The sequence below is a fragment of the Massilia sp. CF038 genome (genome assembly GCF_900129765.1).
In the GTDB taxonomy this organism is placed as follows: Bacteria; Pseudomonadota; Gammaproteobacteria; order Burkholderiales; family Burkholderiaceae_D; genus Telluria_A.
The window spans coordinates 1,137,175-1,193,433 of sequence record NZ_FQWU01000001.1; the positions used below are offsets into that span (position 1 = coordinate 1,137,175).

Below are 56,259 nucleotides of genomic sequence, written 5' to 3' on the forward strand. Positions count from 1 at the left end.
CCCTTCCATCTGCTGCCACACGCCCTGACTGCGTGCAAACATCGCCCCCAGCACAAACGCGCACAAGGAGTTGGCGTGGTTGTACCAATCCCAGGTCAGGTTGTGCGTGATGGGAAACTGCGACGACAGCGCGATACGTAAGGCGCCCAGTACCAGTGCTGGCAGCACGATCAGTTTCCAGCCGGTCAGCGCGCCGCAGACACGGGCGGCAACTCGATCGAACCGTGTCCCGGCCAGCACAACGATTGCGCCCAGCAGCAGCGTGTACACCCACAGGTAGGCCACAAACCACAGGTGGTTCCAGGTGGGCAGGGTCAGGCATTCCTGCTCCTTGCAAAAGCCGTGGAAGGCGGACAGGTACAGGCGCATGAAGTCAGCATAACTGCCCTGGTAAGCGAATTTCTCGATCACTTCGAAATAGGGCTGGGGCGGGACAATCACCAGCATGCCGAAGATAAGTGGTACCAGCAGGCGCACACTGCGCTGACGGACGAAGCGGCCAGCGCCGATTTTGCTCAGCATGAAGCTGGACGCGACGCCCGAAATCAGGAACAGTAGGCTCAGACGCCATGGCGACGACAAGAGCATGAACGGTTCGATGGCATCGCTGGCGAAGGGGCTTTTTACGTGCCAGCCCCAGGTCACGTAGTACATGCCCACGTGGTAGACGATCAGCAGCATGAACGCAATGATGCGGACCCAGTCGAGGAAGAAAAGTCTTGTTTGTGGCGTTTGCATGGCATTGGCTCGTTAAGTGGAGAACAAGGCCAGCGTAAAACCTTGCGCCTGCCAGCGCGAGCCAAATGGGGCGAGACGGGCGCGCGCTGGGGCGAGTTGGACGCGCCTACAACTTTTCCAGCACTGCCGCCTTGTATTGCCGGCTGCACGGCACGCGCGCGCCACCGCGCAGCACCAGTTCGCAGTCGCCCTTGTCCAGCGCGACCACGCTCTCGATCCACGACAGCTGTACCGCGGCGCGCCGGTGGCAGCGGACAAAGCGCGGCCCCAGTTTGTCCACCAGCCCGGCCAGGGTCTGGCGCATCAGGGGTGCGCCGGCGGCGGTGTGCAGTACCACGTAATTGTCGGCCGTTTCAATCCACTGCACCTCGTCCACGCGCACCACACGGGTCACGCCGCGCTCCGTCACCAGCAATTGGGCGATCACATGGCCGCTGTCGAAGGACGCGGGTGTCGCCGGCGTCTGCAGGCGCTGGCGCACGCGCACCAGGGCCCGCTGCAGGCGCTCCCGGTCGTAGGGTTTGAGCAGGTAGTCGATGGCGTTGGCATCGAAAGCGCGGATCGCGTACTGATCGAAGGCGGTGGCAAACACGATCAGGGGCGCCGGGGCCGGCAGAGACGCTGCCAGTTCGATCCCGCTCACTTCCGGCATCTGGATGTCGAGGAACACCACGTCTGGTTTGAAGGCGGCGATCCGTTCCAGCGCTTCCACGCCGTCGCGCGCTTCATCCAGGGCGCTGACGTCCGCTTCCTGCTCCAGTAAGCGGCGCAGTTTGTCGCGCGCAGGGCGTTCGTCGTCGACGATCAGAATGCGCATGGGATCCTCATTGCGGCGCGTACGCCGGCTGGCTCGCGCTGCGACAGCGTGAGTGTCGCGCGCGCGCCGTACAGCACTTCCAGCCGTTCGCGCAGGTTGGACAGGCCGATGCCGGGTTTGCCGCTTGGTGCAAAGGTCCCGGTGTCATCGTCCAGCGTCACGCACAGCATGTCCGCGTCACGCACGATGGTAATCGTGACATGGGTGAGCTGACGGCGCTTTTCCACGGTGTGCTTGAAGACGTTTTCCAGCAGCGGCTGTATGCTCATGACGGGCAGCGTGCAGGCCAGGGTGTCGTCGCCGATCTGCCACTCGATCGCGACCCGGTCCGCATAGCGTTCCTGCATCACCCTTGCGTAGCCTTGCGCGAGGCGCAGCTCGGTCGACAGCGGTGCTTCGTGCAGGTCGCTGACATCGAGTGTGGTGCGCAGAACTTCGGCCAGCTGGATCAGGGTCGCGTCGGCCTTGTCGACGTCCGTGTGCATCAGTGACGAAATGGTGTTCAGGGCGTTGAACAGGAAGTGCGGCTGCATTTGCTGGGCCAGGCGCTGAAGCTGGGCCTGGCGCAGCAGGGCATTGGCGCGTTCGACACGCAGTTTTTCTTCCAGCAGCTGGTGGTAGGACAGAATGCCGAAGCGGATCAGGAAAAACAGGCTGACAAATACGCTCAGCTTGAGCGACTCGTACAGGAAGGTTTCGCCCCATGCCTCGTGCTGGTAGACTTGCCCCATCAGCGCGTACACCGCATGACGCATGCCGAAGGCAAGGGGGACGAAGGCGGTCCAGTACAGCGGCAGCCAGGCGAATTGCAGCGCGAACCAGCGTGCGGGGCGTGGCAGCAGGGCGGCGTCGTGGTGTTCGGTAAAGTGGCGCTGGATGAGCAGCAGCAGGGTTGCCGCCAGCATGGAGGAGGTTTCCCATAATATCGGCTGCCAGTAGGCGGTGCCGTCGTCACGTGCGTAATCCTGGACGGCGACGGCGACCATCATGATCCAGAACAGGAACCAGGCAAGGATGATGGCGGCGCGGGTGCGGTTCTGGGGCATGGGGGTGGCGGGAATGGGGAAGCGCTGATGATTGCGCATTCTGCAGGGGATGTCAAAGGTCGGTCACCCACCACATCGTCCTCGCGCAGGCGGGGACCCATAGCATGCTGACCGAATCCGGAAACGTGGAATGGGTCCCCGCCTTCGCGAGGACGATGTGGGGTTTTTTAAATGGAGCGGTAATGGATCCACTGAAATTCGATTCCCAGGCCGCATTCGCACAATGGCTGGCGGCCAATCACGACCGCTCCGACGGCGTCTTCCTGCTGCATGCCAAAAAAGGCAAGGGCGAAACCACGGTCAGCTATGACGAGGCGTTGGAAGTAGCCCTGTGCTTCGGCTGGATCGACGGCATGCGCAAAAGCGCGGGCGAGCAGTTCTTCATGCAGCGCTGGACCCCGCGCCGCGCACGCAGCATCTGGTCCAAGGTCAACCGTGACAAGGCGCTGCGCTACATCGAAGAAGGCCGCATGCAGCCAAGTGGCCTGGCGGAAGTCGAACGCGCACGCAAGGATGGCCGCTGGGACGCCGCCTACGATTCCGTCAGCAAGGCGCAAGTGCCGCCCGATCTGCAAGCCGCCATGGCCGCAGCCCCCGGTGCCGAAGCCTTCTTTGCCACCCTCAGTTCGCAGAACCGCTACGCAATCCTGTTCCGCATTCAAACGGCCAAAAAGCCTGAAACGCGGGCTCGCCGTATCGCCCAGTTCACCGCCATGCTGGTGCGCGGCGAAACGATCCACTAAGCTGAATCAATCGTCGTCGTCATCGCCGTTATCGCGGAATTTTTTGGTCCGTGCCACGTCAAGCTTTGCCTTCAGCGCGTTCACGTCGCCCATGAATTCGTCGACGCTATGGTCCGGACTGACCCGCACCGATGGCTGCAAAATGACCGACATGTACGGGCTGTCGGCCAACTGGCCGGTGCGCTGCTCATTGCCCATTAAGGTCAGCCCCGAGGCAAGAATGGCCAGAATCAGGGAGGTGATCGCAAAGCGCCGCGTGTGGTGCGGGCGCACCGTGTTCAGGTGATGGAACAGGGTGCCGGCCGCGATCAGAATCGCCACGTGCGAACTGTAACGGGTCAGGAATTCAAGCGAGAATGCATAGGCCACCAGGCTCGAAATGATCTTGAATGCGGTGACGGCGGTCAGGCCGCAGCCCAGTACAAACAGGTGGCGGCCCAGGCGTACGTGGCGCCCGAACAGACGATTGCCGAAGGCCCAGGCGCCAGCCCATACCAGCCCGCCGCCCATGCCGTAGGCCAGCGCCTGCAAATAGCGCACCAGCTGGAACGACTGGGTGTCCGACAGCCAGACCGTAAAGACGGCAAAAAAGCCGATCATCAACATGCCAACCAGGCCAGGCGCCAGTCCCTCCCAGCCGTGACGGGTGCGGTCCAGCAGTTCCGGCGCCACGGCGTAGTCTGCCCCGCGCACGCGCAAGGTGGTGTGGCCGATGCGGATCTCGGTATCGCCCGTCATCAGCAGCGTTGGATGACGCCGTCCGCGGTGAATCACACCATTTTTGGTGCCCAGATCGCGCAGCACCAGCGCACCGTCTTCACGTGCTTCAATCACGGCATGGTTCGGCGCTGCGTAAGCATCGTCGATGATGAAGTCGTTGTCGTAGCCACGGCCAAGGCGGATCGGCAGCGCGTCGACCTGGTGCCGGTGCAGCACGTCGCCATTCCGGGCCAGCATTTCAATGAAGTAGGGCGCGTTCATTTGCTGCCTCCACGTCCCAGTGCATCGAGGAAGGCGCGCGTGGTGCGCATGCCATTTTCGTAGGACACGCCCGATACATCGAGCCGGCTTTGCAAGCTGGCCTTGGCGTCGTCGGTGGTGGCGGTCAGCAGGGTGAAGTTGTACAGACCTTCAAATTTGCGGTAGGCCCGCACGCAGCTCACTGCGCGCAGCGGCAGCGTTTTGGTCTTGACGAACGACTCGGTGCAGATTGGCGAAGTCAGATGAGCGTCCTTGTTGTTGCCGAGATTGTCTGCCTTGAACAAGGTGCTGGCCAGGACCGCAAAGCGCACGGAATCGAGCGTGGTGGTGCGCACATACTGGTGCGTCATTGATACATGCCCGGTCTGCTGCGACTCCGACACAAAAATCGCCGACTCCATCGCACACGCCATGGTGTCAGCCGTGAAGGTGGCTTCGGCCTTGACGTTCGAGCGCCCCCAGCAGCGCACCTGATCCGACTCGCGCACCGGTACCAGGTAAGGCCCCATGCTCTTGATGGCCAGCGGCTTGTCGAGCAGACGGTCGATCATGGCTTTTTGATGCGCCAGCAGCTGCTGGCCGATCAAGGGATTGAAGTCCTTGGGCGCCACAGCTTGCGCGGCGACCTTGCGCAGCAGCTCCTGCGCGTAGCGGATCGGCACCAGGAAGCTGACCAGTTCCCCATCGCGCCGCTTCGATACGTTCACGCCAGCGACCGCGCCGCTGCCAGTTACGCTCGGACCGCCGCTCATGCCCGAGTTGATCGGGCCGGTGAACATCAGCTGGTCATAAAAGCTGCGGGTGATGACGCCATTGTAGGCGCCCTCGGAGATGGCAAAGCCCAGGTCCAGCGGATTGCCAAGGGAGTACAGGTACTGACCCTGGGTCAGTTTGACCAGGCGATCGGGGATGTCGAAAAAGCCGGTGCCCTTGCGGTTGATGCGCACCACGGCCAGGTCGTGCAGCACGTCCACGGCCAGCAGTTCGACCGGTCCGCGCTTGCCGTCGGTGTCGACGAATTCGCCCACGTACACATCTGGGTCGATCGCCATCTGCGACACCACATGGTAATTGGTCAGCACAAGATTGCTGGTGCCAACCATGAAGCCGGAGCCGACCGATGACTGGCTGCGCCCGTTCTTGAGCAGCATGCGAATTTGCAGCAGGTCGTCCTTGGCGGCCGAATAGAGCTTTTGCGCGGCCGTCGACGGTGGTGGCAGCGCCGCATTTTCTTCTTCTGGCGCGACTGGGGTGGCGGCGGGTGGCGCAACGGCGGCAGGCGGCAGAACAGGGGCAGACGGCGAGGGCGCCACCGGCTTGACCGGTGCGGCTTTGGCGGGCGGCGCAGGGCTTTGCGCCAGCGAGAACGCGGTGGCGCCAGCGAGCGACAGCAGAACCGCCATTTGAGAGAATTTCATGCCATCCTGACGTGGTAAGCGGGGTAGTACTTGCCCTTAGCTTACCGTATTTGCCGGATTTAGAGTTCGCCGTCCTGTGCGACGGTTTCGGCCAGCGGCTGCATCATGTGGCCCATCTTGGCTGCCTTGGTGTCAAGGTAGGCGGTATTGAAGGCGTTGCGGTTCACCAGCAGGGGCACGCGCTCGCTCACGCGCACGCCCAGCTTTTCCATGGCGTCAATCTTGCGCGGGTTGTTGGTCATCAGCTTCAGCGTCTTGATGCCGAACTGGGCAAACATGGGCTCGCACAAAGCGTAGTTGCGCGCATCGGCATGGAAGCCAAGCGCCAGGTTCGCTTCCACCGTGTCGGCGCCGGCTTCTTGCAAGCGGTAAGCGCGGATTTTGTTGACGAGGCCAATGCCACGGCCTTCCTGGCGCAAATACAGCAGGATCCCGCGGCCCTCGTCGGCAATCTTCTTGAGGGCGCCTTCGAGCTGGGCGCCACAATCGCAGCGTTGTGAAAACAACACGTCGCCCGTCAGGCATTCCGAATGCACGCGCGCCAGCACCGGCTCGCCATTGCCGATGTCGCCCAGCACCATGGCCAGGTGTTCCTTGCCCGTTGCGTGCTCGACAAAGGCGTGCAGCGTGAACTGGGCCCATGGGGTGGGCAGCAGGCAGGAGGTGGTGTAATCCAACAGGGCTTCTTCTTTGGGGACGGACGGCATGGCTTTGTTCTCGAAACTATTGCTGTAGCCGCAAGTGTAGCGGAAAACCCGGCCCCCCGTTGGGGACCGGGCTCTAAAACCGCTTAGTATGGCAGGTCGAAAACCAGCACTTCGGCCGCTTCCGCCTGGGCCAGCTGCACCCCGGACTCGCCCGTGATCTTGAGCGCATCGCCGCCACTCAGTGCGGTGCCATTGACGGTGACGCGGCCGCGAATCACGTGCACGTAGCCGCTACGGCCCTGGGCCAAGCTATGCTCGACTGCATCACCCGTGTTCAGCAGCGTGGCGTAGATGGCGGCATCCTGGTGGATGAGCACCGACCCGTCACGGCCGTCGGACGAGGCCACCAGGCGCAGCTGGCCTTGCTTGGTGTCCGGGGCGAAGTGTTTTTCCTCATAGCTGGGTGCAATCCCTTTGACATTGGGCTGGATCCAGATTTGCAGGAAATGCACTTGCTCGTTCTGCGAACCGTTGAACTCGCTGTGACGCACGCCGCTGCCGGCGCTCATGCGCTGCACGTCGCCATAGTGCAAGACCGAACCGGTGCCGATACTATCCTTGTGTTCAAGCGCCCCTTCCAGCACGTAGGAAATGATTTCCATATCGCGGTGGCCGTGGGTGCCAAAACCCTGGCCTGGCGCCACTTTGTCTTCATTAATGACCAGCAGAGGGCCAAAGCCAACGTGGCGCGGATCGTGGTATTCGCCGAACGAAAAGGTGTGCTTCGATTGCAACCAACCGTGGTTGGCGACGCCGCGTTCTTCGTTTTTCCGGATTTCGAGCATGTTTTTCTCCTGGTTGGTCTTAATGTGCAATAATTTCGAATCAGTTGTTTGAAGCGATGGAGCTAGTATAGGCCCCGTTTATTCGTTTGAAAAACGGAAAATATTGTCATCTATGATCGAATAAATCGAATGCTCAGACTCAGCCTGGAAGCCCTGCAAATCATTGACGCCATCGACCGGCGCGGTTCCTTCTCCAAGGCGGGGCAGGAACTGCATCGTGTCCCTTCCACCATTTCCTATATGGTGGGCAAACTGGAAGACGACTTGTCGGTCCAAGTCTTCGAACGCAATGGTCCGCGCGTTGTATTGACACCTGCCGGGCGCGAGCTGCTCAAGGAGGGGCGCTTTCTGCTCAAGGCCGCGCAAGATCTTGAACACCGGGTCAAGCGCGTGGCCTCCGGCTGGGAAACAGAGCTGACGATCGGCATGGACTCCATGTTTTCAATCACGGCCCTGGTACCCGACATGCGCGAGTTTTACGACATCGCCCGTCAGACCCGCCTGCGCGTGGTACAGGAAACCTTGTCCGGGCCGTGGGAAGCCTTGCTTGAGCGCCGTGTCGATCTGCTGGTCGGGGTAGCGGGGGACGGGCCGGCCGGTGGCGGTTACGTCGCGCGCAGTATTGGCGAATTGCCGTTCGTGTTTGCGGTGGCGCCCGACCACCCGCTGGCAGCCATGCCAGAGCCGCTCGGGCGCAGCCAGCTGCAGGACTATCGTGCCATCGTGGTGGCTGATTCGGCGCGCAACATGGCGCCGCGTACCGTGGGCTTGCTGTTCGGACAGGATGCGCTCACCGTGCCCGATATGCATGCCAAGCTCGCGCTGCAGGTAGCTGGCCTTGGCTTCGGTTTTTTGCCCGAGCCGGCAGCGCGCCGTGCCATTGCAGACGGCTTGCTGGTTGAAAAGCAGGTCGAGGAAAGGCGTGCGGCTGAAACGTTTTACGTGGCCTGGCGCAGCGGCGAGGAGGGGGCTGGCCTGAAATGGTGGCGCGATCGGATGCAGCGCCACGGCTTGCTCGACTGTCTGTGCGGCCACCTGCCGAGCGCAATTTTGCCTGACTGATAATTCGGTTGCGAAAACAACTGTTCTGTTGGCAAAAACCAATCCGTTCGAGGTAACATAGGGCAATAGGAATCTCTGCCGAGAAAACATGACGACAGCCTCGAGTTCACCGCCACTGGTCGTATTCCGCGTCCTTGCCGACCAGCGAGGCAAGCCTGCGGGCTTGCTGCTGGACGTGGGTCCGGGCGATGCCGAGCAGCTCATGCCGCTGTCCGGCTCGGAAGATTTCAGCGCCCTCAGCGACGAATTCACCGCCTATTACCGCGATGGTTTGTCACCCGTAATGGCCGATGCGCTCGAGCTGGCTGGCTGGAAACGCTTGCTCCCAGACGCGCTGCTGACCCAGGACGAACAGCTCGATACGGCCACCGTCACCGATGACGACGTGCTGATCGAAGGCGACTGGTACATGGCCGCGCCACCCAAGGCCACCGGCGCCCAGGCTGCTTCGCGCGCGCTGGCCTTGCAGCTGGCGCAACTGATTGCCTCCGACGCCCACACGCACGACATTGAAGCGCTGCTGCGCAAGGACCCGACCCTGTCGTATCACTTGCTACGGCTGGTCAATTCCCTGGGCATGGGGCATGGCCGCAAGATCACCAGTTTTTCCCAAGCCATATTGATTCTGGGCCGCCAGCAACTGCGGCGCTGGGTCAACCTGATGCTGTTTGCCGCGCGCCCGGGCGACCCCCGTTCGGCCATGTTGCTGGCGCGGGTGGCGGTGCGTGGCCGTCTGCTGGAACAGCTTGCTGCGGCACGCGGGCGCGACAAACACGGCCAGGATCAGGCTTTTCTGGCCGGGATGTTTTCCCTGCTGGGCGTGCTGTTCGGCATGCCGCTGGCCGAGGTACTGGCGCCCCTGACCATGAGCGATGAAGTCCACGATGCCGTGCTGCATTACAAAGGCGAACTGGGCGACATGCTGCGCCTGTGCGAAGCCATCGAGCTGGGCGACTTCGACTATCTGTCCGCCCGCCTGAGCACGCTGGACATCGACGAGGCCGAGTTCAACGATGCCCTGGTGGAATCGAACCACTGGATGCTGGGCGCCCTGCGCGGCAGCCAGGGCGAGCCGGGCGCTGCTGGCTGACTGTTCTAGCTCAATCAAATCAAGCCGTTTTCCCGCATTATTTCCTGCTTGTTCAGCCAGCACGGAAGGTGCCGTCGTGAAGCCGTTGCCGCAGGTCAGTGTCATCACCGCTTTTTTGCGGGAGGTCATCGCGCGGAGTGGCGCATGAAGCGCATGCGCTGCACCATCGTGATCCCGCGCGATGAGCGCCGCTCGCGCCGCGACCTGGCCGGCAAAGTCGCGGTGGGACTGGTCTCGCTTGAAACGCTCGGCGTCGAGGTGGCAACCTGGTACCTGCTCTCGCACGGCATTTCGCTGGATACGATTTTGCGCGTGATGACGATGCCAAACCGGCGCCGCCGCTGATTCTGCTCAGCGCAGCGGGGGCAGGGCCCACTTCAATCCGCGCGTCATGATCGGCGGCGCCACCGACAAGTGATCCTCATCGACGATCACTTTGCTGGTGGTGCGCAGACCGGGGTACTTGCGTGACTTGAGCAGCTTTTCAAACTGCTGCATGTCACCGACCATATCGTCCTTGCCCGTGCCGGTTTCGAGCGCGCCCACCGCAAAGAAAATCTGCGCCTTCAGATCCTTGTGCGCGGCCGCGTAGGCTTTTTCGCGCTCGAACATGATGCGCTTGCCGTACCACAGTGATGGACTGCCGAGAATATAGTGGCTGAACATGCCCGGTTCGCTGAACACGATGTGCAGGCCAAGCAGGCTCCCGTAGGAATGACCGGCAAAGATCTTGCGGCCCATGTCAGCGCGGTAGCGCTGCGCGATCAGAGGAAAAACAGTATCGCCAATAAAGCGGCGGTACTGTTCTACTTCGCCAAATTTGGGTGGCTTGCCTGGCATGTCGGAGGTCAGGCCGCTATCGAGCGACGGGGCGGGCGTATAGTCGCGCCGGCGGCTGTATTCAGGCGTATCGCCTTTGGCGTAGGACAGGCCGACCAGAATGAACTCTTCCAGCCCCCGTCCATGGGCGCCGACCCGCGCAGCCAGTGCCCGCGCCACCGGAAACGCGTAGTTCGCATCGGCGACAAACACCACGGGGTACGACTTGTTTGAGGTCTTGTATGACTCGGGCAAACTGATGAAAATCTGATAGTCGCGCTGCAGGTCTTTGGCGCTAACGTCGAGCACTTCCGTATCGTTCAGCTGGTACTGCGCGGGCGCTGGTGCGGCGCTGGCGCATAGTGCTGTCAGCATCAGGGTGCAAAAGATCAATTTCAATTGTGGTCTCCAAAAAGCAGAGGCCGCATTATCGGCGATGTCTCGCAAAGATGTTAAGTCTTAGATATTATTTCGGGGCGCGCTGCGACGATGTGGGCTTGAGCGGGTCGAGCAGGGCGCGCAAGTCGTTGTGATCGAGTTCGTACATAATAGCCAGCAGCTCGCCCAGTTCGCCGCGCGGAAAACCCTCGCGCGAGAACCAGGCCAGATAATTGCCGGGCAGGTCGGCGATCACTGTGCCTTTGTACTTCCCAAAAGGCATTTCGCGGACCAGCAGCAGTTGAAGGTGTTCGGGTTTCATGGGCCGACACTCTAACGTAAACGTGTCACGACGGGGCCACATGCTAAAAACTTACCACGGTAGTTGCCATTGCAAACAAGTGCGTTTTGAAGCGGACATTGATCTCGCCCAGGGATCGGTGCGCTGCAACTGTTCCATCTGCGCAAAGGGGCGGTACTGGCCGGCGCGGATTGCACCAGATGCGTTTCGTTTACTCAGCGGTGAGGAAGCTCTGTTGGGCTATCAGTTCGGCGCGCGCGTGGATCAGCACACGTTTTGCCGCCATTGCGGGATACGTCCGTTCAGTTTTGGCACCTCCCGCAAAATAGGCCAGTTCGTCAGCATCAACCTGTGCTGCCTCGATGACGCCAGCGACGCTGAGCTGGCCGCTACGCCCATCACCTATCTGAACGGGCGTGAGGATATCTGGGACGCGCCGCCGGCAGAAACGCGCCATCTTTAAGGAACGCTATTGTTCGCTCGGCGTCTTGACCTTGTCCCCCAGCACATCCTGCACATACAGCATGGTGACGACCACTGCCAGCACCGCCGTCAATGGCGTTGCCAGCGCCACGCCGGCCAGCCCGAACAGCGTGCCGAATAAAACCTGCATAACGATGGTCAGCGCCGGCGGCAGCGACACGGTTTTGTTCTCGATGAACGGCTGCAGCATGTAACCCTCAATCAGCTGGATGAGGCCGAACAGCCCGACCACGTACAGCGCCTGAGTCGGGCTGGTGGAGAACGCGATCAGCAAGGCGGGCACGCCCGCCATCAGCGGACCAAGGTAAGGAATGAAGTCGAGCAGGCCCGCAATAATGCCAAGGATGAGCGCCAGCGGCACACCCAGCAGCGCCAGGCCTGTGGCCGTGAGCGTGCCTACCAATACCATGGAGGCGAATTTCCCCATCAGCCATTTGGACAGGGTGCGGCCAATTTCGGACAGCACTTCACGCGCGCGTTCGCGCTTGTTGTGCGGCACCAGCAGCACGAAGCCATCGATATAAGTGTAGGGCGCGGCAGCGAAATAGATGCCCACGAAAATAATAATCAGTACATTGCCGAACGCACCCAGCACACCGCTGAAGAACAGGCCCGCGTTGGGCACCATGCGGCCCAGGTAGGCCAGCAGCTTCTCGTTTGATGGCACGCCACCCAGCAGGCGGCGCGCCAGGTCGTTCTGGTTAAGCGACTTGCGCAATTCTTCAATGGCATGCGGAATGGCCTCGGCCAGCTTGTCGGACTGATCGGCGATTTGCGGCGCCATCAGCCAGCCGCCTATCCCGATGATGGCCAGCAGCAAAGCCACTACCAGGGGCAGGGCGAACTTGCGGCGCAAATGCAATCGCTGTCTGATGGTGTCGCTCATCCCATACAACAGAATGGCAAACAAAATGCAGGCAAAGATCAGCAGCAGCGCATCGGCTGCGTACCAAAGCCCGGCCAGTACCAGCAGGAACAGCAACGCCATGCCGTCCATGAGCACCAGCCGATGCAGGAATTCACGTTTGCTGTCAGGGGCGTCGTTGCGCGGTTCGTTCATTGAGGCTCGATAGAAGGATGACACTTGGGTCCGATGGTGTAAATATAGCAATTCGGACCCAAATGCGGCGCACGCCCTGCAGTGCTAGCCGCGCTTGTCCTTCGAGCGTGCCCCAGCCGCGCGCATCAGCACCTTCCACTTGTTGCGTGCGGCGATGCGGTCGAGCGGTGTTTGCACCGCGCGCCGGCTCTCGCGCAGCAGCTTGTGGTAGTTGCGTAGCCGGTCGGGGTGGACCGCGCCGCGCACCGCGCAGCCAGGTTCCTCATCATGGCTGCAATCGCGGAACTGGCACTGCGCCGCCAGCGACTCGATGTCCTCGAAAGACGCGGCCAGAGCGTCTTCATTCAGGTCGGGCTGCAGGCTGCGCAGGCCGGGCGTATCGATGATGCAGGCGCCGTGGGCGCATTGGTGCAGCGAGCGCGCCGTCGTTGTGTGCCGCCCGCGGCTGTCGTCCTCGCGTACGCCGCCCGTGGCCTGGGCCGCGCCTGTCAGCGTATTGGTCAGCGTCGATTTGCCGGCGCCCGAGGAGCCCAGCAAGATCAGCGTCTGGCCCGCGCCCAGCCACGGCGCCAGTGCGGCGGTGCTGCCCGCATCAAGACCATTGACGGCCAGGATCGGCGTGCCGCGCGGGAGCCTGGCGTGCAGTTCATCGAGCTTGTGGGCGACGTCGCTGCCGATGTCGGATTTGGTCAGCACGATGACTGGTGCCACAGCGGCCGCTTGCACCAGCGCCAGGTAGCGCTCGAGCCGGCGCGGATTGAAGTCGTGGTCCAGGCCCATGACCAGTAGGGCAGTATCGATATTGCTGGCAATCGCCTGGGAGCGGCCTTCCGCCGTGCGGCGCGCCAGATGGTTGACGGGTTCGATGCGGGCGATGATGCGTCCTTCGTGCAAGACGGCCCAGTCGCCGGTTGCCAGTGCATCGGTCAGCAAAGGACGGGCGCTTGATTGGGTCTGGCCGTCATGCACATGCACGCGGTCGCGGTGAACTTCCGTGATGCGGACCAGGGCCGCGTTGGCTGGCAGGTCGGTCAGTGTGTGAAGCTGGCCGGCGATGGTCTGGGTGAAGCCGATGGTGCGAAGTGAAGCGAAATCGAAGTCGATCATGATGAGAGTGTGTTCCCGGATTCATTGCGCTCGCAAAGGGCGAGCAAAAGCAGCACGTAGCAACGTGCAGGCGATGGAATGGGGGAGGTCGGCGCGCGATCGGGCGCGCAGTCACACAGGGGTCTTGATCAGACTGGGTGGTGCGCGATCAGGCAGCCGACAGGAGGGCAATGGCATTCGTACGCATGGTGTGGTCTCCTGTGGAAGTGGGTGAAGGACGAAGCATCCCATGGCGCGCGCGCTGCGTCAAGACGCGCGTGCCCGCCATGAGCGCAACAATTGATAGTAGACTGGCTTCATTATGAGCCAGCCCGCCCGCCTGCATGACTTCATTACCGCCTTCACCCGCCTGATCGACACCGGGCCGGAGGAGGAACGCATCTTCAGCGAAGGTGGCGCGCTGCTGGCTGATCTGGTCGCGCATGACGACTGGCTGCCTGCGGCTTACGCCGGAACTGAGCCCGAACGCTACCAGCAATACCTGTTGTATTGCGATCCAACCGAGCGGTTTTGCGTGGTCAGCTTCGCCTGGGGACCGGGCCAGTCGACGCCCATTCACGACCATACGGTTTGGGGCATGGTGGGAGTGCTGCGCGGCGGCGAAGTGTGCGAAGAATTCGCCGGCACGCCGCTACGGCCAAGCTGTTCGCATCCGCTGGCGGCAGGCGCGGTCGATCTGGTGTCGCCGCGTGTGGGCGATGTGCACCGCGTCTCGAACGCGTTTTCCGACCGCGACAGCATCAGTATCCATGTGTATGGCGGCGACATCGGCAAGGTCCAGCGGCACGTGTTCGATCCGGTCACCGGCGCGGCCAGCAGCTTCGTGTCCGGTTACGCGAACGCTGGCGCACCCGCTCTGGTGCGTATAATCGACGCTTAGCCTGACACTTTCAACACCAGAGAACAAATCCAATGGCATCATCGAACGACAATATCAGCATGGCCGTGTTCTGCGATTTCGAGAACGTCGCCCTCGGCGTGCGCGACGCGAACTACGAAAAATTCGACATCAAACCGGTCCTGGAGCGCTTGCTCCTGAAGGGCAGCATCGTCGTCAAAAAGGCTTACTGCGACTGGGAGCGCTACAAGGGCTTCAAGGCTACCATGCACGAAGCGAACTTCGAACTGATCGAAATTCCGCACGTACGCCAGTCTGGTAAAAACTCGGCCGACATCCGTCTGGTGGTCGATGCACTCGATCTTTGCTACACCAAGTCGCATGTGAACACCTTCGTCATCATCAGTGGCGACTCCGACTTTTCGCCGCTGGTCTCCAAGCTGCGCGAAAACGCCAAGCAGGTGATTGGCGTGGGCGTCAAGCAGTCGACGTCCGATCTGCTGGTGGCCAACTGCGACGAATTCATTTTTTACGATGACCTGGTGCGTGAAGTCAAACGCGCAGCCGCCAAGCGCGACGAGCGCAAGCAACCGCCGGCGCGCAAGTCGCCTGACGAAGGCAACCGCCGCAAGGAAGAAATGGAAGCGCGCAAGGCGCAAGCCATTGAACTGGTGGTCGAAATGTTCGATGCGCTGGTGTCCGAGCGCGGCGACAGCGGAAAAATCTGGGCTTCGCTGCTGAAGGACACGCTCAAACGCCGCCGTCCCGATTTCAACGAGACCTATTACGGCTTCCGCACCTTTGGCAATCTGCTCGAAGAAGCGCAAAACCGCGGCATGCTCGAATTCGGCCGCGATGAAAAATCCGGTGCCTATGTCTATCGCAGCAGCGTACCGCACGCGGTCAATGCCCCGGTCAGCGAAGCGCCGGCTACCGAGGCAGCCGTGGCGGAAGCGGTGCAGGAAACCGCACCGGCCAAGTCGGAATCGCGCCGCCGCGGCGGACGCGGTGGCCGCAAGCAGGCCGAGACTGTGGAGGCGGTGACCGAAGTGCAGGCCATGCCTGAGCCGCAAATCCAGCCCGCCCCTGAGCCCGAAGCTGTGCCGCAGCCTGACCCTGAAGTGCAGGAAAAGCGCCGCGCGCCACGCGGCGGGCGCAAGACGGCGCCGAAGAAGGAAGCTGCCCCTGCTGAAGTTGTGGCGGAAGCGGAGCCAGCCCCGGCCCCAGTCCCGGCCCCAGCCAAAAAAGCGGCCCGTCCGCGCCGTCCGGCCAAGCCCAAGGCCGAATAAGCCGGCCATCGCGCTCGCCCTCGCAGCAGTCCGCGAGGGTGATGTTTGCTTGCTGCTGCACACACCCGGAAAATGGGGCACACTGATAACTTGATCCCCTTACCGGTCTCAAGGAGCTTGCCATGCGATTGTCCACCGTGTTTGCGCTGTCGCTGGCCTTGCTGGCGCCCGCTGCTGTTGCCGCGCCGCCCGCCAACGACCATCCCATCCTCGGTATCTGGCTGCTCTCGCTGCCGGACGGCAGTTGCGCCGAAATCTATCGCTTCCGTGGCGACGGCACCAGCTTTGTCACCAGCGCCGACGAAGTCTCCGAAAGCGAATTCAACATCCCGGCCAAGCCCGACGCCAGTGGCTTCTATAAATTGGAAGACCATATCGTCAAGGGCAATGGCAAAAAGGATTGCGGTGGCAGCGTCACCAAAATCGGTACGCGCGCCACGCATTTTGTGCAATTTCATCCGTCCGGCAGCCTGTTCGTCATGTGCATAAAGGAGTCGCTCGATGCCTGCATCGGCCCCTTCCTGCGCATGCCCGGCCGCGAATCGTAAGGCGCGCATGATACGCATCGGCGTTATTTCAGACACGCACGGAATGCTACGCCCACAGGCGCTGGCAGCACTGGCCGGGTGCGACCACATCATCCATGGCGGCGACATCGGCGGGCAGGACATCCTCGACCAGCTGGCCGCGCTGGCGCCGCTGACCGCCGTACGCGGCAACAACGATGGCGCGCCCTGGGCCGCCGCCGTTCCCCACAGCGCCCAGGTGCAGCTGGGCGGCCTGACGCTGCATGTCGTGCATGACATCGCCACCCTGGCCATCGACCCCGTGGCAGCCGGTGTCGATGTGGTCATCTACGGCCATTCCCACAAGCCACTGGCCGAACAGCGCGCCGGTGTGCTGTACCTCAATCCCGGCAGCGCCGGGCCGCGCCGCTTCAAGCTGCCGGTGTCGGTGGCCGAGCTGGTGCTCGATCAGGGGCCGCCCCAGGCGCGGATCATTGAACTGGCGGTATAGGGTATATTGCTGACCAATTGAATCATTGCATTGGGGCATTATGTCGGCGCTTGTGTTGTTTGCCATTCTTATCGCGTATTTCGCGCTCCTGGTGGGCGTTGCCTGGCTCACTTCCCGCCATGCCGACAACGAGAGCTTTTTTATCGGTAACAAGAGCAGCAACTGGATGCTGGTGGCCTTTGGTATGGTTGGCACCACGCTCTCGGGTGTGACCTTCATTAGCGTGCCCGGCGCCGTAGGGCGCGACGGTTTTGGCTACATGCAGATCTTGATTGGCTACGTGATCGGCTACATTGCCGTTGCCTTCATCTTGCTGCCGCTCTATTACCGCCTGCAACTGACCTCGATTTACCACTATCTCAATGTGCGCCTGGGGCAACGCGCCTACCAGAGCGGCGCCGCTTTCTTCATCTTGTCGCGCCTGCTGGGTGCAACGGCGCGGCTTTACCTGGTCGTTAATATTTTGCAGCTGATCATTCTCGATCGCCTGGGCATCCCGTTCTGGATCACCACGCTGATCATTCTGGGCATGATCCTGGTGTACACCTATCAGGGCGGGGTCAAGACCATCGTCTGGACCGACACCTTGCAGACGACGTGCATGCTGTTCGGCTTGATTGCCTGCGTGGCCTTCCTGCTCGGAAAGCTGGACCTGAGCGTGGGCCAGAGCCTGGCGCAAATGAGCGAGCGCGGCTTGTCGCGCGTATTTACTGTCGACCCGAACAGTCCCGGCTTTTGGCTCAAGCAAATCGTCGCGGGCATTTTTATCGTGATCACCATGACTGGTCTGGACCAGGAAATGATGCAGAAGACCATTTCCGTCAAGACGCTGCGGGACTCGCAAAAGAATCTGCTGACCCTGACCTTGATCCTGGTGCTGGTGCTGAGTCTGTTCATGTTCCTGGGCGGCTTGTTGCATCTGTATGCGCCGGTCGCCGGCGTCACAGCGACTGGCGACAAACTGTTCGCCGCCGTTGTGATGGAACAGTTGCCCGCCGCAGTGCAAATCATTTTCCTGGTGGCGCTCATTTCCGCCTTGTTTCCCAGCGCCGACGGCGCCATTACCGCGCTCACGTCGACTGTCTGCATCGATCTGCTGGGACTGCAGCGCCGGGTGGACCTGTCCGAACAGCAAAAGGTACGCTGGCGTCAGCGCGTGCACCTGGTCTTTGCCGGGCTGTTCCTGCTGCTGGTGCTGGCCTTCAAGGTGGCCGACAGCCCCAGCATGATTGCCGTCGTCCTCAAGTTGGCGGGCTACACCTATGGCCCCCTGCTAGGACTGTTTGCCTTTGGCATTTTGACCAAACGCAGCGTACGCGACCGTTGGGTGCCGCTGGTGGCCCTCGCCGGGCCAGTTTTATGCGCAATTCTTGATTTTAATCAGGGATTGCTCTTGGGCAGCTACCGCCTGGGCCTTGAACTGCTGATTCTTAATGGCATATTCGTGTTTGCAGGGCTGCTTGCGATCTCTCGTCCGCGTGAGCATTTTGACCACGTCCCGGGCGATTTCGCTTAGAGTGGTAAGGTTTTCGCTTTTCATCCTTTTTTTCTTTTCGCCGGAGTTTCGATGTCATTCAAACCCTTGTCCTTCTTGCGCCGTGGCTTTGGCATGTTCTGGGGCGCGCTGGACGCCACCCGCCGCACGGTTTTTAACCTGATTTTCCTGCTCTTCATCATCATTATCATCACTGCCATGTTCACTGGCGGACCAAAGCCGATCGCGCCCAACACCGCGCTGGTGATCGACCTGAAAGGCGAACTGGTCGAGCAGCACAGCGGCACTGTGCGCGATGCCTTCATGGCTGGCTTGAGTGGCGATAACCAGAAAAGCGTGCAATTGCGCGATCTTCTGACCGTGCTCGAAACGGCAGAGAAAGACAAGAACATCACCACCATCCTGCTGCGCCTCGATGACCTTGATGGCGCCGGCCTGGCCACCTTGCACGAAGCAGGCGCCGCGCTGGACCGGGTAAAGGCTGCCGGCAAGAAGGTAATTGCCTGGGGCGGGAATTACGACCAGAAGCGCTACCTGCTGGCTTCGCACGCCAACGAGGTGTATATGCATCCGATGGGCTTCGTGCTGATCGAAGGCTTCGGCCGCCACCGCAATTACTACCGCGACGCGCTGGACAAGCTGGGCGTGACGGTCAACCTGATGAAAGTCGGGGCCTACAAGAGCGCCGCCGAACCGTACATCAGCAACGGTCCATCGCCAGCCGCCTCGGAAGCGGAAGCCTATCTGTACAACGCGATGTGGGAAGGCTACACCACCGACGTCGAGAAAAACCGCAAACTGCCGGCTGGCAGCGTCATGAAAATGATCAATGAGCTGCCTAAATTGATGGAAGACGCCAAGGGCGATGTCGGCAAGGTGGCCATGGACAATAAACTGGTTGATGGCCTGAAAACGCTGGACGAAGTGCGTGCCATGCTGATCAAGCGCGGCGCCCTCGACGAAGAGAAAAAGACCTTCCGCCAGGTTGCCTTCAATGATTATCTGTCGCGCGTACATCCTAAAATGTTTGGCGACGCAATCGGTGTGGTGGTTGCCGCGGGCGAAATCACCGATGGCGTGGCTGCGCCCGGCGCCATTGGCGGCCAGTCCACCTCCGCCCTGATCCGTCAGGCACGCGAGGACGATAACATCAAGGCCATCGTGCTGCGCGTCGATTCGCCTGGCGGCAGCGCCTATGGATCGGAGCTGATCCGGCGCGAACTGGAGCTGACCCGCGCCGCCGGCAAGCCGGTCGTCGTTTCGATGGGCAATGTTGCCGCTTCGGGCGGGTACTGGATTTCCATGTCGTCCGACGAAGTGATTGCCGACCGCTCCACCGTCACTGGCTCGATCGGCGTGTTTTCGCTGATTCCAACTGCCGACAAGGTTGCTGACAAGCTGGGTATCCACACTGCCGGCCACACCACCACCTGGCTGGCGGGCGCCTACAATCCGCTGCGTCCGCTGGACCCACGCTTTGGTCAATTGATCCAGAGCAGCGTGAATCGCATTTACGGTGACTTCACCGGCAAGGCCGCGGTCGCACGCAAGACCACCCCGGAAAAGATCGACGAAGTCGGCCAGGGCCGCGTGTGGACCGGTACCCAGGCGAAAGAGCGTGGCCTGATCGATACCATTGGTAGCTACGGCGACGCCATCAAATCGGCTGCCAAGCGCGCCAAGCTGGGCAACAACTACCGTCTGGCGTATGTCGAACGCGAAGGCAATGCCTTTGAAAAGTTGCTGACCAAACTGGGGGCCACTTCGACCCAGATCATCAATGTCCAGGTCAAGCTGGGCATGCTGCCGGCAGGCTTGCCGCAAGGCGCAGTGGCCGATGTCACCAAAGAGCTGACGTGGCTCAACGATATGTCCGCTGGCCGTACCCCGTTCCAGGCGATTACGCACTGCATGTGCAGCGCGCCGTGAACGGTTTTGTAGCGAGTTTGTAACGGCTTGTAGCAGCTTCAGCAAGCCATCCTGACGGGCGCATGTGCATCATGCGCCCGTTTTCATTGGTACTTACGTGTGTGTCGCTGCTGCGCTGCAGCAGAATGCGGCTGCCGAGGCTGTCCTATGTAAACGTCTCTGTGCGCTATGAAACATATCGAACCCTGACCACATGCTAAAGTCAGACCGATATTCGTTGCAATCGAGACAAGGACAAGCATGGACGCCGTACTCACCTCCAAACCGCCGCGCAAGCCCCGCACCAAGATCATTGGCAGCATCATTGCTGTACTGGCGATGGTTGCGCTGGGCGGCGTGGCCTGGTACCTGACCCACCAACCCAAGGAAGCGGGACCGGGCATGCAGGGGGGGCCAGGCGGCGGCGGTCCAGGCGGCGGTCGCGGTGGGCGCGGGGGCGCCACCACGGTGGGCGTGGCCACCGCGGAAGTGGCCGACATTCCCGTCAGCCTCGATGCACTGGGCACCGTAACGGCGGCAGCCACCGCCACGGTGCGGCCGCAAGTATCGGGCATTTTGCAGAAAGTGCATTTCAGCGAAGGCCAGCTGGTCAAGGCAGGCCAGGTGCTGGCCACCATCGATCCGCGTCCGTTTGAGATGGCGCTGTTGCAAGCGTCTGGCCAGCGCCAGCGCGATGAAGCCCAGCTCGCCAGTGCGCGCGTCACGCTGGATCGTTTCAAAACTCTGCTGGAACAGGATTCCATCGCCCGCCAGGAAGTCGACACCCAGGCAGCGCTGGTCAAGCAGCTTGAAGGCACGGCCATGACAGACCGCGCGGCCGAAGGCATCGCCAAACTCAATCTGAGCTACACCCAGATCAAGGCGCCCATCACGGGGCGGGTCGGCTTGCGCGTGGTGGACATGGGCAACCTGGTCAACAGCGGCGACGCGGCCGGCATTGCCGTCATCACCCAGCTCTCGCCCATCGATGTCGAGTTCGCGGTGCCGCAAGACCGCGTGCCCGATTTGCAGGCCAGCCTGCGTGGCGGCGCTGCCTTGCCGGCCCAGGCGTATGACCGCACCCGCACCAACGCCCTGGCCACGGGTAAGTTCGCCGCGCTCGACAACCAGGTCGACGTCCAGACCGGCACCGTGCGCGCCAAGGCGCGCTTCGGCAACGATGACCAGGGCCTGTTCCCCAGCCAGTTTGTCAATCTGCGCCTGGAGCTGCGCACCATCAAGGATGCGGTCATGGTGCCGGTGACGGCCCTGCGCAACAGCAGCACGGGCGACTTTGTGTATGTGCTCAACGCGGCTGACCGTACGGTGGCGGTGCGCCCGGTTACGCGCGGCCAGGCCACGGTCGACAAGGTGCAGATCAAGACTGGACTGAAAGCGGGCGAACAAGTTATTACAGAAGGAGCGGACCGCCTCAAGGATGGCGCCAAGGTCACGCTGCCGGGCGACAAGCCGGCCGCGGGCGGCGGTGGCCGTCGCGGCGGGCGCAATGGGGCAGGGCGGGGCACGCCAGCCGAAGGTACGCCACCTGCCGCAGGTGGGGCTCCCGCAGCCGACGCAGCGCCAGCGGCGCCCGGTGCGGCTGCCCCTGCAGCCCCGGCAGCAGACGGTGAACGGCGCCGCCGCGGCGACGGCACTGGCGGCGAGCGCCCGCGCCGCCAGCGTGAAGGCGCGGAGCAGCAATGAGTCCGTCCACCCCCTTCATCCGGCGCCCGGTTGCCACGGCGCTGCTGATGCTGGCGATTGTGCTGGCGGGTCTGGTCGGGTTCAAGTTCCTGCCGCTGTCAGCGCTGCCGCAGGTCGATTTCCCAACCATTCAGGTGCAGACCTTGTATCCGGGCGCCAGTCCGGAAGTCATGGCGCGCACTGTGACGGCTCCGTTGGAGCGGCGCTTCGGCCAGATGGCGGGCTTGAACCGCATGAGTTCAACCAGTGCGGCTGGCGTGTCCATCGTCACCTTGCAGTTCGGCCTGGGCCAGACGCTGGACGTGGCCGAACAGGAAGTGCAGGCGGCCATCAACGCGGGCGGCTCGCTGCTGCCAACCGATTTGCCGGCCCCGCCGGTGTACGCCAAGGTCAACCCGGCTGACGCCCCGGTGCTGACGCTGGCCATTACCTCGGATACGCTACCGCTGACCGAAGTACAAAATCTGGTCAACACACGCCTGGCGCTCAAAATCAGCCAGGTATCGGGCGTGGGGCTGGTGACCCTCAGTGGCGGGCAGCGGCCAGCGGTGCGCATTCAGGCAGATACCGGTGCGCTGGCTTCCTACGGTCTGGGACTGGACACCCTGCGCACTGCCATTTCCGGCGCCAATGCCAACAGCGCCAAGGGTAACTTTGACGGCCCCGCGCGTTCCTACGCCATCAATGCCAACGACCAGCTGATGACGGTGCCCGAATACGAAAACCTGATCGTCGCTTACCGCAACGACGCGGCCGTGCGCCTGAAGGACGTGGCCAAAGTGGTCGACAGCGCGGAAAACGTCAAGCTGGGCGCCTGGGCCAATATGAAGCCCGCCATCATCCTGAACGTGCAGCGCCAGCCCGGCGCCAACGTGATCGCCACAGTCGACGCCATCAAGAAGCAGCTGCCCGAACTGGCCGAAGGCTTGCCGGCCTCGGTCAAGCTCGATGTGCTGTCCGACCGTACCACCGGCATTCGCGCCTCTGTCATGCACGTGGAGATCGAGTTGCTGCTGGCGGTGGCGCTGGTGGTGCTGGTGATTTTCGCTTTCCTGCACAGCATTCGCGCTACCGTGATTGCCAGCCTGGCCGTGCCCATCTCCCTGATCGGTACCTGTGGCGCCATGTACCTGCTGGGCTACAGCTTGAATAACCTGAGCCTGATGGCGCTGACGATTGCAACCGGCTTCGTGGTCGACGATGCGATCGTCATGATCGAAAACATCGCGCGCTACATCGAAAAGGGCGAGAAGCCCATGGACGCTGCGCTCAAGGGCGCTAGCCAGATCGGCTTTACCATCATCTCGCTCACGGTCTCGCTGATTGCGGTGCTGATTCCGCTGCTGTTCATGGGCGACGTGGTGGGGCGCCTGTTCCGCGAGTTTGCGATCACGCTTTCGATCACGATCCTGATTTCCGCGGTGGTCTCGCTTACGCTCGTGCCGATGATGTCGGCACGCTGGCTGCGCAGCCACGAAGACGAGCACCCTGGCGCACTGGCACAGCGCACCCAGGCCTTCTTCGACCGGGTGATCGGCCACTACGACCATGCGCTGGACTGGGTGCTGGCGCGCCAGGGCTTGACGCTGCTGGTCGCGCTGGCAACCCTGATCCTGACCGCGCTGCTGTATGTGTGGATTCCCAAAGGCTTGTTCCCGACCCAGGATACGGGCCAGCTGCAGGCGCGGGTGGAAATGCGGCAGGCGATTTCCTACGATCGCATGGCCGAACTGCAGCAGCAGGCTGCACGCGCCATCCTGGCCGATCCGGATGTCGCCTCCCTCAGCTCCAACGTGGGCGTGGACGCGGCCAACAACATGATGCTGCACACAGGCCGCATGCTGATCAACCTGAAGGAAAAGCGTTCCGGCAGCCAGGAAGACACCATGAACCGGTTGCGCCGCCGCGTGGCCGATATTGCCGGCGTCACGCTCTACCTGCAGCCAACCCAGGATCTCACCATTGATGCGGAGTCCGGGCCAACCCAGTACCGCGTGTCAATCGAAGGGGCCGACAACGCCACCGTCACCGAATGGGCGCTCAAGCTGGTCAAGCAGCTGCAATCGGAAAAGCAGGTGCGCAACGTGGTCACCGATGCTGGTGCCGTGGGCGCGGCAGCCATGGTCAGCATCGACCGCGACAGCGCCTCGCGCCTGTCCGTCACGGCGGCGTCGATTGACGATGCGCTCTACAGCGCTTATGGCCAGCGCATTGTCTCGACCATTTTCACCGAAACCAACCAGTACCGCGTGATTCTGGAAGCGCAGCGCGACGAGGCCATGTCGGTGGCTGCGCTGGGCCAGCTGCCCCTGAAAACCGGTTCCGGCAAAACCACGCCGCTAGCCGCCGTGGCTCAGGTGGTGGAGCAGGACGCGCCGCTGCAAATTACGCACGTGGCGCAGTATCCGGCCACCACCATCGGCTTTGACACTGCGCCCGGTGTTGCCCTGGGCCAGTCGGTGGACGCCATTCGCGCTGCCGCCAAAGCCATTGGCATGCCCGCGTCCGTCAGCATGAGCTTCCTGGGCGCAGCCGGCGCCTACGAAAATTCGCTGTCAAATCAGCTGTGGCTGATTCTGGCCGCGGTGGTGTGCGTGTACATCGTGCTTGGCGTGCTGTACGAGAGCTACATTCATCCGCTCACGATTCTGTCGACGCTGCCTTCGGCCGGGGTAGGGGCCTTGCTGGCGCTGATGATCAGCGGCCAGGATCTGGGTGTAATCGGCATCATTGGCATCATTCTCCTGATCGGCATCGTCAAGAAGAACGCGATCATGATGATCGACTTTGCCATCGAAGCGGAGCGCGAGCAGGGCATGGGCCCGCGCGAAGCCATTCAGCAAGCAGCGTTGCTGCGTTTCCGTCCGATTCTAATGACGACGCTGGCCGCCTTGTTTGCCGCCGTGCCGCTGATGCTCGGCTTTGGCGAAGGCGCCGAGTTGCGCCGTCCGCTCGGCCTGGCGATTTTTGGCGGCTTGATCGTCAGCCAGTTGCTGACCTTGTTCACAACACCCGTGATCTATCTGGGCTTTGACCGGCTGGCGCGGCGCTGGGGCCGACGCAGCGATGACGCGCCGCTCGGGGTGGCCAAGTGAATCTGTCCGAACCCTTTGTCCGGCGCCCGATCGCCACCGTGCTGCTGACCTTGGGCATTGCCCTCGCTGGCATTGGTGCCTTTTTCGTGCTGCCGGTATCGCCCCTGCCGCAGGTGGATTTTCCGACCATCTCGGTAAGCGCCTCGCTGCCTGGCGCCAGCCCGGACACCATGGCCACCAGCGTGGCCACGCCGCTGGAGCGGCGCCTGGGCGTCATTTCGGGTGTCAATGAAATGACCTCGAATAGCGGCAGCGGCTCGACCCGGGTCAGCCTGCAGTTCGATTTGAACCGCAAGATCGACTCGGCCGCACGCGAAGTGCAGGCCGCCATCAGCGCCGCCCGCAGCGACTTGCCGGCCACGCTCAAGAGCAATCCGACCTACCGCAAGGCCAATCCTTCGGACGCGCCTATCATCATTCTGGCGCTGACGTCGCCCACCAAGTCGCCCGGCCAGATTTACGAATCGGTGTCCAACCTGGTGCAGCAGAAGCTGGCCCAGGTCAAGGGCGTGGGCGACGTGGAAATTGGCGGCGGCTCGCTCCCCGCGGTCCGGATCGAGCTGCTGCCATATGCGCTGAACCGCTATGGCGTGTCGACCGAAGATGTACGCGCGGCGATTCAGGCCACCAACGCCAACCGTCCCAAGGGTGCGATCGAAGGCAATGGGATGCGTCTGCAAATTTACTCGCAGGCGGCAGGCACCAGCGCCGGGCGCAGCGCAGCTGATTATCGCGGGCTGATTGTCGCCTGGCGCAACGGCGCCGGCGTGCGCCTGGACGACGTGGCCGAAGTGATTGACGGCGTCGAAAACATCAATACCCTGGGCTTGTTCAACGGCGCCCCCGCGATTGTGGTACTGGTCACGCGCCAGCCCGGTGCCAACGTGATCGAAACGGTGGACGGCGTGCGCGCGCTGATTCCTTCACTGCAGGCGCAACTGCCCAAGGATATCAAGCTGGAAGTGGCTTCCGACAGCACCAATTCAATCCGCTCTTCGCTGCACGAAATCGAGTTCACGCTGATGATCTCGATCCTGCTGGTGGTGCTGGTGGTCAGCGTGTTCCTGCGCAGTGTGCGCGCGACCATCATTCCCACCGTGGCCACGGTGGTGTCGCTGCTGGGGACCTTCGGCGTCATGTACATGCTGGGCTTTAGCCTGAACAACCTGTCGCTCATGGCGCTCACGGTGGCCACCGGCTTTGTGGTGGACGACGCCATCGTGGTACTCGAAAACACCGCCCGCCACATCGAGCAGGGAATGGACCGCATGCAGGCCGCCCTGCTGGGCGCGCGCGAAGTGGGCTTTACGGTGCTGTCGATCAGTCTGTCGCTGGTGGCAGTGTTCATCCCGCTGCTGTTCATGGGCGGCCAGGTGGGCCGCCTGTTCCGCGAATTTGCGGTCACGCTGTCGGCGGCGGTCATGATCTCGCTGGTCATTTCGCTGACCACCACGCCCATGATGTGCGCCTGGCTGCTGAAACCCGGCACCACGCCCGAGCGCGCACCGGGCCGCCTGTCGCGCTGGGCCGAGCGGGGCTTTGACTGGATCCACAAAACCTATGAACATTCGCTGGACTGGGCGCTGGGCAGTGTGGCCCTGGTCATGGTGATTTTCTTCTTTGTGATCGGCCTGAATGTGTACCTGTTTGCCGCCGCGCCCAAGGGCTTCTTCCCGCAGCAGGATACGGGCCAGATCAATGGCGGCATCCGCGCCGACCAGAGCATCTCGTTCCAGGCCATGCAGGAAAAGCTCAAGCAACTGGTCGACATCATCCGCGCCGATCCCGCCGTGGCCACGGTGGTGGGCTTTACCGGCGGTTCGCGCGCCGGTGGCGGTTTCATGTTCATCAATCTGAAACCGGTAGCGGACCGCGACGTGGGCGGGCAGGCGGTGATTGCCCGTCTGCGCCCGCAACTGGCCCAGGTGACGGGCGTGTCCATGTTCCTGAACCCGGTGCAGGACTTGCGTATGGGCGGACGCCAGTCCAATTCCACCTATCAGTACACCCTGAAAAGCGACAAGCGCGAAGACCTCAAACTGTGGGCCGGCAAGCTGGCTGACGCCATGAAGCGCCAGGCACCGCTGGTTGATGTGGACACCGATCAGGCTGAAAACGGGGTCGAGATGTTCGTCCAGATTGACAAAGACAGTGCGGCCAGGCTGGGCATCAACCCGCGCGACGTTGACAATGCCTTGTACAACGCCTTCGGCCAGCGCCAGGTGGCCACCATCTACGATGAGCTCAATCAGTACAGCATCATCATGGGCGTGGCCAAGCGCTACTCGCAAACGCCGCAGGCGCTGTCGGACGTGTACGTGCCGTCTAGGGCCACCACCCAGGCCGCGCCGGCCAATCTGACGGCCGCGCGCGATCCGTCCAGCGGCCAGGCCCTGTCCGGCACGGCCACCACCATGGTGCCGCTGTCGGCGATTGCCCGCTTTGCCGAAAGCGCGACGCCAACCTCGGTCAATCACCAGGATGGCGAGCTGGCGACGACGATTTCGTTCAACCTGGCCGAAGGCAGCAACCTGGCCGACGGCAAGGCTGCTGTCAAACAGGCCGAAGCCGATATCGCGATGCCCACCAATGTGCGCGGCAGCTTCCAGGGCACGGCGCGTGCGGCGGAAGAGTCGAACAAGGAGCAGCCGCTGCTCATTCTCGCTGCCATCGTGGTCATCTACATTGTGCTTGGCGTGCTGTATGAAAGCCTGGTGCATCCGATTACGGTGTTGTCGACCTTGCCTTCGGCAGGAGTGGGTGCGGTGCTGGCGCTGCTGCTGTTTAAGATGGACTTCTCGATCATTGCCTTGATCGGGGTCTTCCTGCTAATCGGGATCGTCAAGAAAAACGCAATTCTGATCATCGACTTTGCACTTGAAGCTGAACGCACGCGCGGCCTGACCGCGCTGGAAGCAGTGCGCGAGGCTTGCCTGCTGCGCTTCCGGCCGATCCTGATGACCACCCTGGCCGCCGCGCTGGGTGCCTTGCCGCTGGCGATCGGCTTTGGCGAAGGCTCCGAGCTGCGCCGCCCGCTGGGCGTGGCCATCATTGGTGGCCTGATCGCCAGCCAGCTGCTCACCCTTCTGACCACGCCGGTGGTGTATGTGGTGATGGACAAGCTGCGCCGCCGCGGACCGGCCGAACGCGAACTTGGTCACCACAGCGACCATGCGGTATCACCCAGTTAACCCGAAAGCTGACATGCGTATTCTGACACTGACCCCATTGCTGGCTGCCCTCGTCGTTTCGGGCTGCGCCGTTGGTCCCACCTACCAGGTACCGGCCACACCCGAACCTGTCGCCTTCAAAGAGGCCGCTGGGTGGGTCGCTGCGGCCCCCGCCGATACACTCGAACACGGCCCGTGGTGGACCTTGTTTAACGATCCCTTGCTCAATCAACTGGTCGAGCAAGTCGAGGTATCGAACCAGAACGTGGCTGCCGCCGTCGCCTCCTACGCTCAGGCGCGCGCCCTGGTGCAGGAGCAGCGCGCCTCGCTGTTCCCCAGCGTGGGATTGAATGCCAGCGGGGAGCGCTCCGGCGGGCGCAATGCCGATGCCGAAACCAGTTATCGCGCCAATATCGGCGCCAGCTGGGAACCGGATATCTGGGGCCGCCTGCGCGCAGGCGTCAGTAGTGCGGGGGCCAGTGCTGCGGCCAGCCAGGCCGATCTGGCGGCGGCGCGCCTGTCCGCCCAGGGCGAGCTGGCCGTCAATTACTTCTCGCTGCGCGAGGCAGATGCCGCCCGCGCCTTGCTGGCCACCACCATCGAGGGTTACGAGCGGGTGCAGCAAATTACCCGCAACCGTTTTGACGCCGGCATTGCGGGCAAGTCTGATGTGCTGCAAGCTGAAACCCAGCTGGCCAACGCCCGGGTCGACGAGCTGAGCCTGGTGCGCCAGCGCGCCCAGCTTGAGCATGCCATTGCCGTCTTGATCGGCAAGGCGCCAGCCGATTTTGCGCTGGCCCCCGCTCAATGGCGGGCCGATGTGCCCGACATTCCTGTCGGTGTACCGTCGGTATTGCTGCAGCGCCGGCCCGATATCGCTTCCGCGGAGCGGCGCGTGGCAGCGGCCAATGCGCAAATCGGTATTGCGCGCTCAGCCTATTATCCCAACATCGGTCTGTCCGGTTCGGTGGGGACGGGCGGCAGACGCGTGAGCGACTTGTTCAGCGCCTCCAACTTGCTGTGGTCGCTGGGCACCAGCGTGGCGCAGTCGCTGTTCAATGCCGGCGCCACCCGCGCTAACGTCGCGGGAGCCGAGGCCCAGCACCAGGCCGCCGTGGCGCGCTACCGTCAGACTGTACTGACGGCCTTCGGCGATGTCGAAAACCAGCTGAGCGCAACACGCACGCTGGCGCAGCAGCAAGCCTTGCGCCAGCAAGCGTCATTGGCCGCAGACCAGGCGGAAGCGCAAATGCTCAACCGCTACAAGGCGGGGCAGGTCAGTTACACCGAAGTGGTGCAGGCCCAGGCCACGGCGCTGTCGGCACGGCGCGCGCTGGTGCAGTTGCAGGCGGACCGGCAGACCACCGCGGTCGCTTTGATTCAATCGTTAGGCGGAGGATGGCAAGCTTCAGTAAAATAGCGTCACCATGACCAAAAAATCCCCGACCCCCGCTTCCGTCCCCCTCGATCCGGTCCCTTTCGAGGTGCGCCGGTCCGCCATCCACGGCAACGGCGTGTTTGCCAACCGGCATATCAATGCAGGTGACTGCATCACCGAATACCTGGGCGAACACATCACGTCCGACGAGTCCGCCATTCGGGCGGAGCAGGGCGGCGGTCCGGTCAACCACACCTTCTTCTTTTCTCTGGCCGACGGCAATGTGATCGACGGTGGCAGCGGCGGCAACGACGCCCGCTTCATCAACCACGCCTGCGAGCCGAACTGCGAAGCCTACGAGGAAGAGGGCCGCGTTTTCATCTATGCGCTGCAAGATATCGAGGCGGGCGAAGAGCTCAATTACAACTACGCCCTCATTTACGAAGAGCGCCACACGCCAGCCGTTAAAAAACTGTTTGAATGCCGCTGCGGCGCGCCTTCCTGCACCGGCACCATGCTGGCGCCGAAAAAGCGCAAGTCGCGCGCCGCGGCCAAGGGCTGATCAGCGCGCGTTCTCGGCGCCGGCCTGCTGCACCAGCTTGCCGTAGTCGCGGCTGTTGCGTGCTTCTTCCACGGCCTTGCCGATGCGCTGTGCCAGAGCCGGGTTCGCTCGCACGAGCCGTTGGGAAAGAATGAGGAAGTAGGGCTTTTCCAGCAAGGGCTTGGGCAGCATCTCCAGCTCAGCGGCAAACGGGCCGGCCATCATGCCCGCTGCTTCACTGTCGAACACCGCCGCGCCTGCCAGGCGGCCGGTAATGAGCTTGCGCGCCACGCTGTCGCTGCTGTCCTTGCTCTCGTCAACCGGGACCTGTTGCGCACGCAGCATGTCACCCACCGAGTAGCCGAGCTGAAAGCCGATCTTGCCATCGACATGGTCAAAGCGCGTGCCGTCCCAGTCGATGTTGCTGCCTTTTTTGCGCATCAGGTAATAGCGCGCCATGTGCATGCGCTGTTGCGGATCGGGCTGCCCGACTCCCGGAAAGACGCCGAAGGCCAGCCGGTCCGGACTGAAACTGACGCTGAAGGCGCCGTCCACCTCGTTTGCCTGCAACTTGGCCAGGCAACGTTTCCATGGCAGGGGCACATAGCGAAACTTCAGGCCCACGCTCGTTTCCACCCGCTTGAGAAGGTCGAAGTTCAGGCCGTGCAAGTCCAGACTGCGCCAGGGCAGCACTTCACGGTTTTCGAAGCACAGCGTCAGCTTGTCGGCGGCCTGCGCCGGTGCCAACGGCGCCAGAGCCAGACTGGCGACCAGAACATGTCCGCCTGCGAAGCGGGATAACAGGGCCTTGAAGCGTGCCATTCGAGTTCCTCCATGCAACTTGCGAAGAGTCTACACTCGTTTTGTCCCCGTGAAAAAGATTTCGAATTGTGTTTCGCCCGCGCCCGTCGCAGCCAGGCGGTAAGGAAATGCATGCCGCATCAACACCTCGCGCACGAACATCAGGCCGATGCCCTGGCCGCCCTTTTTTGTGCTGACAAAAGGGGTGAACAACTGGCGCGCCGGTAGTTCGCCCAGGCGGTTGCCGGAGTCGGTGATTGCCAGCCGGACCTGGTCGCCTTGCCGGGCCAGCGAAAAGTGAATGTACCCGCCTGCGGCACCCTCGGCCTGGCTCGCTTCCACCGCCTCGACCGCGTTCTTCACGATGTTGAGCAAGGCTTGCTCCATCAAGTGGCTGTCAAAGCGCTGCAGGGGCACCTCGTCGCGCTGTTGCCAGGCAATCTCAATGCCAAGGCGCTTGCATTGCTCGCGGTTGAGCCAGAGGATGTCGTCCATCATCGCGGCCACCGATGCGGGCCGCAATTCCGGCTGCGGCATCTTGATCACGCGCGTGAATCGTTCGATAAATTCACCCAGGCTGATGTTGCGCCGCTTGACTGCCACAATGGCCGTGCTGAAGTCGGCACCGTCGCGTTCGGTAAGCTGGGATTGGTAAAACAGCAGCGAGTCCAGCACCGAGCCGGTTGCCGCCACGGTATTGTTGACTTCATGCGCCAGCACGCGGATCAGCTTGTCGTAGGTGGCGCGCTCGGAGCTTTCCAGTTCCGCCGTCAGTTCGTCCACCAGCAGGAAGTGGCGAGCAAAGCCGCGGTCATGGAATTGCCCACGCTGGGCCCGGTAGCGGCGGCCTTCGCCGTCGGTCAGCAGTCTGCTTTCGCCCAGCGGCAACGCGTTTAGCTGGGGCAGCAGACCGGCATTGCCCCAATGGCTGAGTGGTTTGCCCCTGGCATCCACCAGGCCCAGCAGCGCATGGGCGCTGGCATTCATCAGGCTGATGTGGCCGTCGTAGTCGAACACGACCACAGCGCTGGGCGTGGCTTCCAGCAAGCTGTCCAAAAAGCCGCGCTGCTCGCCCAGGGCCAGACGTTCCTGGTACAGCGTCGAGAGCATGGTATTGAACAGACGAACCAGTTCGTCCAGTTCAGGCAACTTGGAATCGACCAGACGCGCCGCATAGTCCTCGTCTTCCAGCAAGTCGCGAAAGCGCGCCGTATATTCCAGCGGCCGCAGCGCGCCGCGCACAAGAAAGATACCGCACGCCAGGCTCGCCAGCAAGGCCAGTTCGATGCCGAGGAACAGTGCAAAGTTTTGGCGAAACAGATAAATCGTCACACCAAACAAGGCCAGGTGCAGCGCCACCAGATAGGCGCCAAGGCGCCAGCGCAGCGTCATTCCTCGGACCCGCCACCGAGGCCATGCCGCTCCAGCCGCCGGTACAGTGCAGTGCGCGACAGGCCCAGCGCCTGGGCAACGCGCGAAATATTGCCGCGATGCTGGTCCAGCGCTTGTTCGATCATGCGCCGCTCAACTTGTTCGAGCGTCATGCCGTCCACGCCTAGGCGGGCCTGGCCGCCATTGTCGTCATGCTGTTCCGCTCCGACAAAGTCGGCCTGGCTCAGCACCGATTTACCGGCCAGCAGCACGGTCCGCTCCAGCGTTTGCTTGAGCTGGCGGATGTTGCCCGGCCAGGGCTGGGCACTGAGCCATTCCAGCGCCTGCGGCGTGAGCGTGACCGGGGCAAGCCCGTAATGGGACGCCACTCCGGTGATGATGTGGTTGGCAAGCAGCGCGATATCGCTGCGGCGCTCGCGCAAGGGCGGCAGCCGGATCGTGATCAGGTTCAGGCGGTAAAACAAGTCTTCGCGGAAGTCGCCCGAGGCGACCAGTTCGGCCAACTCCTGGTTGGTGGCTGACACGACGCGAATGTCTGCCTGCTCGCTGCGGCTGGCGCCCACGGGCAAATAGCTTTGGTCTTGTAGCACGCGCAGCAGTTTGACTTGGTCAGCCCGATTGAGTTCACCGATTTCATCGAGGAAGAGGGTGCTTTCGTGGGCGCTGGCGATATGCCCCTTCCGGTCTGACTTGGCGTCAGTAAAGGCACCGCGCACATGGCCAAACATTTCGCTCTCGAACAGGGAGGGCGTGATGGCACCCATATTGATCTTGACTGGCAGGCGTGCGGCGCGCGGGCTGTTCTGGTGAATGGCATCGGCAATCAGTTCCTTGCCGGTGCCGCTTTCGCCCAGGATCAGAACGGGTGCCTTGGTGCGCGCCACCTGGCCAATGGTGGCCAGTACGCGCAGCAACTTCGGGTGCTCGCCCACAATGGCGCCAAAATCGAACTGGCGGTCGAGCGCCTGCCGGTTCAGGCGTTGCGGCGTCAATGATGCGGACAGTTCCAGCGTGCTGGCGATCAAGCCGGCCAGCTGGGCATTGTCCCAAGGCTTGGTGAAGAAATTGGCGGCCCCGGCCTTGACCCCGCGCACCGCCAGGGCAATCGATCCCCATGCGGTCATCAGTAGCACGGGCAGCTCGGGGTGGGCGTCCTTGATGTTTGCCAGCAGCGCCATACCTTCCTCGCCACTGGTTTGCAGCGAGAAATTCATGTCCTGCAGTACCAGATCGATATGCTCGGTTGTCAGCAGGGCCAGTGCGGCGGCCGGGCCGTCGCAGCTGAGCGCCTCGTAGCCCGCTTGCTTGAGCAGGAGGGCCAGCGAGACCTGGACGGCGCTATCGTCATCGACGATCAAAATGCGTTGCTTCTGTGATTCCATCGTCTCTTTGCTATTCGTAATGCAGCGCTTCGGTCGGGCTCAGGCGGCTTGCGCGCCAACCCGGGTACACCGAGCAGAGCAAGGATAGCAGATAGATCAAGGCCATTGACAGTGCCGCAGCCGTGATAAAGACCCGCCAGTTCAAGTGTTCGCCCAGTACACCCGTCAGCGGTATCTGTACCAGCAGCAGTAGCCCAATCAACATGGCGCCCGTGCTCAGCAAGGCTTGCTCGGCGATGATCTGACGATAGATGTTGGCCGCGCTGGCGCCAACCGCACGCCGCAAGCCCAGTTCCGGAATGCGCATTGTAGTGTTTTGCCACAACACGCCAAACAGACCAAAGGCAACCATCAGCAGCAGGAACAGCGCGATCACGGACAGCACGATCAGCGGTGTGATCTGGTTTTTCATGGCGTCGGCCCGGCGCACCGATAAGGGGGCGATTTCGTAGCTCCAGGTATTGTTGAGCAGCTTCAGCTGGCGCGACAAGGTTTCTTCAAAGGCGCGCGTGGTACCCGGGCGCACTTTGATCAGCAACGATTGCATGCCACCATCTTCCGTGCTGGGCACACTGCGGGTGATGATCATGTTCACCGGCGCCGCAAACTCCCCCTTGCTGCGGTAGTCGTCAATGATGCCCACAATGCGCATCGGCTGGTTGGCTATGCCCACCCCCATATGATGGTCCACGATTTTGCCCAGGGCAGGGGCGGTACCGAAAATGTCACGTGCCGTACGCTCGTTGATCACGACTGGCACGGCGGCTGCGCCGTCGTCGGCCCGCTCGAACAAGCGCCCCTGAATCGGCGTCACGCCCATCAGCGGCAAGGCATCGTCATCCATTTCAATCACTTGGGCGAGGATTTCGCGTTTGCTGACGGGATCGCTGAAATTACTGCTCCAGGTGCGCGACAGGTATGGCGTGGTGCTGGCAAAAGCCACTTTGTCGACACCGGGAACGGCGGCAAGCCCGCGTTTAAACTGCTCGTACACCTCGGGCGTGAGGTTCTTGCCCTCTTGCGGTAAATTGCCAATACGCACAGACCAGACATCGTCGATGGCGAAGCCCGTTGGCAGGTGGTACAGCTCGTTGCTGCGTACGGCAAACCCGGCAATGGCAAACACCACGATAAACGCAAGCAGGATTTCAAGGCTGAGCATCAGGTTGCGGCTCTTGCGCTTCCAGATCAGCAAAAACAAATGGCGGAACATCAGACAGCTCCCTTCAGGGCGTGAATCGGATCAAGGCGCGACATTTTCCAGGCGGGTAACACGCCCGACAGCAGACCGAAGAACAGTGTCATCAGCAAGCCATAGCCGAGGATGGCAAAATTCAGGTGCACCTTAAGGTAAGGAATCAGGTCGGACGATTCCAGTGCTTGCAGCACCAGGGCGGCGCCTGCCATGCTGATCAGGCCGCCGGCCAAGCATAGCAGCACGTTCTCAACCAGCAACTGACCGACTAGATGGGCGCTGGTCGCACCGAACGCCTTGCGCACGCCGATTTCGGAACTGCGTTCCAGGATCCGGCCGCTGTTCAAGTTGACCAGATTCAGGGCCGGCAACAGCATGAACAGAAACATCAGGCATAGCAGCACGGCGATCATGGTGCCAGCGCCGGAATCGGCCCTGTCACCGTGGCCGATGGTCTGGCGCGCAAGGGCATCGATCTTGCTATCCGCCCAGAAATTGATTTTGCTGTATTGCTTCTTGTCGCCGAAGTCGGCGCCGCTGGCAATTGCCTCCACATCCTTGCGGACCATCGGCAGGTCCGCAGAGGAACGCGCCAGCAGCAAGGCAATGAAGTCGCCAAAGTATTCCTGCCTGTACGATGAGGACGGGTAGGTGCTGATTGGCGCCCACAAATCCGCATACGCGTTAATTTGCATTTCGTTTTCCACCACGCCGATGATGGAAAATTGCTGTCCGCTGACTCTGACGCTCTTGCCCACCGCCGCCACCTGGCCGAACAGCTTCAGGGCGGATGCGCGGTTGATGACCGCCACAAAGCGGCCCTGGGCATCGTCCTCGGCATTGGGCAGGCGTCCTTCCAGCACAGTGAAGTCGAGAATTTTCCAGTAGTTGGCGTCCGTACGCCGCATTTCGAGCTCGGTTACGCGGCCCTCCTGATAGACCGACACGGTGCTGGGGCCGCTGGTAACACCCACCAGTTCCACCGATTTCATGGGCTTGAGGTATTTTTCGACCACCTTGTAGCCAAGGGGACTGGTGCTGATTGAGCTGGCATCGTCCGATTCGGTACGCATCACCATCACTTGCAGGAAGCGCTCGCTCTTGCCTTCCACCCCGGTCGGATAAAAGGCGTTCTGCACCAGCGCCGTGACGACCATCAGCACGACCAGCGTAAGCACGATGCACAGCAGATTAATGGCCGTGAACAGTTTGCGGCGCATGAAGACCTTCCATGCGGTGAGCAGATAGTTTCTGAACATGACCTCTCCTAGGCGACCAGCTGGCCATCGAACACGCGCACAATGCGCCCGACCTGCCGCGCTTCCTGCTCATCGTGGGTCACCATGACGATGGTGGTGCCTTCCTCGTTGAGTTTTTTCAGGATCTCCATGATTTCGGCGCCCATTTTGCTGTCCAGGTTGCCCGTCGGTTCGTCGGCCAGCAACACTTGCGGGCGGCCGACGATGGCACGGGCAATGGCCACACGCTGCTGCTGACCGCCGGACAATTGATTCGGATAGTGTTCCATGCGCGCGCCCAGGCCCACCTTTTCCAGCGCCGCCCGCGCCAGCGCACGCCGTTCGCTGCCGTTCATGCTGCGGTACAAGAGCGGCAGCTCCACATTGTCGATCACGCGCAAGTCATTAATCAGGTGAAAGCTCTGGAAGATGAAGCCGAAGGTGCTGTTGCGCATCTGCGCGACCTGCTTGTCCTTGTAGGCCTTGACGGGAATGCCGTCGACATGGACGGTGCCGCTGCCGGGCCGGTCCAGCAGGCCGATCAGGTTGAGCAGGGTACTTTTGCCGCAGCCACTGGGGCCCATCATGCAAACGAATTCGCCTTTTCTCACGTGCAGGTCGATGTCCTTCACGGCCAGGGTTTCAACTTTGTCGGTCTGATAGGTCTTGCTGACTTTTTCGAGTTTGATCACGGTGTGTCTCTCAGGTTGGCGTTAATTGCTAATGCGAATAGTGTCGTGTTCTTTGAAGCTCTTGCTGTCGGAGACGATCAGCTGCGCCCCCAGGCTGGCGCCGCTGACGATTTCAACCACCTTGCCGTCGCCGGCGCCGATCTCCAGTTCTGTCTTGCGGGCGACGCCATCGCGTACCACCCAGACTGCCTGGCGGCCCTTGCCGTTGATGCCGGGGCCGGTATCGGCGATCAGCGCGCGCGGCTTTTCGCCGGTAATGATGCTCACGTCCACCCGCATTTTGTTGCGCAGGTTGGGGTGGTGCGGCTGGTCCAGCGACACCAGTAGCTTGACGGTGCCGTTCTGGATTTCAGGCAGAATGGTTTGCACGCGCCCGCTGAGCACATCTTTATCCTGCTCCACGCGCACGGCCTGACCCGGGCTGAGCGCGCGCGCATGAAAGTCCGACAGCGTAGCTTCAACCTTGTAATTGTCCGGCTCCGACACGCGCGCCACCAGCTGCCCCATCTGCACGCTGGCGCCTTCGTCTTCCAGCAACATGGTCACGGTGCCGGCAAATGGGGCGCTGACGCGGGTGCGTGCCAGCACGTTCTGCTGCTGTTCGATCTGCTTTTGCAAAATGCTTTTCTGCAGCCGCGCACCTTCGATGCTGGTGTTGGTGCTGCGCCGCGAGTCTTCGATCAATTCTTTTTGCTGACGCAGCTGGATTTCAACCCGGCTCACGTTCAGTTCGGCGGTCAGCATGTCTTCGCCGGAGACACCGCCTGCCTTGCGCAGGGTGGTGTAGCGTTCCTTCTTCACGCGCGCGCTTTGTAGGTCCAGTTCCAGCAGCTCGATGCTGCTGGCAATTTGCTTGCGCTTTTGATCCAGCTCCAGCGTCAGGCCCGCGATCCGGTTTTCCTGCTGTGCCAGCTGCTCGCGCAAGCTGTCCAGCGCCAGTTGAATAGTGTGGCCATCGAGTTCAAGCAGGACTTCGCCGGCAGCAACGCGCTGACCTGGCTTGGCGTGCACCTTTGCAACACGGCTCTGGATCGGGCTCGATACCATTTCTTCGTGCATCGGAATCACAACGCCCGCCGCATTGATTGCGTTCGCAATCCCGCCCTGGCGCACGGTGCTGATCCGGACGTCAGCTGCCTTGATACTTGGGCGCAGTACATGATTGAGCGCCCAGGCGCTGCTGGCAATGGCTGCCAGGACGGCGGCTGTGATGATCAAGCGCGTGCGGCGGCGGCGCGCGTGGGTGAGGGGGCTGATATTGGTGTCCATGTCAGCCTTACAGCAAGTGCCGTGCCAGGCCTGAAAACAGGGCACAACCGCGTGTTTACCACGAAATAATGCCCGTCTGCGCCCATGGGTGTCCGTTTCCGGACACTGGCTTCAGATATACTGCCCGCTTGCATTTATTTTACCGGGGTATATCTTGTTGAAATCCATCGCATTGCCCGTCGCCTTGCTGGGCGTCTTCGCTACCGCGAACGCTGACGAAGGCCAGTGGCAGCCACACCAGCTGCCGCAACTGAAAAAAGAATTGAAAAAAGTCGGGATCACGATTCCCGCCGAAAAGCTGGCTGACCTGAGCAAGCACCCGATGAGCGCGATTGTTTCGACCGGCAACTGCTCGGCATCCTTCGTGTCCGGTGATGGCTTGATCGTCACGAACCACCACTGCGGCTACGATGCCGTGCAGCGCAATTCGACGGCGGAAAAAAATTACATCGCCAACGGCTTCCTGGCCAAGACGCGCGCTGAAGAGCTCCCGGGTGGTCCCAACCTACGTGTGTACGTGACCGACAAGGTCGAAAACGTGACCGAACGTGTGCTCAAGGATCTGCCGGCCACCATGTCGGGCCGCGCGCGCTACGACGAAGTCCAGTCGCGCATCAAGGCACTCACTGCCGAATGCGAGACCGACAAGAACTACCGCTGCTCGGTGCCGAGCTTCCACCGTGGCCTGGAGTACTACCGCATTCGCCAGCTGATGATCCGCGACGTGCGCATGGTCTACGCGCCTTCGGACAAGATCGGCGAATACGGCGGCGAGGTCGACAACTTCGAGTGGCCGCGCCAGACTGGCGATTTCTCCTTCCTGCGCGCCTACGTCGGCAAGGACGGACGCCCGGCCGACCCGTCGCCCGACAACGTGCCTTACAAGTCCAGGGACTTCCTGGTGGTATCGGCCGAAGGCTTGAAAAATGGCGATCCGATTCTGCTGGCCGGCTACCCTGGCCGCACCAGCCGCTACAAGCTGCCTGCTGAAATCCGCTTTGCCCGCGACGTCAATTTCCCGGCGCGTGTGGCTGAAATCAAGGCCGACAACGGTACCATCGCCGCCGCCACCAAGGGCAATGCCGGCAATGAAGTGCGCTACGCCAGTGTGGTCAAGTCGGCCAACAACGTGCTCAAGAAAACGCAGGGTCTGCTCGATGGCTTCGCCCGCGTCGACATTGCTGCCATCAAGGATGTGCAGGATGCCGAGTTCCGCGCCTGGTACGCGAAGCAGGCCGGCGTATCGCCCACGCTGCTGTCCGAACTGGACGCGTTGATCGCAGCCGATATGGCCTTGCAGGAAGAGGAATTCGCCTGGTCGGTCGCATCCACCAGCGACTTGTTCCGCAGCGCCCGCACGCTCTATCGCCTGGCCCTGGAAAGCGCCAAGCCTAACGAGAAGCGCGAGGCTGGCTATCAGGAACGCGATCAATCCTTCATCAAGGCGCGCATGAATCGCCTGGAGCAGTCCTACGTGGGCAGCGTGGACGAGGCGCGCTTTGGCGCCGCCTTGCAGCGTTACAGCAAGCTGCCAGCGAAGACGCATCCGGCCGGTCTGGACGCGCTGCTGCCAGCGCCTGACGCAGTCGCTGCCATGTATCGCCAGTCGCAACTGGGCGACACCGCCAAGCGACTTGCATGGATCGGAAAGGATGCCGCCGCCTTTGCCAGCTCGGATGACGCCTTCATTGCGCTGGCCGTCAAAACCTACGACACCACCAAGGCGCTGGAAGACCGCCGCAAGGAAATTGACGGCAATCTGGAACGCGTGATCCCGCAATACATGTCGTCCGTGATCGCTTTCAAGAAGTCGCAAGGCAAACCGGTTTACCCGGATGCCAATTCGACCTTGCGTGTGACCTACGGCACCGTCGCACCGTACTCGCCGCGCGACGGCATCGTCAAAGGTCCGTTCACGACGGTGCAGGGCATTCGGGAAAAGCACACGGGCGTAGAACCATTCATCGCGCCCAAAGCACTGATTGATGCGGTCAACGAGAAGCGCTACGGTGTATTCAAGGATCCTGTTCTGGGCACGGTGCCGGTCAACTTCCTGTCCAGTGCCGATACCACGGGCGGCAATTCTGGTTCCGCGGTCATGAACAAGCGTGGCGAACTGATTGGTCTGAATTTCGATTCGACCTATGAATCGGTGACCAAGGACTGGTACTTCGACAGCGCCATCACCCGCGCCATTCACGTGGATATTCGCTACATGCTGTGGGTGATGAAAGAGGTTGACCATGCCGACAACCTGCTCAAGGAAATGACTATCAAGTATCCGCGCAAGTAAGTCTTTCGCGGCGACTCAAAAATGGTATGGGTCCCCGCCTCCGCGAGGACGATGTGCAGCCACTTACATCGTCCTCGCGCAGGCGGGGACCCATTCCACATCACCGGTATCTGTAACTCATGAACGACCCCATCACCCTGATCGGCATCACCACCACCTACCTCGAGCTGATCTCCTTCATCCTCGCAGTCATCACGGTCGCCCTGAACATCCGCCAGCTCCACTGGGCCTGGCTGTTCTCAATCGCCTCATCAGCCACCTACGCCGTGGTCTTCTACGACGCACGCCTGTACGGCGACATGGGTCTGCAATTCGTCTTCATCTCGGTCTCCGTGTGGGGCTGGTACCAATGGCTGCGTGGCGGCGTCGATCACGCGCCACTGCCGGTCACCGCTTCCTCAGCAAAGGGCTGGGCCTGGGGCATCGCAGCCTGGCTCGCAGCCTTCGCGCTTCTTGCCTGGTTCCTGGCAAAATTCACCAACACCGACGTACCCAATACCGACGGTTTCCTCACAGCCGGCAGCCTGCTCGGCCAAGTCCTGCTGTCGCGTAAAAAAGTGGAAAACTGGATCGTCTGGATCGTGGTCGACATTCTCTATGTGGGTCTGTACATGTACAAAGGCTTGCACCTGACCGCGGTCCTGTACGGCATCTTCGTCATCATGGCAGTCATGGGATGGGTCACCTGGTATCGCGCCGCCGGAAGCAAACACGCATGAATCAGCCTCTGCGCATCGCCATCCTGGGCGCCGAATCGTCCGGCAAATCAACCCTGGCTGCCGCCCTGGCAAGCCACTATGAGACAGTCTGGGTCCCGGAATACTTACGTGAGTTTGTGGACACCCGCGGCCGCGTGCCCGAGGAGAGCGACCAGTATCCGATCGCGCGTACGCAAATGACGCGCGAAGATGAAGCAGCGGCGAAGGCCTCGCGCTTTCTGTTCTGCGACACAACACCGCTCATGACGGCACTGTACAGCCGTTGGTACTGGGGCAGGGTGGATGCGCAGCTGGCACTGCTTGAGCGCCGCCACGACTATGCATTTACCTTGGTGACCGCGCCCGACAGTCCGTGGGAAGCGGACGGTCTGCAGCGCGAATCGGAAGAAGTGCGCCAGACCATTCACGAGCAAGTGCTGCAGATGCTGGTCGAGCGCGATATACCTTATTTGCTGGTCACGGGCAGCCTGCCGCAGCGCATGCTGCAGGCCGTCCGCTACATCAATCCCGTTTAAAAGTCGAACTGCGCCGATACGCGGAACGTGCGCGGGGCGCCCGGGAACAGGTAACCGCCCACTTCCGGAGTTACATCGCGCCAGTAGAACTTGTCGGTCACGTTGTCAACCGTCGCGCGGATGATGGTCTTCAAGCCGCCCATATGCATCGCGTAGGCACCGCCCAGGTCAAACAGATGGTAGCCCGGCACGAAGGTCGCATTCTGCACGTCGAAGGCTTTCTTGCCGCTGTAATGCCAGGCCCCGTTGAATTTCAGGCCCGCCACTGACGGTACTGCGTACTCCAGCGCGGCGGTGGATTTGAACGCTGGTACATTCGTGGTGCGCTTGCCGTCGACATCCGCATTGCCCGTGCCTTGCTGCTGCATGTGCAGGGCCAGCAGCGACAGGTTGTACTTCAGATTGGTCGTTGCATTGCCTTGCGCGCCCAGTTCAATGCCGCGGTGGGTCTGTTCGCCCGAACGGACGAAGTAGTTTGCCGCGTTGATGTACTCGAGTCCCTTCTTGATCTGGAACAGCGAGCCCGAGACCGTCATGCTGTTGTTGACGATGCCTTTGACGCCAATTTCGATTTCTTTCGATCGGCTGGGCGCCAGTACCTCAAACTGATTCTCGGTCTTTTTAGGCGCTTCGCCGCCGTGTTCCATGCCGTGTGTCGCTGTGGCGTACACCATCCAGTCGGCCGTCGGTGTGTACACCAGCGAAGCGCTTGGCAGCGTGAAGCTGGTGTCGAGTGCTTCCACACCAAGAACATCGCGCTTGATCTGCACCTGGCGTACACCAGCATGCAGTTTGAATTCCGGCGACAAGGTCAAAATGTCCTGCACGATCAGGGCACGCTCACGGTCATGGCGCTGTTCCAGAATCGGGCCAGTCGACGGATTGTTTGGCGCAGGCGGCACGATGACATTCTTGTAGATGTTGCTGGAACCAGCGTAATCGTAGACGTAGTCACCGAAGTAGTCGCTGCGCGTCTGCTCGGTCAGGCCCAGTGTCAGCTCGTGTTTGACGCTTCCGGTGGCAAACTTGCCGTTCAACAGTGCCTGGGTGCCAAATGGGTTCTTGCGCTCACCCACGCTCTGGTAGTCGTACACGTCGTAGTCGCCATTCGAGCAGAAGCCCGGATAGAAGCCGTCACCCTCGTTGCTGCAGCCGTAAGGGAAGGCGGTGTAGTCGTCGCGCTTGAAGTTGTGCTTGTTGGCCGCGAGGGTGGCGCGCCAGTCGTCATTGAGGCTGTATTCGAAGCGCAGGCCGATATTGCTGGTCCAGGTTTCCACCGGCTTGGTCCACGGCTGCGCGTTCAGCAGCATGGTGCGCGATACGCCGGTGGGGAGTTCAACGCCGCGAATCAGCTGGTAGCCGGGTGCCGTGATTTGCGATTTGTGCTGGTAGTCCATGTCGAGCTGCACCAGCGCCTGCGGCGAAATCTGCCAGTCCAGTGCACCCGAGACGAACTGGCGTTCGCCGTCCGCGCCCTTGACATAAGAACGCAGGTTTTCGGCAGCGGCATTGAAGCGGTAGCCGAAGCGGCGGTCGTCCATGCGGCCGCCCAGGTCCATGGCGCCGTACACGGTGCCGCGCTCGCGCGCTTCCAGCGTGACCGAACGTAGTGGCGTATTGGTCGGACGCTTGACCGCGTAATTAATCAGGCCACCTGGCGTGGTCACGCCTGCCTGCAGGCCGGCCAGACCCTTGAGGATCTCGATCCTTTCCTTGTTCTCGAGCGGGATCTGGGCGTCGCCCGAGATGGCAATGCCGTCCTTGCGGTAGCTGCTGGCGTTCGACAGCATGAAGCCGCGGATCGAAAACATCTCAGCGTAGCCCACGGCATTGTACGAATCGCTCACGCTCGCATCGTATTGCATTGCGTCCGTCGTGCTGCGGATCCCCAGGTCGGCCATCTGCTCGCGCCCAATTGCCACCACCGAAAACGGCGTTTGCATCAGCGGCGTTTCACCAAAGCCACCGACGCTGGCGCGGTCGGTCACGGCCCATTTGCTGGCCGTAACGACGATTTCGGGCATGGACTCATTGGTACTCTGGGCGTGTGCGTGCAGGGCGAACGCCTGCATCAGGGACAGGGCGATGACGGTGTGCTTCAGTTTCATAGTGTGCTCGTGTTACGCACGGACGTGCCGATGCGTTGCTTATCAAAAAAAGCCGGAGCCAACGTGGGGGAGCATACAAAGGAGGGACCTACTTTGCGCTTTCCTTCGCTGGCATTATCCAGATCAGGTACGGAGGGTATCTCTCACCCGGAACATTGTTCCAGGACCCCTAGCGAATGCGGATTTTAGCACAAGACCAATTTCGGCTTGCCGCCGGTCCGGCAGCGCGGCCGGGCGCCGACCTGGGAGGGCCTTTTTTGGGCTCCACGCTTGCACCCGCGCGCAAGCACGCGATATCGCCGCTCTTACGCGAAAGCGGCACGATTTTCCACGCAGCGCAACGGCAAACGCACGATACATCCGCGATTCGCCACGCGCGCTACACGAAAACGAACGATGCCCCGATTTCGCGGTCCAACCATGAACGAACACACCGTCGCAAAAAATCGTGAGGCGTGCGCGCTAAATCGTGAATAAATCGGGCCCTCGCGTAAGCGCTTCGTGCGTTGCCGCAGGCATGTCGTCTAAACGCGCACCGTATCGTGCGAATGCGCGCCATTTTGGAGAACACCGTGCGAAAACCTCACCCCGACGCCTTCGACGACGTCCCCATTTCTCACAAGCTGTACGTTCAGCTTGGCTACGCCGAAATGTTCAGCAAGCAGGAGCGCTGGGAAGTCGTGGAAACGGCGGTCGAAGACTGGATGCGCCGCAACAAGCCAGGCGCCTGCGGCGAACCGCAATTCGCGGGATATCAATGGAAGGGGTTATTTCTGCCGCATGGCACCGTCTTGCGCACCGTCTTCGGCGGCAAAAACCATCACTGCCACGTGGAGCAGGACCAGATCATGTACGAGGGAAAGGCGCTCTCGCCCAACGGGTTTGTCAGCACGGTCGGCGGTATTCGGCGCAACGCCTGGAAAAGCATCTGGCTGCTTCTGCCAGACTGCAAGCACTGGCAGCTGGCCGATCACCTGCGCGTACGCAGGCCTGCGCCCGCACCGCGCCGAACCATGCATTCCGCGCGTCTTCCAACGCCGCCATCGAATACAGTCCCGCGTTCACGCCCGCTGGCGCCGGCTGCCCCCGCGACAGCGCCGCAGCACGAAGCTGCGCCCTACAAACCGCAACCCGCACCAGCGCGCGCTCCAGCGCTTGCGGCAATCCCGCCATGCAAGGTCGCAGCGCCAGTCCGCGCGCGTCACGGCCGCGGTAATCCGCTATTCGGATTTCCCCTGCCAGGCTGCTACCGCTGGCGCGATCAGAGACTCATTTCAAGTACCTTGCGCGTGACAGCCAGCGTCACGTCGCGTTTCTCGCCCAGCTTGACCATGCGATGTTTCTCCAGCACGGCCAGCACGGCCTCGATATCCTTCGCACCAAGACCATAATCGCCCAGGCGGGTTTTTACGCCCATCTGCTCGAAGAATTCTTCCATGCGCGTGATGGCGGCCTCGATGCGGGTATCTTCATCGCCACCGGTCAGGAGCCAGACGCGTTCCGCGAACTGCAGCAGTTTGTCGCGCTTGCCTTCCTTGCGCGCGCGCAGCATGCTTGGCATGACGATCGCCAGGGTCTGCGCATGATCGAGGTTGTACAGTGCGGTCAGCTCGTGGCCCACCATGTGGGTGGCCCAGTCCTGCGGCACGCCCGCACCAATCAAGCCATTCAGCGCCATGGTCGCCGTCCACATGACGTTGGCGCGCACGCTGTAGTCATCCGGATTGGCCAGTGCTTCCGGTCCTTCTTCGATCAAGGTCAGCAGCAGACCCTCGGCAAAACGGTCCTGCACTTTGGCGCCGACCGGGTACGTCATGTACTGCTCCATCACGTGGGCAAAGGCGTCAACCACGCCGTTGCCGACCTGGCGTACTGGCAGAGAGTACGTCTTGGATGGATCGAGAATGGCAAATTTCGGATATACCTGGCGGCTCATGAAGGCAAACTTTTCCTGCGTCGCCTTTTTGGTGACCACGCTGGCGGCGTTCATTTCCGAGCCGGTGGCCGGCAGCGTCAGGATCGCGCCAAACGGCATTGCACGGCTCACGTTGGCGCCATGCTTTTCAAGGATGGTCCATGGGTCGTCGTCCAGCAGCGCGCCGGCCGCGATGAATTTGGTGCCGTCGATGACGGAGCCGCCGCCCACCGCCAGCAGGAAGTCGATTTTTTCAGCCTTCACCTGCGCGATCGCGCGCATCAGCGTTTCGTAGCTCGGGTTGGGCTCGATGCCGGCAAATTCCGTCACCGTGTGGCCAGCCAGTGCCGCCTGCACCTCGCCATACACGCCGTTCTGCTTGATGCTGCCGCCGCCGTACACCAGCAGCACGCGCGCATCGGCGGGGATCAATTTGGACAGCGAAGCGATCTGGCCCTCGCCGAACAGGATATTGGTCGGATTGTAGAAGTCGAAATTGAGCACGATTATTCCTCACGGTGGCATGACGGCAATCGACAATTATCGCTCAATCGCACTTTTTCTGCCGGCGCCCGGTTCTGCTATTCTGGACCGATTCCACTGGCCCAAGGAGCCGCTATGCCACTCGTCACGATTACCGTTCGCAAACCGAAAACGGCAGCGTTCAAATCCGCCGTTCTGGACGCCGTCCACGGCGCGCTGGTCGCCTCCGGCGTGCCCCAGACCGACAAGTTCCACCGCGTCCTGGAGCTCGACGGCGACGACTTCCGCTACGACGCCAGTTATCCCGACGTGGCCGGTGGGCGCACGGACGATTTTGTGCTGATCGAAATCCTGTGGTCGGCCGGACGCAGCGTCAAGGTCAAGAAGGCCATGCTGGCCGATCTGATGTCACGCCTGGCCCAGGCCGGATTTGATACCGAAAACGTGATGGTGGCCTTCAAAGAGACCACCTGGGAAAACTGGTCGTTTGCCGGTGGCCGCCTGATTCACACCTGAGGCGCTTTTTCCGCTGCTGCCTTCATGCCGGCCAGGCCTTTTTCAAAGTCTGGCCCGATCATCTTGTCCATGTCCACGAACACGGCCATGATTTTGCTGATGAACGGCATCGGGCCCTTCATGTTCCAGGTGACCTTGGTGGCGTCGCCCTCCGGCGTCAGGGTGAACTCGGTCATGTTGTTGGACTCAACCGGGTCCTTGAAGTCCAGCTTGATCAGCGCCGATGCCGGCTGCACCTCGACCACTTCCATGCGGCCCTGGCCCACCTTGCTGTCGCCTTTCCAGCCGTACACGGCACCTTTACCACTGGCAGGTCCCTCGAAGGTGCGCACCATCTTGGGATCGAGCGTTTCCCAGTACGACCATTGGGCCCAGTTGTGGAAGTCCGCGATGAGCGGCATGATTTTGTCGGGCGGCGCCTTGATCGTGATGGTGCGGGTGACCGCAAATTCGTTCGGCTTGGTGGTGGCCAGTCCCAGCACAATGGCGACAACCGCCAGCAGGCCAATGGCAATTTTTTTCAGCATGATTTCCCCTTGATTTCGTTTTATTGTTGCGGCGCTGCGCCGGTGTGACAAGACTAGCATGGTGCGTGCGTCCTGTTCCACCTGAATCAGCCATAATTCTCCGACATCAACCAAGCGGGGCATGCAGATGGAATACGCACTGTATTACTGGCCGAGCATCCAGGGCCGCGGGGAGTTTGTCCGGCTTGCGCTGGAAGAGGCGGGCGCCGCGTATGTCGATGTGGCGCGTCAAAAAAAAGGCATGGATGCCTTGATGGCCGCCATGGATGCCAGCGCCACGCCGCCGTTCGCGCCACCGTTTCTCAAGGCGGATGAACTGATGATTGCGCAAACGGCCAACATTCTGCTGTTCCTGGGAGCGCGCCATGGCCTCGCGCCACGGGCCGAAGCAGGGCGGCTGTGGGCCCACCAGCTGCAGCTGACCATTGCAGACTTTATCAACGAAGTGCACGACACCCACCATCCCGTGGGCGTATCGCTGTACTACGAAGACCAGAAAAAGGAAGCCAAGCGGCGCAGCGCCGGCTTCATTGCCGAGCGCATCCCCAAGTTCCTGGGCTACTTCGAACAGGTCCTGCAAAATAACGACAAGCGCGGCGGCTTTGCGGTCGGTGCGCGCCTGTCTTACGTGGACCTGTCCCTGTTCCAGGTGATGGAAGGCTTGCGTTACGCCTTTCCCAAAGCGATGGCACGCATGGTGCCGCGCTACCCGGCCCTGATCGCCGTGCACGGCATGGTGGCCGAGCGTCCCAACATTGCCGCCTATCTGAATTCAAAGCGCCGGATCGCCTTCAACGAAGAAGGCATCTTCCGCCACTATCCCGAGCTGGACGGCTAGGCCGCCCTCGATCCCGTGGCGCCCGGTCAGTGCGCCAGTGCTGCGCCGGTGTGCGGCGCTGCGACAACGCCGTCGCGGCGGTCGAGCCAGCCGGCCAGGGTGGTCAGCGCCAGTGCGCCCAGCACCACGATGGCGCCAATCCAGGGCGTGGCCATCAAGCCCAGGTGCGTTACCACCAGGCCGCCACCCCAGGCACCGCCCGCAATGCCCACATTGAAGGCGGCAATGTTCAAGCCGGACGCCACGTCGACTGCATGCGGCGTATCCCGTTCGGCGCGCTGCACCACATACACTTGCAGGCCCGGCACATTGCCAAACGCCACAGCACCCCACAGCAGCACGGTCAACAGCGCCAGCCACATATGGGACGCGGTCAGGCTGAACGCAAACAGCACCACCGCGAGCAGTGCAAACACGATTTGCAAGGCACGCACCGGACCTTTGCGGTCGGCCAGCTTGCCGCCCCAGATATTGCCGACGGCAACAGAGAGACCGTAGACCAGCATCACCAGACTGACGCTGCCAGCCGAAAAGCCCGATACTTCCTGCAGAATCGGCGCCAGATAGGTGAAGGCAATAAAGGTACCGCCGTAGCCAAGGGTGGTCATGGCATACACCAGCAGCAGACGCGGCTGGCGCAGCACCGCAAGCTGGGTGAGCAAGCTCGACGGTTTGCTCATGGGAATGTCGTTCGGCACCAGAATCGCGCTGCCGACAATGGCGATCACGCCCAGCAGCGATACCGCCAGGAAGGTAGCCTGCCAGCCGAATTGCTGGCCGATAAAGGTTCCCAGCGGCACACCCGTGACCAGCGCCACCGTCAGGCCAGTGAACATCATTGCAATCGCACTGGCGGCCTTTTCTTTCGACACCAGACCGGTGGCAATGGTCGAGCCAATCGAGAAGAAGACACCGTGCGCCAGTCCGGTCAGCACACGCGCTGTCATGAGCGAGGCGTAGCCTGGCGCCATCCATGCCAGCAGATTGCCCAGCGTGAACAGGACCATCAAGCCCAGCAGCAAATGCTTGCGTTTGACCCTGCCCGTCAGCGCCGTCAGAACGGGCGCGCCGACGGCCACACCGAGGGCATACAAGCTCACCAGCAAGCCGGCGGAGGGCACGGATACATCGAGGCTCGTGGCGATCGTCGGAATCAAACCGACAATCACGAATTCGGTGGTGCCGATGGCAAAGGCGCTTAAGGCAAGCGCCCACAAGGCGAGTGGCATAATATTCTCCAGGTGAAAGTTTTTTCGATACGTGGCATTGTGAGCTGCAATAGAGCAAAGAAAAATCCGGGAACAAGCACTACACTTGTGACTGCGAGTCACATATCAAAGCCGTGTAAGATCATGTTTTTGCGTAGGAGGCAGCAATGCTCGACGTGGATGGGATGCTGACATTTGTCGCCGTGGTCGACGCCGGCTCGTTTTCGGCCGCGGCCGAGCGCCTGGGCCAGACGCCCTCGGGCGTGAGCCGCACCATGTCACGCCTGGAGGCCCAGCTTGGCATGACCCTGATGCAGCGCACCACCCGGCGCCAGGACTTGACCGAAGAGGGCGCCTGGCTGCTGGCCCGTGCACGCAAGGTGATTGCCGAGCTCGACGATACCGAAGCCGGCCTGGCTGCGCGCCGCTCCCAACCTTCGGGTCTGGTACGGGTCAACGCTGCCACGCCCGCGCTCGACCATCTGCTGGCGCCGCTGGTCCCTGGCTTTCTCGATCAATATCCTTTGATCAAGCTCGAACTGACCAGTGGCGAAACCGTCGTCGATCTGATCGAGGAGCGCGCCGATCTGGCCATTCGTATTGGCCAGCTGGCCGACTCCACCCTCAATGCACGCCGCCTGGGCAGCAGTCGCGTGCGCTTGCTGGCTGCCCCAGCTTACCTCGCGCGTCACGGCGTGCCCGCTGATGTGGCTGGGCTCAAGGCGCATCGCTTGCTTGGCTTCACCGCACCCGCATCGCTCAATATCTGGCCATTGGCCCACGCCGGCGGCGAAGGTGTGCCAATCGAGCCTGCGGTCACCGCTTCCAGCGGCGAAACCCTGCGCCACCTGGCACTGGCCGGCGCCGGCATTGCCAGTCTGGCCGACTTCCTGACCCAGGCCGATGTGCGCGCCGGCCGTCTGGTGCCCGTGCTCGACGCGCAGGCGCTGCCCTGGAGCCAGCCCATCTGGGCCGTGTTCTACAAGCAGGGCGCGCTGGCGCCCCGTGTGACCGCACTGGTGGACTATCTGGCAGCGCAGCTGGGGCAAGGTGCGCTGGCGCAGACCGACTGAACGCACCTGCAGCGCGCAATTGTTGTACGCTAAACGCCTGCAATGAAAGGAGCACGCATGGCCACCCCGTATGCCACCACCCAGCCGCAACGTGCGGCCATTGACGCCATGGACGGCGTTGTCGCTGTTGAATTTGGCACTGACTGGTGCGGCTATTGCCGCGCGGGTTCGCCTGCCATTGCCGCGGCCTTGTCCGCCTTTCCGGCAATTACCCACTTCAAGGTGGAAGATGGCAGCGGCCGCGCCCTGGGCCGCTCGTTCCGGGTCAAGTTGTGGCCCACGCTGGTGCTGGTGCGGCAAGGGCAGGAAGTAGGGCGCGTGGTACGGCCCGATGATGCCGATGAAGTGCGCGCCGTGATTGCGGGCGCGCTGGGGACTGGCGCTTAACCGGGCGCCACGCCGAACAGGGGCTGCGCCGTCGCCGCTTGCGGCGGCAGCATGGCCGCGCTGGCGAAGTGGCTGAAGGTATCGAGCAGATTGCGCGCACGGAAAGGCTTGATCAGAATCCGCGTCACGCCGCGTTGCTGCAGGGCGGTCAGCATGGCGCTGTCACAGCGATCGAGCATGACCGCAACGGGAATGCCCGCCTTGCTGGCCGTGCTGCCGCCGCGCAGCTCGTCGAGCAGGGCAAAAGCATGCAGCTCGCCTGGTGCGCTGTCCTCATCGAGGGCGATGACCGCGCCATCGAAGGCTTGCGCTTGCAGCAGTCGCATGGCCAGCGCCGTGCTGGCCGCTTCGTGCACGCGCGCTACACCCATCGAGCGCGCCGTCAGCGACACCGTGCGCCGCAGCAGCGTAACGGGCTCTACCAGCAGCATGTTCAGACCCTCAGCCATGAGACGCAGCTCCCTTGCCGCTCAACTCCATCACCAGCAGTTCACGCAGGCTGGCCAGGATCTGCAGCTCCACCGCATCGAGCGTGCGCGGCTTGACGTCAATGATGCACAAGGTACCGATCGCTTGTCCCGACGGCAGCGTCAGCGGGGCGCCCGCGTAGAACCGAATGTGCGGCTCGCTCGTGACCAGCGGGTTGCCGACAAAGCGCGCGTCGGCCAGCGCGTCGGGCACGACCATGATCTCCGGCTGCAAAATCGCATGCGCGCAAAACGAAATGTCGCGCGGGGTGGAGCAAGCCTCCAGTCCGAAGCGCGACTTGAACCATTGGCGGTCATGGTCGATCAGCGAAATCAGGCAAATCGGCACCTCAAACTCGCTGGCGGCAAATTCGACGATGGTGTCGAAGCGTTTTTCCGGCGGCGTGTCGAGCAGCAGCAGTTCGTACAGGGCGGCCAGGCGCTCTGATTCGTTTGGCGGGCGAGGAGGAATTATCATTTTTATATTTAATGGTAATCTTGGGTTTTCCCGATATTTCACACAATAACATGGCAACACAGCAAATGCGCATGGCCCTGCCGCCCGCATGCTGGCCAAGCCAGGCAAAGCATGTTACTTTTAAGTAATATTAATGGGGGTGCGTCATGATTTTTGCTGCTGAGACAGAAGAACGTTCCCTGCATGTGTTTCCCGATGCGGAAACGGCAGCGTCGTATTGCGAGGGCATTGCGGTGGAAGCGGCCTTGTGGCTGTTCTGGGACGATGACGGCTCGCCACTGGAGCCACAATTTACCATTCCCAACAAGCGCGGTTTATTTACCGGCAAGAACGGGATTTATCACCTGGTCAAAGTCAATAACGGGCAATACAGCCTGCTGCACGAAGCCTTGCAGCACATTCGCCAGGTGATCGGCGAATGTCCCTTCACCAGCGTGCGCGCGGTGCAGGAATACCTGCAGCGCGGGCCCGCTGGCCTGGCCCGTCCTGCTTAATTGCGGTTCGGATTGTTTGGACGGTTGTCCATGCCGTTCGGCACGCCGTCGCCATCGCGGTCGCGGCGCGCCCAATTGCCGCGATTCATACGCCAGCGCCCGTCACGTTCTTCCCAGGTCGGTGCGTTGTACACATAGCCTTTGCGGTCGCGTACCCACTTGCCCTTGACCCACACGTGGTGGCCACGCTTCCAGTCCCAATAGCCGGGCGCCCACACATAGCCACGGCGCGCTTCCGGCACCCGCTCCACGCGCGGCGCAGGCGGTGCCACGCGCACCAGGATGTCGGCGCTGGCAGGGGCGGCAACGCTGCCGAAGGATCCAGCAATCAGGGCGGCAATCAGTATTTTTTTCATCATGACGTTCTCCACAAAAAAGTTGAACCTCATTTATAGACCTTGCTTTTGAGATCGTATGTGCGAGAGCGCTCATATGGCAGAGTTCGCTTTGCTTGACATCTGTTTTGTCCCCGTCTATCGTCGTTTTCTCCTTTTTTGTCTTTACATATGAGCTCAGGCAAGCCGCAATACGAGGTCGTGGTGGTGGGCAGCGGTTTTGCCGGCCTGTGCACGGCAGTCAAGCTGCGCGCAGCGGGGATCGATAACTTCATCGTGCTGGAAAAAGACCAGGAAGCAGGGGGCACCTGGTGGGCCAACAGCTATCCTGGCTGCGCCGTCGATGTGCCCAGCCATTTGTACTCGTTTTCATTCGCGCAGAATGCCCGCTGGACCCACGCCTTTGCGCGCCAGGGCGAGCTGCTGGCCTACACGCGTGCGATCGTGCACCAGTTCGATCTGCAGCGTCATCTGCGCGTCGCTACTGCCTTCGAGGGCGCGGCGTTCGTCGAGCAGGGCGGCTACTGGGACATCGAAACGAGCGCTGGTCCGCTCACGGCCAAATGCATCATCGGCGCCACCGGCGCGTTGAATCGGCCTGCCATTCCGGACCTGCCAGGCTTGGCCACATTCGGCGGCAAGGTATTCCATTCGAGCCGCTGGGACCATGGCTACGATTTGCGTGGCAAGCGCGTGGCGGTGGTGGGGACGGGCGCCAGCGCCATTCAGTTTGTGCCCGAGATCGTCGACCAGGTGGCACAGCTGGACCTGTACCAGCGCAGCGCGCCATGGATTTTGCCGCGCCCCGATCGCCGCATCGGTGCGCGTGAACAGCACCTGCTGGCGCGCTTGCCTGCTCTGCACTGGATCTATCGCGCCATGGTCTATCTGCAGCATGAAGCGCGCGCGCCGCTGTATGTCTATTTCCCCGGCCTGTTCGGCATTGCCCAGCGCCTGGCGCTGCGCCACCTGCACTGCCAGATCAGCGATCCGGTCCTGCGCGCCAAACTCACACCTGACTACACCATGGGCTGCAAGCGCGTGCTGCTGATGAATTCCTACTATCCGGCGCTGAGCAAAGTCAATGTGGAACTGGTGACCGATCCGATTGCCCGCGTCACCGCAGGCGCCATTGTTACGGCCAGCGGCCAGGAGCGCCCGGTGGACGCCATCATCTTCGGCACCGGTTTCAACGTCGAACACGCGCTGCACACGGCACGGGTGCGCGGGCGCGGCGGCAAAGTCCTGTTCCAGGATGATCTGCAAGCCTACAAGGGATGCGCGGTGGCCGGCTTCCCGAACTACTTCCTGATCACCGGTCCCAATACGGGGCTCGGTCACAACTCGATGATCTACATGATCGAGTCCGGCGTGCGCTATGCGGTGGACGCGGTGCAGACGATCCGCAGCCGCGCCCTGCATTCGGTCGAGGTGAAGGAAGAGGCGCAGCGCAGCTTCAACGACGCGCTGCAGCGGCGCATGCGCGGCACCGTCTGGAGCACCGGCTGCAAGAGCTGGTACCTGGACCAGGCCGGCCGCAACTACACCTTGTGGCCCGGTTTTACTTTTACATACCGGCGCCTGACGCGCCGCTTCGACATTGAAAATTACCGCGTCAACGCAGGCGCTTGACGATTTCCGACAGCCGGTAAGGCTTGGACACGAAGGCCACATCGTCGATGCTGCCTTCTGCGCGCAGGGCCGGCGCCTGGTAACCCGACGCCAGAATGATTTTCAGACCCGGATACTGCGCGCGCACCTTGCGCGCCAGTTCAATGCCCGACATCCCTGGCATCATCACGTCGCTGAACAGCAGGTCGGCACCTGGATTTTGCGCCAGCAGGCGCAGCGCCTGCTCGCCGCCATCGGCAATGAGCACCTGGTAGCCGATCGACTCGAACAAGGTGCCGGCCAGCGCCGCCAGTTCGGGTTCATCCTCGACGATGATGACCAGTTCTCCCGCAGGTGCGGCTTCTTCTTCGGTGACCGTAATCATGGGCAGCGTCAGGTGAACCGAGGTGCCATGGCCGGGCGTGCTCTCCAGCGTTACCTGGCCGCCTGACTGCATGATGAAGCCTTGTACCTGGCTCAGCCCCAGCCCGGTGCCTTTGCCAATGTCTTTGGTGGTAAAGAATGGCTCGAATACGCGCGCGGCCAGTTCCGCATCCATGCCGGTCCCGGTGTCGGTGACGGTAATGCGCACCTGGTCGCCGCCCGCTGGCACGCGCGCGGTCGACAGGGTAATGCTGCCGCCGTCGGGCATGGCATCGCGCGCATTGACGACCAGATTGAGCAGCGCCGCCTCAAAGCGCGCCTCGTCCAGATTCACCCAGCCCACGTCGCGCGCCAGCACGGTCTCGAACCGGATCGACGAGGGCACGGCGCGGCGTAACACCGGTTCGAACGATTCGATCACGCGGTTGATGCGGTGGTTGGCAGGCGCCAGCGGCTGCTGGCGCGCAAAGGCCAGCAGTTGCTGCGTCAGGGTTGAACCTCGCTCGACGGCGCGGCCAATGGTGTCGATGATGCTCTTTTCCAGCGCGCTGGCGTTCTGCTTTTGCAGGATTTGCACGGCCGAGGAAATGATCGACAGCAGGTTGTTGAAGTCGTGCGCCACACCGCCCGTCAACTGGCCCACCGCTTCCATTTTCTGCGACTGGAACAGCTGGGCACGGGCCTGGTCGAGCGATTGTTCGGCTTCTCTGCGTTCGGTGATGTCGCGCGTGATCTTGGCAAAGCCGAGCAAGGCGCCGCTGTCGTCACGAATCGCGTCAATCACCACGTGGGCCCAGAAGGTGGTGCCGTCCTTGCGCAGGCGCCAGCCTTCGGCTTCATAGCGGCCCTTGTCCGCCGCTTCCTGCAAGGCCAGTAGCGGCGTGCCGCGCGCGCGCTCTTCTTCGGTATAAAAATGCGAAAAATGGCGGCCCACGATTTCGCTCGCGTCGTAGCCCTTGATGCGGCGCGCGCCGCTATTCCAGTTGGTGACAATGCCTTGCGGCGAAATCATGTAGATCGCGTAGTCCAGCACCCCCTGCACCAGCATGCGGAACTGGCGCTCGCTGGCCAGCAGCTCGTCCTCGGCACGGCGCTTCTCTGTAATGTCGCGCGTGATCTTCGCAAAGCCGACCAGCACGCCGTCCTGAACCACCGGGTCCATCACCACGCTGGCCCAGAAGCGGCTGCCATCCTTGCGCACGCGCCAGCCTTCGCATTCAAACTTGCCTTCCTCGCGCGCCTGGCGCAGCGCGATGGCGGGAATGCCGGCTGCCTGATCTTCGGGCGTATGAAAGGTCGAGAAATGCTGGCCGATGATTTCCTCGGCGGTATAACCCTTGAAGCGCTGCGCGCCGGTGTTCCAGGTGATGACGATGCCCTCGGGACTGAGCATGTAGATGGCGTAGTCGCGGATGGCCGCGACCAGCAGTTCCATCTGGCCGTGGGTGGCCGTCGGCAAAGTCTCATTCATTATATTTTCGGCATCTTCCGCGCAGATTGTCTATGCACATGATACCTTGCCGTCCGAAAAATCCATGTTTCCCGAGCCTAATGTGCAGCTGGCGAGCGCGACTGTCAGGCGATCATCGCGGCAAAGGTTGCCAGGTCCACATTGCCGCCACTGATCAAAATACCCACCCGCTTGCCGTCCAGCGGCAGCACGCGGTGCAGCGCTGCAGCGGCAGCCAGGCAACCAGTCGGCTCGACCACCATCTTCATGCGCTCGGCAAAAAAGCGCATGCTGGCCACCAGCTGCGCGTCCGACACGGTGACAATATCGTCGACGTAACGCTCGATCACGGCAAAATTGTGCGCACCCACATGGGTCACCTTGGCGCCGTCGGCAATCGTATCGGGCACGGGAATATGCACCACTTCACCCTTGCGCAGCGACTGCTGGCCATCGTTGCCCAGTTCCGGTTCCACGCCGATCACGCGGCACTTGGGCGACAGGGCTGCGGCGGCAATG

Annotated in this window: 52 protein-coding genes and 1 riboswitch (2 of these 53 cut by a window edge); of the genes, 25 read left to right on the forward strand and 27 right to left on the reverse strand. The window is 61.9% G+C overall.

Annotated features, from left to right (window positions below):
* The 3 genes from BUC24_RS05295 to BUC24_RS05305 all read right to left on the reverse strand — a co-directional run.
* Positions 1-738, reverse strand: partial view of an acyltransferase family protein gene (locus tag BUC24_RS05295; protein WP_073213053.1) — the 5' portion only. 474 nt of this gene lie to the left of the window's left edge; the window shows 738 of its 1,212 coding nt (coding positions 1-738); its start codon is at positions 736-738; the stop codon falls past the left edge of the window.
* Between the two features lie 106 nt (positions 739-844).
* The gene (locus BUC24_RS05300) at positions 845-1,555 is read right to left on the reverse strand and encodes a LytR/AlgR family response regulator transcription factor (RefSeq protein ID WP_073213054.1); all 711 of its coding nucleotides are present in this window, start codon (positions 1,553-1,555) and stop codon (positions 845-847) included.
* Positions 1,543-2,640 carry a sensor histidine kinase gene (locus BUC24_RS05305; RefSeq protein ID WP_229448037.1) on the reverse strand — a complete coding sequence of 366 codons (1,098 nt, stop codon included), beginning with the start codon at positions 2,638-2,640 and terminating at the stop codon, positions 1,543-1,545. Before BUC24_RS05305 ends, BUC24_RS05300 begins: the two co-directional genes overlap by 13 nt.
* A 143-nt stretch (positions 2,641-2,783) precedes the next feature.
* Between BUC24_RS05305 and BUC24_RS05310 the strand changes: the two genes are divergently transcribed.
* The gene (locus tag BUC24_RS05310; protein ID WP_073213055.1) at positions 2,784-3,344 is read left to right on the forward strand and encodes a YdeI/OmpD-associated family protein; all 561 of its coding nucleotides are present in this window, start codon (positions 2,784-2,786) and stop codon (positions 3,342-3,344) included.
* A gap of 6 nt (positions 3,345-3,350) precedes the next feature.
* Here BUC24_RS05310 and BUC24_RS05315 read toward each other — a convergent pair whose 3' ends face one another.
* From BUC24_RS05315 to BUC24_RS05330, 4 genes are all read right to left on the reverse strand, one after another.
* A complete protein-coding gene (locus tag BUC24_RS05315; protein ID WP_073213056.1) occupies positions 3,351-4,325 on the reverse strand; it encodes an FHA domain-containing protein in 975 nt (324 codons plus the stop codon).
* Positions 4,322-5,743, reverse strand: a complete 1,422-nt coding sequence (locus tag BUC24_RS05320) for a S1 family peptidase (protein WP_073213057.1) — start codon at positions 5,741-5,743, stop codon at positions 4,322-4,324. The genes BUC24_RS05315 and BUC24_RS05320 overlap by 4 nt, the downstream gene beginning before the upstream one ends.
* A 59-nt stretch (positions 5,744-5,802) precedes the next feature.
* On the reverse strand, positions 5,803-6,450 hold the full coding sequence (gene ribA / locus BUC24_RS05325; protein WP_073213058.1) for a GTP cyclohydrolase II: 648 nt from the start codon (positions 6,448-6,450) through the stop codon (positions 5,803-5,805).
* Between the two features lie 83 nt (positions 6,451-6,533).
* Entirely contained in the window at positions 6,534-7,235 is a 702-nt protein-coding gene (locus BUC24_RS05330) for a pirin family protein (protein WP_073213059.1), read from the reverse strand.
* A gap of 129 nt (positions 7,236-7,364) precedes the next feature.
* Here BUC24_RS05330 and BUC24_RS05335 point away from each other — a divergent pair, with 129 nt between their 5' ends.
* From BUC24_RS05335 to BUC24_RS05345, 3 genes are all read left to right on the forward strand, one after another.
* On the forward strand, positions 7,365-8,297 hold the full coding sequence (locus BUC24_RS05335; RefSeq protein WP_073213060.1) for a LysR family transcriptional regulator: 933 nt from the start codon (positions 7,365-7,367) through the stop codon (positions 8,295-8,297).
* An 88-nt stretch (positions 8,298-8,385) separates the two neighbouring features.
* Positions 8,386-9,387, forward strand: coding sequence for an EAL and HDOD domain-containing protein (locus BUC24_RS05340; RefSeq protein ID WP_073213061.1), 1,002 nt, complete (start codon positions 8,386-8,388; stop codon positions 9,385-9,387).
* A 144-nt stretch (positions 9,388-9,531) separates the two neighbouring features.
* Positions 9,532-9,732 (forward strand): hypothetical protein, encoded by a 201-nt coding sequence (locus tag BUC24_RS05345; RefSeq protein ID WP_073213062.1) that lies wholly within the window; start codon positions 9,532-9,534, stop codon positions 9,730-9,732.
* A 6-nt stretch (positions 9,733-9,738) separates the two neighbouring features.
* Here BUC24_RS05345 and BUC24_RS05350 read toward each other — a convergent pair whose 3' ends face one another.
* Positions 9,739-10,605: an alpha/beta hydrolase gene (locus BUC24_RS05350; RefSeq protein WP_229448038.1), complete on the reverse strand. Its 867-nt coding sequence runs from the start codon at positions 10,603-10,605 to the stop codon at positions 9,739-9,741.
* Positions 10,606-10,672: 67 nt separating this feature from the next.
* Positions 10,673-10,906: a DUF3820 family protein gene (locus BUC24_RS05355; protein WP_073213063.1), complete on the reverse strand. Its 234-nt coding sequence runs from the start codon at positions 10,904-10,906 to the stop codon at positions 10,673-10,675.
* A gap of 40 nt (positions 10,907-10,946) precedes the next feature.
* Here BUC24_RS05355 and BUC24_RS05360 point away from each other — a divergent pair, with 40 nt between their 5' ends.
* Entirely contained in the window at positions 10,947-11,348 is a 402-nt protein-coding gene (locus BUC24_RS05360) for a GFA family protein (RefSeq protein ID WP_073214821.1), read from the forward strand.
* 6 nt (positions 11,349-11,354) lie between these two features.
* On the opposite strand, the gene BUC24_RS05365 is transcribed toward BUC24_RS05360, so the two are convergent.
* Together BUC24_RS05365 and rsgA are read right to left on the reverse strand one after the other, a co-directional pair.
* The gene (locus BUC24_RS05365; protein WP_073213064.1) at positions 11,355-12,428 is read right to left on the reverse strand and encodes an AI-2E family transporter; all 1,074 of its coding nucleotides are present in this window, start codon (positions 12,426-12,428) and stop codon (positions 11,355-11,357) included.
* A gap of 84 nt (positions 12,429-12,512) precedes the next feature.
* A complete protein-coding gene (gene rsgA, locus BUC24_RS05370; protein WP_073213065.1) occupies positions 12,513-13,535 on the reverse strand; it encodes a ribosome small subunit-dependent GTPase A in 1,023 nt (340 codons plus the stop codon).
* A 301-nt stretch (positions 13,536-13,836) separates the two neighbouring features.
* Here rsgA and BUC24_RS05375 point away from each other — a divergent pair, with 301 nt between their 5' ends.
* The 11 genes from BUC24_RS05375 (at position 13,837) to BUC24_RS05425 (ending at position 29,991) form a co-directional block, all read left to right on the forward strand.
* Positions 13,837-14,415 (forward strand): cysteine dioxygenase family protein, encoded by a 579-nt coding sequence (locus BUC24_RS05375; RefSeq protein WP_073213066.1) that lies wholly within the window; start codon positions 13,837-13,839, stop codon positions 14,413-14,415.
* A 32-nt stretch (positions 14,416-14,447) separates the two neighbouring features.
* Entirely contained in the window at positions 14,448-15,662 is a 1,215-nt protein-coding gene (locus BUC24_RS05380; RefSeq protein WP_073213067.1) for an NYN domain-containing protein, read from the forward strand.
* Between the two features lie 122 nt (positions 15,663-15,784).
* On the forward strand, positions 15,785-16,210 hold the full coding sequence (locus BUC24_RS05385; protein WP_073213068.1) for a hypothetical protein: 426 nt from the start codon (positions 15,785-15,787) through the stop codon (positions 16,208-16,210).
* A 7-nt stretch (positions 16,211-16,217) separates the two neighbouring features.
* Complete coding sequence (locus tag BUC24_RS05390; RefSeq protein WP_073213069.1) at positions 16,218-16,679, forward strand: metallophosphoesterase family protein; 462 nt, start codon at positions 16,218-16,220, stop codon at positions 16,677-16,679.
* 40 nt (positions 16,680-16,719) lie between these two features.
* Complete coding sequence (locus BUC24_RS05395; protein ID WP_073213070.1) at positions 16,720-18,195, forward strand: sodium:solute symporter; 1,476 nt, start codon at positions 16,720-16,722, stop codon at positions 18,193-18,195.
* 51 nt (positions 18,196-18,246) lie between these two features.
* Complete coding sequence (sppA, locus tag BUC24_RS05400; RefSeq protein ID WP_073213071.1) at positions 18,247-20,103, forward strand: signal peptide peptidase SppA; 1,857 nt, start codon at positions 18,247-18,249, stop codon at positions 20,101-20,103.
* A 240-nt stretch (positions 20,104-20,343) separates the two neighbouring features.
* Positions 20,344-21,786 carry an efflux RND transporter periplasmic adaptor subunit gene (locus tag BUC24_RS05405; protein WP_083598719.1) on the forward strand — a complete coding sequence of 481 codons (1,443 nt, stop codon included), beginning with the start codon at positions 20,344-20,346 and terminating at the stop codon, positions 21,784-21,786.
* Positions 21,783-24,881 (forward strand): efflux RND transporter permease subunit, encoded by a 3,099-nt coding sequence (locus tag BUC24_RS05410; protein ID WP_073213072.1) that lies wholly within the window; start codon positions 21,783-21,785, stop codon positions 24,879-24,881. Before BUC24_RS05405 ends, BUC24_RS05410 begins: the two co-directional genes overlap by 4 nt.
* A complete protein-coding gene (locus tag BUC24_RS05415; protein ID WP_073213073.1) occupies positions 24,878-28,072 on the forward strand; it encodes an efflux RND transporter permease subunit in 3,195 nt (1,064 codons plus the stop codon). Before BUC24_RS05410 ends, BUC24_RS05415 begins: the two co-directional genes overlap by 4 nt.
* 13 nt (positions 28,073-28,085) lie before the next feature.
* Positions 28,086-29,471 (forward strand): efflux transporter outer membrane subunit, encoded by a 1,386-nt coding sequence (locus BUC24_RS05420; RefSeq protein WP_073213074.1) that lies wholly within the window; start codon positions 28,086-28,088, stop codon positions 29,469-29,471.
* Positions 29,472-29,478: 7 nt separating this feature from the next.
* Positions 29,479-29,991 carry an SET domain-containing protein gene (locus BUC24_RS05425; protein WP_073213075.1) on the forward strand — a complete coding sequence of 171 codons (513 nt, stop codon included), beginning with the start codon at positions 29,479-29,481 and terminating at the stop codon, positions 29,989-29,991.
* Here BUC24_RS05425 and BUC24_RS05430 read toward each other — a convergent pair whose 3' ends face one another.
* The 7 genes from BUC24_RS05430 to BUC24_RS05460 are packed head-to-tail and all read right to left on the reverse strand — an operon-like array spanning position 29,992 to position 37,939.
* Positions 29,992-30,792, reverse strand: a complete 801-nt coding sequence (locus BUC24_RS05430) for a substrate-binding periplasmic protein (protein WP_073213076.1) — start codon at positions 30,790-30,792, stop codon at positions 29,992-29,994. It lies immediately after the preceding gene.
* A gap of 30 nt (positions 30,793-30,822) precedes the next feature.
* Positions 30,823-32,163, reverse strand: a complete 1,341-nt coding sequence (locus BUC24_RS05435; protein WP_073213077.1) for a sensor histidine kinase — start codon at positions 32,161-32,163, stop codon at positions 30,823-30,825.
* Positions 32,160-33,545 (reverse strand): sigma-54-dependent transcriptional regulator, encoded by a 1,386-nt coding sequence (locus BUC24_RS05440; RefSeq protein WP_073213078.1) that lies wholly within the window; start codon positions 33,543-33,545, stop codon positions 32,160-32,162. Before BUC24_RS05440 ends, BUC24_RS05435 begins: the two co-directional genes overlap by 4 nt.
* A gap of 10 nt (positions 33,546-33,555) precedes the next feature.
* Complete coding sequence (locus tag BUC24_RS05445) at positions 33,556-34,758, reverse strand: ABC transporter permease (protein WP_073213079.1); 1,203 nt, start codon at positions 34,756-34,758, stop codon at positions 33,556-33,558.
* Positions 34,758-35,999 carry an ABC transporter permease gene (locus BUC24_RS05450; protein WP_073213080.1) on the reverse strand — a complete coding sequence of 414 codons (1,242 nt, stop codon included), beginning with the start codon at positions 35,997-35,999 and terminating at the stop codon, positions 34,758-34,760. The genes BUC24_RS05445 and BUC24_RS05450 overlap by 1 nt, the downstream gene beginning before the upstream one ends.
* Positions 36,000-36,007: 8 nt before the next feature.
* Positions 36,008-36,670, reverse strand: coding sequence for an ABC transporter ATP-binding protein (locus BUC24_RS05455; protein ID WP_073213081.1), 663 nt, complete (start codon positions 36,668-36,670; stop codon positions 36,008-36,010).
* Between the two features lie 21 nt (positions 36,671-36,691).
* The gene (locus tag BUC24_RS05460) at positions 36,692-37,939 is read right to left on the reverse strand and encodes an efflux RND transporter periplasmic adaptor subunit (protein ID WP_073213082.1); all 1,248 of its coding nucleotides are present in this window, start codon (positions 37,937-37,939) and stop codon (positions 36,692-36,694) included.
* Positions 37,940-38,093: 154 nt separating this feature from the next.
* Between BUC24_RS05460 and BUC24_RS05465 the strand changes: the two genes are divergently transcribed.
* From BUC24_RS05465 to BUC24_RS05475, 3 genes are all read left to right on the forward strand, one after another.
* Positions 38,094-40,232 (forward strand): S46 family peptidase, encoded by a 2,139-nt coding sequence (locus BUC24_RS05465; protein ID WP_073213083.1) that lies wholly within the window; start codon positions 38,094-38,096, stop codon positions 40,230-40,232.
* A 119-nt stretch (positions 40,233-40,351) separates the two neighbouring features.
* Positions 40,352-40,951 (forward strand): nicotinamide riboside transporter PnuC, encoded by a 600-nt coding sequence (pnuC, locus tag BUC24_RS05470; protein ID WP_073213084.1) that lies wholly within the window; start codon positions 40,352-40,354, stop codon positions 40,949-40,951.
* The gene (locus BUC24_RS05475) at positions 40,948-41,466 is read left to right on the forward strand and encodes an AAA family ATPase (protein WP_073213085.1); all 519 of its coding nucleotides are present in this window, start codon (positions 40,948-40,950) and stop codon (positions 41,464-41,466) included. Before pnuC ends, BUC24_RS05475 begins: the two co-directional genes overlap by 4 nt.
* Here the strand turns inward: BUC24_RS05475 and BUC24_RS05480 are convergent.
* Entirely contained in the window at positions 41,463-43,574 is a 2,112-nt protein-coding gene (locus BUC24_RS05480) for a TonB-dependent siderophore receptor (protein WP_073213086.1), read from the reverse strand. The two genes, BUC24_RS05475 and BUC24_RS05480, sit on opposite strands and share 4 nt — an antisense overlap.
* Before the next feature lie 83 nt (positions 43,575-43,657).
* A riboswitch (TPP riboswitch) is annotated at positions 43,658-43,755 on the reverse strand.
* Positions 43,756-44,835: 1,080 nt separating this feature from the next.
* The gene (locus BUC24_RS05495) at positions 44,836-45,993 is read right to left on the reverse strand and encodes an iron-containing alcohol dehydrogenase (RefSeq protein WP_073213089.1); all 1,158 of its coding nucleotides are present in this window, start codon (positions 45,991-45,993) and stop codon (positions 44,836-44,838) included.
* Positions 45,994-46,107: 114 nt separating this feature from the next.
* Here BUC24_RS05495 and BUC24_RS05500 point away from each other — a divergent pair, with 114 nt between their 5' ends.
* Positions 46,108-46,488 (forward strand): tautomerase family protein, encoded by a 381-nt coding sequence (locus BUC24_RS05500; protein ID WP_073213090.1) that lies wholly within the window; start codon positions 46,108-46,110, stop codon positions 46,486-46,488.
* On the opposite strand, the gene BUC24_RS05505 is transcribed toward BUC24_RS05500, so the two are convergent.
* Positions 46,479-47,015 (reverse strand): SRPBCC family protein, encoded by a 537-nt coding sequence (locus BUC24_RS05505; RefSeq protein ID WP_073213091.1) that lies wholly within the window; start codon positions 47,013-47,015, stop codon positions 46,479-46,481. The genes BUC24_RS05500 and BUC24_RS05505 overlap by 10 nt on opposite strands.
* 127 nt (positions 47,016-47,142) lie before the next feature.
* Here BUC24_RS05505 and BUC24_RS05510 point away from each other — a divergent pair, with 127 nt between their 5' ends.
* Positions 47,143-47,853 carry a glutathione S-transferase gene (locus BUC24_RS05510; protein WP_073214824.1) on the forward strand — a complete coding sequence of 237 codons (711 nt, stop codon included), beginning with the start codon at positions 47,143-47,145 and terminating at the stop codon, positions 47,851-47,853.
* Positions 47,854-47,879: 26 nt separating this feature from the next.
* Here the strand turns inward: BUC24_RS05510 and BUC24_RS05515 are convergent, their stop codons facing one another.
* Positions 47,880-49,082 (reverse strand): MFS transporter, encoded by a 1,203-nt coding sequence (locus tag BUC24_RS05515; protein ID WP_073213092.1) that lies wholly within the window; start codon positions 49,080-49,082, stop codon positions 47,880-47,882.
* A 146-nt stretch (positions 49,083-49,228) separates the two neighbouring features.
* On the opposite strand from BUC24_RS05515, the gene BUC24_RS05520 reads away from it, so the two are divergent.
* Both BUC24_RS05520 and BUC24_RS05525 read left to right on the forward strand, forming a co-directional pair.
* Complete coding sequence (locus BUC24_RS05520; RefSeq protein WP_073213093.1) at positions 49,229-50,134, forward strand: LysR family transcriptional regulator; 906 nt, start codon at positions 49,229-49,231, stop codon at positions 50,132-50,134.
* 57 nt (positions 50,135-50,191) lie between these two features.
* Positions 50,192-50,521, forward strand: a complete 330-nt coding sequence (locus BUC24_RS05525) for a thioredoxin family protein (protein WP_073213094.1) — start codon at positions 50,192-50,194, stop codon at positions 50,519-50,521.
* On the opposite strand, the gene BUC24_RS05530 is transcribed toward BUC24_RS05525, so the two are convergent.
* Together BUC24_RS05530 and BUC24_RS05535 are read right to left on the reverse strand one after the other, a co-directional pair.
* Positions 50,518-50,970, reverse strand: a complete 453-nt coding sequence (locus BUC24_RS05530; RefSeq protein WP_073213095.1) for a DNA-binding transcriptional response regulator — start codon at positions 50,968-50,970, stop codon at positions 50,518-50,520. The genes BUC24_RS05525 and BUC24_RS05530 overlap by 4 nt on opposite strands.
* On the reverse strand, positions 50,963-51,466 hold the full coding sequence (locus BUC24_RS05535) for a GAF domain-containing protein (RefSeq protein WP_073213096.1): 504 nt from the start codon (positions 51,464-51,466) through the stop codon (positions 50,963-50,965). Before BUC24_RS05535 ends, BUC24_RS05530 begins: the two co-directional genes overlap by 8 nt.
* A 146-nt stretch (positions 51,467-51,612) precedes the next feature.
* Between BUC24_RS05535 and BUC24_RS05540 the strand changes: the two genes are divergently transcribed.
* Entirely contained in the window at positions 51,613-51,960 is a 348-nt protein-coding gene (locus BUC24_RS05540; protein ID WP_073213097.1) for a hypothetical protein, read from the forward strand.
* Here BUC24_RS05540 and BUC24_RS05545 read toward each other — a convergent pair.
* A complete protein-coding gene (locus BUC24_RS05545; protein WP_073213098.1) occupies positions 51,957-52,319 on the reverse strand; it encodes a YXWGXW repeat-containing protein in 363 nt (120 codons plus the stop codon). The genes BUC24_RS05540 and BUC24_RS05545 overlap by 4 nt on opposite strands.
* A gap of 147 nt (positions 52,320-52,466) precedes the next feature.
* Here BUC24_RS05545 and BUC24_RS05550 point away from each other — a divergent pair, with 147 nt between their 5' ends.
* On the forward strand, positions 52,467-53,927 hold the full coding sequence (locus tag BUC24_RS05550; protein ID WP_073213099.1) for a flavin-containing monooxygenase: 1,461 nt from the start codon (positions 52,467-52,469) through the stop codon (positions 53,925-53,927).
* Here the strand turns inward: BUC24_RS05550 and BUC24_RS05555 are convergent.
* Together BUC24_RS05555 and BUC24_RS05560 are read right to left on the reverse strand one after the other, a co-directional pair.
* Positions 53,911-55,761, reverse strand: a complete 1,851-nt coding sequence (locus tag BUC24_RS05555; RefSeq protein ID WP_073213100.1) for a hybrid sensor histidine kinase/response regulator — start codon at positions 55,759-55,761, stop codon at positions 53,911-53,913. The genes BUC24_RS05550 and BUC24_RS05555 overlap by 17 nt on opposite strands.
* A gap of 104 nt (positions 55,762-55,865) precedes the next feature.
* On the reverse strand, positions 55,866-56,259 hold the final stretch of the coding sequence (locus tag BUC24_RS05560; protein ID WP_073213101.1) for a threo-3-hydroxy-L-aspartate ammonia-lyase. It continues 557 nt past the right edge of the window; the window shows 394 of its 951 coding nt (coding positions 558-951); its start codon lies off the right edge, out of view — the gene reads right to left on this strand; it ends in the stop codon at positions 55,866-55,868.

Excerpts from the sequence above, each read along its gene's own strand:
- BUC24_RS05405 (WP_083598719.1), top strand. The coding sequence starts at position 20,344 with ATGGACGCCGTACTCACCTCCAAACCGCCGCGCAAGCCCCGCACCAAG.
- BUC24_RS05395 (WP_073213070.1), top strand. The coding sequence starts at position 16,720 with ATGTCGGCGCTTGTGTTGTTTGCCATTCTTATCGCGTATTTCGCGCTC.
- BUC24_RS05480 (WP_073213086.1), bottom strand. The coding sequence starts at position 43,574 with ATGAAACTGAAGCACACCGTCATCGCCCTGTCCCTGATGCAGGCGTTC.
- BUC24_RS05355 (WP_073213063.1), bottom strand. The coding sequence starts at position 10,906 with ATGAAACCCGAACACCTTCAACTGCTGCTGGTCCGCGAAATGCCTTTT.
- pnuC (WP_073213084.1), top strand. The coding sequence starts at position 40,352 with ATGAACGACCCCATCACCCTGATCGGCATCACCACCACCTACCTCGAG.
- BUC24_RS05345 (WP_073213062.1), top strand. The coding sequence starts at position 9,532 with ATGAAGCGCATGCGCTGCACCATCGTGATCCCGCGCGATGAGCGCCGC.
- BUC24_RS05510 (WP_073214824.1), top strand. The coding sequence starts at position 47,143 with ATGGAATACGCACTGTATTACTGGCCGAGCATCCAGGGCCGCGGGGAG.
- BUC24_RS05310 (WP_073213055.1), top strand. The coding sequence starts at position 2,784 with ATGGATCCACTGAAATTCGATTCCCAGGCCGCATTCGCACAATGGCTG.
- BUC24_RS05335 (WP_073213060.1), top strand. The coding sequence starts at position 7,365 with ATGCTCAGACTCAGCCTGGAAGCCCTGCAAATCATTGACGCCATCGAC.
- BUC24_RS05545 (WP_073213098.1), bottom strand. The coding sequence starts at position 52,319 with ATGATGAAAAAAATACTGATTGCCGCCCTGATTGCTGGATCCTTCGGC.
- BUC24_RS05330 (WP_073213059.1), bottom strand. The coding sequence starts at position 7,235 with ATGCTCGAAATCCGGAAAAACGAAGAACGCGGCGTCGCCAACCACGGT.
- BUC24_RS05375 (WP_073213066.1), top strand. The coding sequence starts at position 13,837 with ATGAGCCAGCCCGCCCGCCTGCATGACTTCATTACCGCCTTCACCCGC.
- BUC24_RS05440 (WP_073213078.1), bottom strand. The coding sequence starts at position 33,545 with ATGGAATCACAGAAGCAACGCATTTTGATCGTCGATGACGATAGCGCC.
- BUC24_RS05500 (WP_073213090.1), top strand. The coding sequence starts at position 46,108 with ATGCCACTCGTCACGATTACCGTTCGCAAACCGAAAACGGCAGCGTTC.
- BUC24_RS05540 (WP_073213097.1), top strand. The coding sequence starts at position 51,613 with ATGATTTTTGCTGCTGAGACAGAAGAACGTTCCCTGCATGTGTTTCCC.
- BUC24_RS05340 (WP_073213061.1), top strand. The coding sequence starts at position 8,386 with ATGACGACAGCCTCGAGTTCACCGCCACTGGTCGTATTCCGCGTCCTT.
- BUC24_RS05360 (WP_073214821.1), top strand. The coding sequence starts at position 10,947 with ATGCTAAAAACTTACCACGGTAGTTGCCATTGCAAACAAGTGCGTTTT.
- BUC24_RS05530 (WP_073213095.1), bottom strand. The coding sequence starts at position 50,970 with ATGGCTGAGGGTCTGAACATGCTGCTGGTAGAGCCCGTTACGCTGCTG.
- BUC24_RS05410 (WP_073213072.1), top strand. The coding sequence starts at position 21,783 with ATGAGTCCGTCCACCCCCTTCATCCGGCGCCCGGTTGCCACGGCGCTG.
- BUC24_RS05520 (WP_073213093.1), top strand. The coding sequence starts at position 49,229 with ATGCTCGACGTGGATGGGATGCTGACATTTGTCGCCGTGGTCGACGCC.
- BUC24_RS05385 (WP_073213068.1), top strand. The coding sequence starts at position 15,785 with ATGCGATTGTCCACCGTGTTTGCGCTGTCGCTGGCCTTGCTGGCGCCC.
- BUC24_RS05450 (WP_073213080.1), bottom strand. The coding sequence starts at position 35,999 with ATGTTCAGAAACTATCTGCTCACCGCATGGAAGGTCTTCATGCGCCGC.
- BUC24_RS05390 (WP_073213069.1), top strand. The coding sequence starts at position 16,218 with ATGATACGCATCGGCGTTATTTCAGACACGCACGGAATGCTACGCCCA.
- BUC24_RS05315 (WP_073213056.1), bottom strand. The coding sequence starts at position 4,325 with ATGAACGCGCCCTACTTCATTGAAATGCTGGCCCGGAATGGCGACGTG.
- BUC24_RS05320 (WP_073213057.1), bottom strand. The coding sequence starts at position 5,743 with ATGAAATTCTCTCAAATGGCGGTTCTGCTGTCGCTCGCTGGCGCCACC.
- BUC24_RS05445 (WP_073213079.1), bottom strand. The coding sequence starts at position 34,758 with ATGTTCCGCCATTTGTTTTTGCTGATCTGGAAGCGCAAGAGCCGCAAC.
- rsgA (WP_073213065.1), bottom strand. The coding sequence starts at position 13,535 with ATGATCGACTTCGATTTCGCTTCACTTCGCACCATCGGCTTCACCCAG.
- BUC24_RS05550 (WP_073213099.1), top strand. The coding sequence starts at position 52,467 with ATGAGCTCAGGCAAGCCGCAATACGAGGTCGTGGTGGTGGGCAGCGGT.
- BUC24_RS05475 (WP_073213085.1), top strand. The coding sequence starts at position 40,948 with ATGAATCAGCCTCTGCGCATCGCCATCCTGGGCGCCGAATCGTCCGGC.
- BUC24_RS05430 (WP_073213076.1), bottom strand. The coding sequence starts at position 30,792 with ATGGCACGCTTCAAGGCCCTGTTATCCCGCTTCGCAGGCGGACATGTT.
- BUC24_RS05435 (WP_073213077.1), bottom strand. The coding sequence starts at position 32,163 with ATGACGCTGCGCTGGCGCCTTGGCGCCTATCTGGTGGCGCTGCACCTG.
- ribA (WP_073213058.1), bottom strand. The coding sequence starts at position 6,450 with ATGCCGTCCGTCCCCAAAGAAGAAGCCCTGTTGGATTACACCACCTCC.
- BUC24_RS05555 (WP_073213100.1), bottom strand. The coding sequence starts at position 55,761 with ATGAATGAGACTTTGCCGACGGCCACCCACGGCCAGATGGAACTGCTG.
- BUC24_RS05380 (WP_073213067.1), top strand. The coding sequence starts at position 14,448 with ATGGCATCATCGAACGACAATATCAGCATGGCCGTGTTCTGCGATTTC.
- BUC24_RS05460 (WP_073213082.1), bottom strand. The coding sequence starts at position 37,939 with ATGGACACCAATATCAGCCCCCTCACCCACGCGCGCCGCCGCCGCACG.
- BUC24_RS05535 (WP_073213096.1), bottom strand. The coding sequence starts at position 51,466 with ATGATAATTCCTCCTCGCCCGCCAAACGAATCAGAGCGCCTGGCCGCC.
- BUC24_RS05425 (WP_073213075.1), top strand. The coding sequence starts at position 29,479 with ATGACCAAAAAATCCCCGACCCCCGCTTCCGTCCCCCTCGATCCGGTC.
- BUC24_RS05305 (WP_229448037.1), bottom strand. The coding sequence starts at position 2,640 with ATGCGCAATCATCAGCGCTTCCCCATTCCCGCCACCCCCATGCCCCAG.
- sppA (WP_073213071.1), top strand. The coding sequence starts at position 18,247 with ATGTCATTCAAACCCTTGTCCTTCTTGCGCCGTGGCTTTGGCATGTTC.
- BUC24_RS05365 (WP_073213064.1), bottom strand. The coding sequence starts at position 12,428 with ATGAACGAACCGCGCAACGACGCCCCTGACAGCAAACGTGAATTCCTG.
- BUC24_RS05505 (WP_073213091.1), bottom strand. The coding sequence starts at position 47,015 with ATGCTGAAAAAAATTGCCATTGGCCTGCTGGCGGTTGTCGCCATTGTG.
- BUC24_RS05515 (WP_073213092.1), bottom strand. The coding sequence starts at position 49,082 with ATGCCACTCGCCTTGTGGGCGCTTGCCTTAAGCGCCTTTGCCATCGGC.
- BUC24_RS05420 (WP_073213074.1), top strand. The coding sequence starts at position 28,086 with ATGCGTATTCTGACACTGACCCCATTGCTGGCTGCCCTCGTCGTTTCG.
- BUC24_RS05300 (WP_073213054.1), bottom strand. The coding sequence starts at position 1,555 with ATGCGCATTCTGATCGTCGACGACGAACGCCCTGCGCGCGACAAACTG.
- BUC24_RS05525 (WP_073213094.1), top strand. The coding sequence starts at position 50,192 with ATGGCCACCCCGTATGCCACCACCCAGCCGCAACGTGCGGCCATTGAC.